This is a genomic window from Marinifilum sp. JC120 (assembly GCA_004923195.1).
Classification (GTDB): Bacteria; Desulfobacterota; Desulfovibrionia; order Desulfovibrionales; family Desulfovibrionaceae; genus Maridesulfovibrio.
Genome location: RDSB01000021.1, coordinates 1 through 57671, shown reverse-complemented (window position 1 = coordinate 57671; position 57671 = coordinate 1). Strand labels below are relative to the sequence as shown.

Genomic DNA, 57671 nt, shown 5'->3' with positions numbered 1-57671 from the left:
AAGCGCAAGTCCGGTAAAAAGGGGCGCGCGGTTGAACTTTTTTCTGTTGGCACCGACCAGAGCAAGACCTTGCTTTATAAGCGGCTCGGTTTGGACGGAGAAGGCCCCGGACGTTGCCACTTTCCAGATAATTACCCCACCAAATACGAAGAAGAATTTTTTAAACAGTTGACCGCTGAAAAACGGATAACTCGTTACGTCAAAGGTTTTCCAAAGCATGATTGGATCAAGACCCGTCCTCGTAATGAGGCTCTTGATTGTCGTGTCTATTCGTATGCGGCGTTGCTGATTGTTAACCCGAATATCAAAAAGGTTAAGGCCCGGATTATGAAAAAGGCCGAACTGATTGAACCTGAAGAAAAGCACGTTGTCATTGCGGAAAGCCAGCAGGTCGAAAAGGTCATTCAAACCGCAGTGGAACCGGAACCGAAAACAAAGTTAAAAAAGAAAAAAAACAAGAAACGCCGAAGACGGCAGAGCTTTGTTAAACGATGATCACAGGCATACCTAAAAAAATTATACAGAATTCAACCGCTTCATGCTTGATAGAAGTGAGTGGATATACTCCGGTTGAAGGGTGGGCGTTAACGCTCGCCCTTCGTGGGCCGGGGAAATCAAATGCGGCGGGCGTAGTCCTTGGCTCTGGTTGGTCTGTAGTTCTTCCTACTGATATTCCTGTTGGTCTTTACTGGTGGCAGGTTGTCGTACAGCGTGACGGTGAACAGCATGTACCGCTTTCCGGCAAGTTGGAAGTTTCCCCTGATTTGCTTGCTGAAGAGGCAGGCTTTGACGGTAGGACAGAGAACGAAAAAGCTCTTGAAGCTGTCGATGCCGCTTTAGCTGGCAGAGCTACCAATGCCGTTTGGAACTATGAAATCAACGGGCGCAAGATTCAGTATTACAGCATTGATCAGCTTAAAAAATTACGCGGGATGCTGGCAACAAAAGTACTTCAAGAACGCGGTAAAAATAAATTTCGTTCTGTGAGGGTTCGCGTATGAACCTCATGGATATTTTTAGAGGCCGTTCTGAAGTGCCGCAGGAAGCAGTTCAGGAATCGGAACGCAAAACAAAGCGTTTTGGACGCGGTAAAAATATTATGCCGCATGGCCTTCGTCGTGGTTTCGGTTCGGCAACCGGCAATTTTGAATCAGCTAATGTTGACCGGCTAAATTCCGGCTGGACAACTGAACCCATTTCGGCCTTGCTCCTTGTTGAACGTAACTGGCGTATTTTGTGCGCCCGTGGTCGTGAGTGTTCCCACAATACCGCTCACGGTAAAAAATTTCTCAAGCTGGTTAAAAAGAATGTCGTAGGCCCTGCCGGGGTTCAAGTTACCCCCACGGTCAAAGGTCCCGACGGTAAAGCCGACAAAATAGCCCGTGAAGCTCTTGCGGCTGCTTGGAAAGATTGGGGTAAGAACCCTGACGTTACAGGCATTCATACTTGGCGGTCATTTCAAGGGCTGGCAATGGAAACCGTCGGGCGTGATGGTGAAGTTTTTGCGCGGAAGTTAAAAGGGCGCAAATACGGTAAGTATCGTTTTCAGCTTCAGTTTATTGACCCTGCCCGTTGTCCTTCTGATTACAGGGAAAAACTTTCAAACGGTAACTACGTCCGTGCTGGGATTGAGTTTACTTCATATGGCAAGCCCGTTGCCTACTATTTTCGCATAGACGCTGATGATTTATACAGCGGCGTTATTCATAACAGCAACAACTATGAACGTATTCCGGCGGATGAAATTATCCACTTGTTTGTGCCGGAAATGATCAACCAGCCGCGCGGACTCTCTTGGATGGGAACCGCGCTTCAGCGTCTTCGCCAGCTAAACAAGTACGAAGAGGCGGCGATTATCAACGCTAATATCGGCGCGTCGAAGATGGGCTTTTTTGAAGCTGATCCCGAATATGTTGATGTTGATGCCGACGACGATGAAGAACTCGAAGAAGATTTTCCGTTAGATGCTGAACCGGGTACGTTTGATACTTTGCCTGTTGGTTGGAAGTTCAACAAATGGGACCCGCAGTATCCGCAGGGAGAATTTGAAGGGTTCTATAAAACGATTCTTCACGTAGTCGCCGCCGGGCTTGGCGTTTCTTATTCTTCCCTTTCTGGTGACCTATCCAAAGTGAATTATTCCTCAATCCGTGCAGGGATGCTTGATGAGCGCGACCTGTGGATGGAGTTGCAAAGCTGGTTCATTGAAAAGCTAGTTCAACCCGTCTTTGAAGAGTGGGTTTCTGTTGCTGTGCTGGCTCAAGCCGTCACCATAGGATTAAACCCGCTCCGGGTTGAACGGATCGACCAGTATATGCAGGCTCGTTACCAAGGCCGTCGCTGGAAATGGGCAGACCCGGCGAAAGAAGTCGCCGCCAGCAGAGAAGAACAGGCTGGGCTTATGAAGTCTGTATCTTCGACAATCCGTGAACAGGGCGGTGTACCGGAAGACGTTTTTGAAGAAATATCAGAAGAGCGTGAAAAGTGGGCCGAACTTGGAATAGCTCCAACGGAAAAGCCCGCAGAGAATACAAATGAAACGGAGGGCGGCGACGATGCCGGAACAGAGAACAAAGCCGACGCTTGATGCGGTTCAGGGATGCCGCCGGGCATATTTCCCGGTTGAAGGTGTCCGGGCCATTGATGAAGAAAAGCGCATTGTTGAAGTTGCTTTTTCCAGTGATGCGGAGCTTGAGCAATGGTGGCGTACAAATTTAATCCTTGAACACACTGAAAAGGCTGTCCGTCTTAAGCGGTTAAACGACGGCGGTGCAGTGCTTTTTAACCACAAACGGGATGATCATCTGGGTGTGGTGGAAACTGCACGGATTGACGCTGACGGCAAAGGCCGTGCTGAAGTTCGTTTCGGTAAAGGAAAGCGGGCAGACGAAAAGTACAATGATGTTCTGGACGGTATCCTTAGACATATTTCCGTAGGGTTCGACATTCATGAAGTGAAGCTTGTTGAAACCCGCGACGACGATCTGGACGTATACAGGGCTACCGATTGGGAACCCTATGAAATTTCTTTTGTGACCATTCCCCTTGACCATTCCGTAGGGGTTGGACGCGATAACACTTTTAAGGAGGGAGAAATGCCCAAACCCAATGGAACCCCTGAAGACGCTGGCGGTGGTGTTAATGAATCCGCGATTCGTGAAAAGGCGTTGAACGATGAACGCGAAAGGACCAATGCACTGTTGAAAATCGGACGTGACTATAATGCGCCTGAAGATGCACAGCGTTTTGTTTCTGAAGGTAAGACCCCGGACCAGTTCCGCCAGTTCCTGCTTGAAAAGCTGGATGCCAGAGGACAGGCTGACGAAGCCACGCCGGATGAAATGAACGAACCTATCGGCCTTACTGAGCGTGAGATTCAGAACTATTCTTTCTGCAAGGCTCTTCGCGCTCTTGACCCCAACAACAATGAAGCAAGGGACGCCGCAGGGTTTGAACTTGACGTCTCCAGAGCAGCAGCCCAGAAAATGGGACGTGATGCACAGGGGATTATGGTTCCCCCTGAAGTTTTGACCACTCCTTTGCTTCGTACCTACACCACAGGCACTGGCAGTGCCCCTCACGGCGGTGTATTGGTTGACACTAATCTTCTTGCCGACAGTTTTATTGACATGCTTCGCGCTCGTTGTCTTCTTATGGGACTGGGTACAAAGCTTGCTGGCCTTGTCGGGAATATTGAAATTCCGAAACAGCTTGCAGGGGCACAGGGCTATGTTGTCAATGAAGACGAAGATACCACAGGTTCTGAAGGTGACTTCGGACAGGTTAAAATGTCGCCTTCCACAATTGGCGCATTGAGTGAAATTTCACGCCGCCTGCTTATGCAGAACAGCCTTGATGTAGAAGCTTTCGTCCGTCGTGATCTTGCAATTGCGCTTGCGCACAAGCTTGACGATCTCGGCTATTATGGAACTGGTGTTGATGAACCTCTCGGCCTTAAAAATACCACCGGGGTTAACGCTGTCCTTTTTGCCACTGCTGGCAAGCCTACTTTTCAGGAAATCATTCAGATGGAAACTGAGGTTTCGGCTGATAATGCTGATGTTGACAGCATGGCTTACCTGTTCGGTGCCCGTATGCGCGGAACTTTTAAAGGAACCCTTAAGGTTCCGGGCGTTGCCGGGTTTATCTGGGAACAGGGCAACACTGTAAACGGATACAACGTAGGCGTAACAAATAAAGTCGCCACTGGTGATGTCTTCTTCGGCAACTATTCCGATCTGTTTGTTGGTCTGTGGGGTGGGCTTGATCTGACTCTTGACCCGTATACCCACAGTGCAAAAGGTCGCCTGCGCATTATCGCAATGCAGGATTCAGACTTTGCGGCTCGCCATGGCGAAAGCTTTTGTTACGGCAAAGCTGCCGCATAATCCGAAAATGATTTTTAAGGGGAAATAAAATGGCAAAGAAAAAGAAAGAGGCCGAAATCAAAATCGTAGCTGTTGAAAATGATCATGACATCCAGACGGGTGTCATGATTGACGGCGAGGTTTGTGTTCCCGGTGATACTGTCACTGTTGGACTTCAGGTTGCAAGAAATTTGGTGAATCGTGAAAAGGCCATCATTTACACCGACGAGGTTAAAGAGGCTGATATTCTTGAACAGAAGGAAAAGCTTGCTGCTGAACTTAAAGCGTCCAAGAAAGCAAAACCCAGCGAAGAGGCCAGCGACGGCAAGGAAAAATAAATGTTCAATGAAGACTTCAGAGTCTTCCTGAATCCTGAAGAATTCGCCGTAGAGGTGCGTTGCGATAATCCCGCGCGCACCTTTGCGGCGATTTTTGATGATGAAGGAAGTGTTTCGGAATTCGGCGGAATTGTGCTTGAAAATGCTAGAGCAATTTTGACCTGTACCCGCGCCGATACTCAGGGTTTTGTCTGGGAACGAACCGAAGTCGAGGTTGCCGGGCATGGAAAATTCACGGTTATGCGGACTAAACCCGCCGACGGCATGGTTATAGCGGAGCTTGAATAATGAAATTCGGTGATGGAAGTTCCTCTTGCGTTAAGATAAATTTAAAGGATTTATCTCAAGGCGATATTGATAAGCTTGTCGCGGACTGGTTGCCTTCTGAAAAGCAGCTATCTCGGGCAATGCATAGCACCATTAAGAAAGTTTCCCGCTGGGCAAATGCTGTCGCTATAAAAAAAATTAGAGCAGATACGGGGATTCCTGCGGGGATGTTACGCCAGCGTATAAAGCTGTTTCGTCGGGGGCATACAAATAGAATTTATTTCGGGTTAAATCCTATCTCGGTTATTTCTCTCGACCCAAAGCAGACAAAGACAGGGATTAGCGCAAAGGGTGGAATTAAAATTCCCGGTGCATTCATTGCGGAATCTTCTGCAAGTGGTAGTGATTGTGTTTTCAAGCGGCGCGGTAGAAACGCTTATTCCATTGAGTATCAAAGAATTTATTTTGACCAGGAGGCCCGGCGCGTGATCGACGTTGATATTATGCCTTATATTCAAGGAAAATTTAATAAAATTTTGGAGCATGAACTAAAATGGCAAATGAGCAAATAACCGTTGATGATGCGCATGACCGCATTATTGACCAGCTGAAAGAAAAGTTCCCTCTGTTCGTCGATGTCGGCGACTATGGAATTTTGACCGTGAAGGAAGGCGAAACCCGTGAAAGGCTGACCGTTCCGGCTGCAATTCTTTCTTTTGATTCTTTTGAGCCTGACCGGGAACGCTCAAACCCCGGCACCGGGCAAAAGATTATTTCCGTACGCTGGGAATTGCGCGTGATGCTGGATACCAAAGACCCTAGTCATGACCGGGCAATCCGTCGTCTTGCCGCTGACGTTGCCTTGTGGATTGATGGGAATAGATTCGGCAGGGGATTTGAGGCCCGGTTTATCCGCTCTGAAGAAGATCAGTTTGACCCTCGGTTGATCCGGTTCAATCCGTGGCTGATTGAGTTTCAGCAATCCTACCTGCTGGGTGAATCCGTGTGGGATGGTGAAGGCCCGGTCCCGACTGAGGTTTATGGTTCATATGTCCCGGAGATAGGGGCGGCGCATGAAGAAGATTATGAACGGATTGAAGAGGCGGAGTCTTTAGTAAAGCCTTAAACGAAGTCATAACGTAAGCCTTTGCTTAAGGCTTACGTTATGACTAAAGGGCCAGCAGGAACATACATAGGTGTGTATGTTAGGGTCGACATTTCAATTTTGTCGGCAAGGTTTACAGAGTTCGCAACTTTATAAATTTGTTCGATTGTATCCTTTTCAAGGTTTGGTCCGAGGACAATCCTATCAATTAATTTTTCTAAATTAACGTCAACGGATATCCCTTCGTCTGGGATATCGACGCCATACTCGTCTGCAAGACGTAATGATATGGCAAGACGAAACTCTTTTTCCCATTCAAAAGCCATATGTTTTTTATAAAAAGTGTTAAGTAATGATGGTTTTAGACTCTTTTTTGACAAATCTATGTATTCAATTGGTCCACAGTGTACCTTTTCCTCTCCATAAGTTGGCTTAATCTGATACGGTTTTAATCCATTCTTTAATTTTTTGGGTGTTGTGGTGATTGCAATGCCTTTGCGTTGTCCAGCGTACAGTTTCCACATTGCATCACTTTCATACTGAGCAGTGTGCCAGCATGATATTTTTATCATTCTCCTTAGGTCTTTAAAGGCATGTTCTAATGTATAGTCTATTGTTATATCTTTATTTTTTTGGGTTACAATTTGACAAGCCCCTTCAAATCTATCTTCAAATTGAGTGGCAGAAGAGAAGTATATCGAAGATGTTTTAAGTAATTCTATAAACCGTTCTGTTTTGAAGTACCTCCAAAGAGAGGCGTCCCAATTTGTTCTATTCTCAATATCTTTCATAGGTTTTGTTATTATAGTTCAAGTTGCCTGAAATCAAGTTGCTTTTTTTGTCCCCCCCCCCCTCATTCAAACCGCAGTGGTTTTCCCCCCTTGCATTTGGCAAATTTTGCCTATGCAATCACCATCCTATGGAGCATCCGAAACAGACCGCCGCCTAGCAAACGTTATCCGTATTGGAACCGTTGCCGAAGCCGATTACCCGAAAGCGCGTTATCGCGTGTCTTTTGGTGCTGCTGTTACGGATTGGCTTCCGTGGTTGACTTTTCGCGCTGGTGGCGACCTTTCATGGTGGGCACCGGAAGTCGGCGAACAGGTGGTTGTGCTTGCTCCGTCCGGTGAAACTTCCGGCGGGATTGTGCTTGGCTCCATCTATTCGAAAGATCATCCGGCCCCGGCTGATCGGCCTACCATTTGCCGGGTTGTCTTTAAAGATGGTGCGGTCATGGAATATGACCGTGAAAACCATGTTCTGCATTCATATATTCCCGGTGATGTGGTCAACGAAATTGACCGGGACATGTCCACTCAAGTTCACCGGGATGTCTTCTGGCGTGTTGACCGGGATGTTTTTCATGACATTGGCGGCAACCGCACCGATACAATCGGCGGGAATCTTTTTCTTTTGGTTGCCGGGAATGTTCAGCGAACTATTGACGGCAAGCTGATAGTCACGGTTGATGATGAAATCATTTTCAAGAGTGCAACCCGCGTCACCCTTTCCGCTCCGCAGTTGGTCTTTGACGGCCCCATTACCCACGGCAATTCTATCCACGGCGGCGGGGCTGAATTCTACGGTGAAATCATCCACCGCGAAGGGGATTTCATTCAGAAAGACGGCGACACCGTTTCGCAAGGCGTTTCCCTGCAACATCATGTTCACCCCAATACTGAAGAACCTATCGGGGGTGCATCATGAATGGTGTAAACGCTATTACTGGTGAAGCCCTCGGCGGTGTTGCCCACCTGAAGCAATCCATTTCACGGATTCTGACCACTCCTATCGGTTCGCGTGTTGTGCGCCGGGACTTTGGTTCCCGGTTGTTCAAGCTGGTGGACCGCCCGCAGGATAAGAATTTTGCAATTGAAGTTTTCAGTGCCGTAGCTGAAGCCCTTGATAAATGGGAACCCCGCTACAAGCTCACGAAAATAGCAGTCGTTAGCGCAAACGCTAACGGCAATATAGTGATTGACCTTGAAGGCAAATATTTGCCCAACGGTGAGGAAATCAAGCTTGAAGGGGTACGCGCGGCATGAGCAATACCCCTATTGATATGTCGAAAGTTCCGGTCCCTGATGCCGTTGAAGTACTGGACGTTGAAACGATCATTCAGGAAACCATTGCAGACTACCGGGCCGAATATCCTGAATATACAGCTGTACTTGAATCTGATCCTATTATGGCTCTTTTACAGACCGTGGCGTATCGGGCAATCAATCACCGCCAGCGTGTTAATGATGGGGTGCGAGCCTGTATGGTTGCCACTGCACTTGGTGCCGATCTTGATAACCTCGGCGCGCTGGCTCCGGTTGTACGCAAGATGCTTGATCCTGGTGACCCTGATGCAAGTCCACCTGTTGCCCCTACCTATGAAAAGGATGATGAATTCCGCGCCCGCGTCCAGCTGGCCCCGGAATCCTTTTCTGTTGCCGGGCCTTCCGGCGGTTATGAATTTTATGCCCTGACCGTTCCGGCGGTTCGGGGTGCGGCGGCTTTAGGCCCTGAAGATGGCACCGAAGCGGGCCATGTCGATGTTTACGTTTTGAGTCGTGAAGGTAACGGCGTTCCTGATTCCGAAATTCTGACCGCAGTTGATAGCGTGGTCAATGACCGTGAAATCAGGCCTTTAACCGACCACGTTACAATCAAAGCTGCTGAAATAGTAGACTATTCGGTTGAGGCAAGACTTTACATTCAGTCCGGCCCGGCCCCGGCTGCTGTGGTTGAAACCGCACGGAAGGCCGTATCCGAATTTGTTACCGCTCGGCACGTTCTCGGCGGGGCTGTTTCTCTTTCCGGCATTTATGCCGCTCTGCATGTTGAAGGAGTTGCACGCGTAGAACTCATTTCCCCGGTTGCAGATATTGCTATGAAAAAACAGCAGGCTGCATACTGCACCACCATAACTGTAGAGGTCGCAAATGGTTAAAGACCTCTTACCCATCAACGCTACCCCACAGGAACGCGCCTTATCCAAGGCTACAGGCAAGCGAATTGAATCTATACCCGTGCCTATCCGTGATCTCTGGAACCCGGATAAATGCCCGGTTGTTTTCCTGCCGTGGCTGGCGTGGGCCTTGTCCGTTGATCTTTGGAAAGATGAATGGAGTGAAGAACAGAAACGCGCAGTCATCAAGGCCAGCATTGCCATTCATCACAAAAAGGGAACTCCGGTTGCCGTTGAAAAGTTTCTTGCCGCCCTCGGTTACAAGGTGCGTGTGCTGGAATGGTTTGAATATGATGGAGGCAAATACAGATTCAAGGTCAGTACTGAAACAACCGGGATTACTGAGGCCGTTTATCTGGAAATGATTGAAGCGGTCATGGTGTCCAAAAATAAACGTTCACATCTTGAATCAATTCAATTTCATTCAGTCCTTACGAACAACATGTTTTCAGGGGGCAATGTTCGCACTGGTGATGTGCAGCATATTCCCCACCGTTTTGGAATTAAGGTTAATCCCATTCAAACCTATGCCGGGGTTGCCATAACTCAGGCGGACATAATCAAGGTTGGCATAAGGGATTCAAAAATAAATATCGCACCAATTGAATTGGGCATGGGCATAACCATGCAGCAAGTTGATATAACAAATATCCCCGTTCGGGAGGTTTAGTATGGCAGATTTTATCGGAACAGTACCCACCCGCTACGGCTTAGAACTGCTTGGGCTTTTGGGAACTGGAGCAACTCTTAATTTTACCCGCGCGGCGGTCGGCTCCGGCGTATGGACTCAAGAACAAGCAGATTCCCCGGCTGAAATGGAAGCATTGATAAATGAAACAATGTCCCTTGCTATCAGTCCAGAATCAGTGAAACCCGTATCTATCCCTAAAGGAGATGAACCTGTGGGAATGTACGAAGTAAGTGTTTTCCTGACTAATGCAGGGCTTCAAGACGGCTTTGCTTTGAGGGAAATTGGTTTTTTTGCGGACCATCCCACACGGGGCGAAATCCTTTTCGCTGTAGATTATGCGGGTGATCTGTCAGATTACATTCCAGCCCTTCCAGCAAATGCGGCTCCGTTAGAAAAGATTTTTAAGCTGACTGTTTTGACGGGCCTTGCAAAGAAAATCACCGTTAATCAATCCCCGGTGTTGCTGGCTACTCATGATGACATTGGCGACCACAATAAGAACAAGAAGGCACACCCGGATTTGCTGGCCCGCCTAGCTACCGGAACCCCGGAAATACTTTTTCCGCTAAATGATGCTGAGAACATAGGCGAAACACCTATTTATCGCTTTCGTCAGTTCGCGCCCGTATTCAATGGCACCAGCGAGGAAGCAATTCAGGTTCAGGTTGACCTTGAAACCGGAACCTTTGCTAATCCCGTTCATGATTCCGGTTTTCTGACCACCATTGCAAAGGGATATGAACAGCCCGCCGGAATGCTTCAGGCCGGGAGAACAAAATATAAAATTCGTTACCGCCGCAGGTTGAACACCGGGCAGATTTCCGAATGGTCTGAAGTCGTGGTTTTTGAAACTCGCGACATATTCAATTACGTGGCCCGGGCCGTTAACGTTTCGCCGTCCACTGGTGCAACCGGGGTTATGGAATGCCCTAAGTTGATCTCCGGACCCTTTGCCGTGGTTGGTGATACCGCCGATGTGCATGAAGCCACGCAATACCGTATGCGCGTGGGCGATACCGTACTTCATCTATCCCCGGAACTGGGCGCGGTCATTGAATACGATTTCCCCGCCGGGCTTCTGTTGGTATCCGGCGATTACGTGTGGGAGGTCCGCTATAAAGGCGCGGCTCTCGGTTGGTCTGAATGGTCTTCCGCGACATCATTTCATACTGCCGCCGCTTTTATCACTGGTGATGAGGCTATCAGTTTCACTGGCTGGGAAGGCTACGACAACGCTTCCGCCGCCGGGGTTGCCTTGGCAGATGATGCCGCGCTTCGTTCCAACGGCGTGGATCAGGGCGCAGAGGAAGGGGATTGGACCAGTTTTAAAGGTCGGGCGAAATTTCGTGATGCTGGATTGCTTGTTGATCCCAGAACCACAGCTGAAAAATTATACACAGGTAATGCGATTCTTGAGAATGAATCTATTCTGTTTGATACAGGTAATGGAGTGTTGAGCAATGTTCAGCATCATCAAATAGATGCCATTGCAGATCTTGGGCAGGGATGGGGATATCAAACATATCAGCCCAGCGTACAGATTGATGATGTGGCGAACATATTTGACGGGAATGCTAATACATCAGGGAAATTTATTCCGCTGAAGTCCGAGTTCGGAGGAACTTATGCATTTTTGGAATTAACATTGGGTTTTTCCTCACTACGCCCCGGTCGAACTGTATATATGTATGCCAAAGATGCAGGATCGCGGTTTGAATATTTCACAGCGAGTCTGCTTAATACCCAGTCTAATAAGGGAAATGGTGGTAGTTCCTATCATAGTGAATTAGTCGAATCGCATACAGATTACGATATATATAAAATTGAGTTTCCCGAGTCGTTTGATTTTGATCGGGTGACGCTGAATTTCCATTGGCCGCAGGCTATAATGTACAACAGTATGAACGTTTATAAAATCGGAATAGACGATGATTACTATACAGCTGACATTGCCCCTATTCTGAACGGTGTTCCTAATCGCGCGCACAGACTTCCTCAGCTCACCGCCGCCACAGGCCCGGCAGGAACCGCATTTACTGCCGGTGATTTCAACGAAATCGCAGTAGCAAACGCCACTCTCGGCACTGATACCGACACTGATAGACCGGATTTCATTTTACTGGAATCCGAAAAAGTAACCCCGGCAACACCGTTCCGGCGGGTGGCTATTGGTGCGTCTGGCCTTTCAAAAGATTCCGAAACCCGCATTAGCGAAACCCAGTGCGATACGTGGAAGCAAGGAGCGTAAGCCATGAAAATTGATCTCGATAGAATGACCCCGGAAATGGAAGACGTGCTTGTTGAACGTCTTCTTGGCAAGTTCGTGAAAAAGCTTCGTGAACGTTCAAAGGTTCTGATTCCTAATGGTGAAATTTTTCAGAATGCGGACCTTTGCATTCTGGATAGAGGAATGATCGGACAGCCCACCAGAGACGAAATAAAAGTAGGCTGGGACGAATTCAATGAGGCGTCAAATTCTGATGAAAAAATAATCGCTCTGGCTGATGTTTTGCGTGGGCATGAAGCGGTCATTTTGGGCAGAGATAAATAACAACTAATAGGAGAAAACCATGGGTGAAGATTTCCTTCACGGTGATGAAGTTCTTGAAATTGACGATGGCCCGCGCACACTTCGCACTGTGCGTTCCTCGGTTATCTGCATTGTTGGTACTGCGCCCGATGCAGATGTAACCGTATTCCCTTACGATAAACCGATCATGATTGCAGGTAACCGTCGTAAAGCAGCCAAGCTGGGAACAACTGGAACTTTGCCTAATTCAGTCGCGGGGATATTCAGCCAGATTGGTGCGGCGGTTGTTGTAATTCGCGTTGAAGAAGGCGCAAACCTTGCTGCAACCATGACCAACGTAATCGGTGGAGTTGACGAAAATACAGGGGAATACACTGGTATACAGGCAATGCTTGGCTGTAAGTCTGAAGTAGGATTTACTCCGCGTCTTCTGGTCGCTCCGGGCTTCACTCACCAGCAGGACGAAGACAGCGAGAACCCCGGCGTGTTTCTTAAAAATCCTGTAGCAGCAAGATTAGAAGCGGTAGCCAATCGTTTGAAGGGAATCCCTATAATTGATGGACCCAACACTAACGATGAAGACGCAATTGCAATGGAAAACTTGCTCGGCGCGCGCTGTTACCTTATTGACCCGTGGCCTAAAGTCTACCGTAGTGGTGTTTATGTTCATGAGCCTCCCTCTGCATTTATTGCAGGTTTGATTGCCAAAATCGACAACGACAAGGGCTTCTGGCATTCCCCGTCTAACCACGAAATTATGGATATTTCCGGCCTTTCTCGCCCGGTTGATTTCGCCCTTGGTGATACCAATTGCCGGGCCAATCTGTTGAACGAAAAGAATGTGACTACAATCATTAATGAAGATGGTTTTAGACTTTGGGGCAACCGTCTTTGTGGTAACGACCCTAAGTGGGCTTTCCTTTCCGTGCGCCGTACTGCGGATATGATCAACGAAACCCTGCTTCAGGAACATCTTTGGGCCGTGGATCGCAACATCACGAAGACTTACTTTGAAGATGTAGTTGAAGGCGTAAATGCCTACCTGCGAAATCTGACAAACAAAGGCGCAATACTCGGTGGTGAGTGCTGGGCCGACCCTGAACTCAATAGCCCGGATCAGCTTGCAGCGGGTCATGTCTATTTCGACTTTGATTTCACCCCGCCTGCCCCTGCTGAACGTATTACTTTCCGGTCCCGTATGGTTAATAAATATTTTGAGGAGGTATTTTAATGGGAGTTGCAGATAATGTTCTGAAAAATTTTTCCATTTCCGTAGATGGGCGTGGCTATGCCGGGAATGCCGAAGAATTCAAACCGCCTAAGGTGGCGACCAAAAGAGAAAGGCACCGGGCCGGGGGGATGGATGGTGCCATATCCCTTGATATGGGGCAGGAAGACATGGAAGCTTCCTTCATCCTGACCGGGCATTTTCCTGACGTTCTCAAAGAGTGGGGAGTAGTTGAGGGTGGCGAGACTGCAATTACTGCCCTTGGTGCTCTTGAATCTTACGATGGTTCTGTAACGCAAGTCGTCATTAACCTGCGCGGTGACATTGTTTCCGTTGAAGATGCTCCGTGGAAGCCCGGTGAAAAATCGGGGGAAACTTTTGTTATGCATCCTAAGTATTACAAACGCACTCATGATGGAGAGGTCGTTTACGACATCGATATTGAGGGCATGAAACGTGTAGTTGGTGGAAAAGATCGTCTTGAAAAAATCCGCAACGCGATAGGGCTATAATCATGGCTGTAGTAACTCAGGAAATTATTCACCTTGAAGAAGCAATTGAAGTCAACAAGGTAAAATATGCAAGCCTCACAATGCGTCGTCCGAAGGTTAAAGACCAGCGGTCAGCAAAGAAGATGGCTAAAACAGACGAAGACTATGAAGCTATTCTTTTTGCAAATCTGTGCGAGGTTGATGTGGCTGTCATTGACGAACTGTACACCACTGACCTGCATAAATTGCAGACATTCTACCGGGGCTGCAACTCCCCCAACATGAAAGGTCTGGGCCGGGCCATTCTTGCCCTTGCTGCCTTTTCCGGTTCTGGCTTCAATGAAATTCTTGAAATGGAAACTGACGACTTCGTTGAATACCTGAATGAAATGAAGGAACTCAAGAAGAATGCCCAGTAAGACTTTTTCTGCTGTTGTAGAAATCGGCGGTGCCGTGAAAGATTCTTTCCGCTCAAGTGTAAAGCTCTTGGGCGGTGATCTTTCCGGCATCGGCGATGCTGTGCGCGAAGCTAAAGGCAAGCTGGACCTGTTGGGGAATTATGACCCTGAAGGTGTGCGCAAGCTTGAACGCCAGTACTATAATCTCAGGCGTGAGGCGCGGAAGCTCCGCAAGGAGTATGATGCCGCCGACAAGCCCACTAAAAAGATGGCGGCCCAGCTTAAGCGCGCGGAAGCAACAGCAAAAAAAGCAGGTACAGCATACAAGAACAGCCGCGATAAACTGGATACCATGGGCAAGGCCCTGCACAAGGCCGGAATCAAAACCTCTAATCTTGCCGGGGAACATCGCCGCCTGTCTTCGGAGCTTGAACGCTCCAAGGATAGAATGAACCGTTTCACCAAAGCCATGGAAAAAGGCGGTGAAATGCGCGGTCAAATTGGCGATGCCGTGGGCACTGGTGCCGGGGTTGCCGCTGGCGTTACCGCTATAGGCGCGGCTGTTACCATCGTTAATAAGGCCACAAGTGAACAGGTGGCCCTTGCAAAATCCCTTTCCGTTTCCACGGACGCGCTTCAGGCATGGGGCGGCGTAGCCAAGGAAGCCGGGTATGAAGTCGATACTATCGGCGATCTCGTTGAAGAGATGAATAACAAGCTTGGTGAATCCGCCGGGCTTGAAGAGATTACCCCGGTCAAAGAATCCCTTGAAATTCTCGGCCTATCCTTTGAAGAACTCAGGGATATGAAGCCGGAAGAACAGTTCAAGCGGATCGCCCAAGCAATTAAGGAAATGCCGGATGATCAGCAGGCCGTTGCCGCCGCTGATATTCTCATGGGCGGGGAAGCGAACAAGTTTTTCGGTTATCTGCGGTCACGAAAAGAAGGCGTTGAAGAAATTCTCGCCCAGCAAAAACGCTTAAACGTCCTTTCTGAAGAAGGCCGCGCCGGGGCTGCTGCATACAATACCGCCTTTGCGCGTATGTCTACCGTTGTCGGTTCTGCCACGGCTCAAGTTTCCGGGCTGATCGGTGGCGCGCTGGCTCCGCTGGTTGAAGAGTACGCGCCCAAGCTGGCGGATTGGGTAACATCCCACCGTCAAGACTTGATTGAAATCGGTAACGCCGTCAGAGATTCAATTCCTGCTTTTCTGGCCTTCGGGCGTGGTGTCGGCAAGGTTGCATCCGGTATTGGCTCCATGGTTTCCACCGTGGCCTCTCTGGTAGGCGGCTTTGATAATCTGGCGGTTGCAATCGGTTTGGCCTTTGGTGCGCGGGCTGCTTTCGGCGTAGGGCGGTTTGTCTCCAATATAGTCGGAATCGGGCAGGCTGTAGCCCCGTTGGTTGCTACCCATTTCCCGGCCCTTGCTGTCGGATTTAAGGCCATAGGCACAGCGGCAATGGCTAACCCTATCGGCTTGATTGTGGGCGGTGTGGTTGCTCTTGGTGCGGCTGTTTATCGGGTGGTGACGGCTTGGGATAAGCTTGTTTCAGCATGGAAGAACAGTTCCGGTATTATCAGCGGCGTGGGCAACGTAGTAAAAACATTTTTCGGCTTCGGTGATGATGAAGAGACAGAAGCCCCGCCGCCTGAAATCGGCGATGCAGTCAAGAAAGCAGTTCCGGTTGCCTCGGCCCGTGCTGAATCCTTTTCTGAAGCCCGGCCCGTTCTGGATGATGAATATACTTATGATGCCGGGGCCATGGTTAACGCGGCGAATGTTTCCGGGACTAACTCGCATACAAATGAAAAGCATGTGAGTGTTGAAAATCACTACGAAATTCACGTTCATACCGCACCGGGGCAATCTGCCGAAGAAATCGCGGATGTGGTTATGCAGCGAATTGAAGAAGAGGGCCGGAACAATGCACGGCTGGCCCTGCATGATTAGGTGGTGAAATTATGGGTATGCTGAAATTAGGCGACTATATTTTTTCCGTGGACACTGCCGCATATCAAACGCTGCAACGTTTCACCTCTCAAGATTGGGCCAAAGTAAAGCGGATCGGCAAGCGCGCCTCCCATCAGGATTTAGGGCCGGGAGATGATTCTATCACTTTGCCCGGCGTGATTTATCCTCATTACAAGGGGGGATTAAAGCAGATAGATAAAATGCGGGAAATGATACACGCGGGCGAACCGCTTATGCTGGTGGATGGTCAAGGCAATGTCCACGACAAGTGGATTATCTTATCTGTGGATGATAAGCGCGGCATATTCTTTCAGGACGGCGTACCCCGCAAGCAGGAATTCACCCTTAAGATAGAGCGGTTCGAAGAATGATCATCTACACCACAAAAGACGGCGACATGCTGGACCGCATATGCTGGAAGCACTACGGAACAGAATCAGCAGTACCGGAAGTCCTTGAAGCGAACCCCGGCCTTGCCGATCTGGGCGCGGTTCTGGAAGCCGGGGTTGAAATCATCCTGCCGGAAATTGCAACACCGGAACCGGATCAGGGGATAAGCATATGGGATTAACTCACAAGCCCGTCTACCGCGTGGAATGCAACGGCAAAGACATTACCGCCGCCATTCAGAACGATTTAATTTCCCTGACTATCACCGATGAAGCCGGGGTAAAGTCCGATTCGCTGGACATATCCATTAATGATAAAGGCTATGCCATGCCGTCCGCCGGGAGTCAGTTTAAAGTCTGGCTCGGTTATGGGCAGGCTGCAACTTATATGGGCCTGTACGTTCTGAACTCCGTGCGCCTGACCGGGCCACCGGATAAGATGATAATTAAGGCCGCTGGTGCGCCGCAGGACAAGAGCCAATCATATTCCCAGCTTCAGACACAGAAAACGCGCTCATGGATTCCGCAGACCATAGGCGCGCTGGTGGCAACCGTAGCCGCCGACCACGGCCTTGATCCTGCTGTTGCTTCGGACCTATCCGGGGTGGCCTTGCCTCATATAGATCAAATGAATGAATCAGACATGCACCTGCTAACCCGTATAGCGCGGGATCATGACGCAATAGCCAAGGCCAACGGCGGCGCGCTGATCTTTGCCCACAAGGGGCAAGGTAAGACCGTATCCGGCAAATCCATGCCCACCATTGAACTTGTCCCCAATCAGGTGACGACTATTAGCGTTGATATTGAATCGCGAACAAATTTTAATTCCGTGGTCGGAATCTGGCGGGACGTTGAAGGCGCGCGGGACGTTGAAGAAATCGCCGGGAGCGGTGAGCCCATTCACCGGATCAGACATATTTATCCTACCCCTGAAGCAGCCCAGAAAGCCGCAAAGGGTAAGCTGGAGGCTTTCCAAAGGGGCAAGCAAAGCCTTTCGGGAAGCCTTCCCGGTAGGCCAGAACTAAGGGCAGAGTGTAGGCTTTCGCTTTCTGGCTTCCGGGCTAAAAAGAATGGGATTTGGTCTATTACCCGCGCTACTCATAAGTTGGGGAGTGGGGGGTATGTGACTAGTGTGGATGGGGAGAGGGTAAACTAAGGCCCTTGCTTCAGTAGAAACAAGGGCCTTCAGAATTGCTAGAACAATGTGTCTGCTAGCGCGAACATATCATGCCTCATTCGCATATTATGAGCCACGCTTCTAAATGCGGCTTCAATGTCTTTGGATGAACTATTTGAGTTGTTCACCCCAGTAAGCAGAGAAGACAGAATCCCATCAAATTCAGAGCGCACGACAAGGGTTGGCATATTGTCATTGAATAGCCTGCCTTGCGACTCCATTAAATTTTTGACCTTGGCTTCAGTCTCGACGGCAAGCTTTGATAATTCGTGCTGAAGCTTACGGGATTGTTTTAAAACGGCCTTGGCTCCGTTTGATAGTTCCGGCACGGATGATCCGGGAAGCTCTTTAATTTTTCCCATTTGTTTTTTCAGTTTCTGTTCCATAGTATTAAAAGCTTCAATATAGCGGACCTTCCACAGCGTGGCTTTCTTTCCAGTGAAGCCCATTACCAGCAGGGAAAAGCCGTCGCGGGTGAGGTTGTAGGCGGGTAGGGTGCGGCCTGTTGTGTCCGTGTATTTACTGGGCTGAAAATTAAGCTCAGTAAATTCTTTCGGGATTTCTAATTTTTCAATAGTCTGCAAGACGTTCTTGTGCTGCTTGCCGAAATGAGCGGCAATCGTAAGGGAAGAAACGACGGGCTTGCCATTTTCAATAACAAGCATGGGGGAATCGACAACTGAACTGTTGTCAGAAGTGCGTGAATTGGCTACGTTCTTTTCAGCCATGACAACCTCCATTTTAGGTTGTTTGTGGTTAGGCTCGGTTCTGGTGTTGGCGCACCGTTCCGGGCCGTTTTTATTTGATTTTTTCTTGTTCTTTTGGGGCTTTTTCAGCTTCGGCTATTCTCCTTTCCATTTCTTCCACAAAAATTTCTTTGAAGGTTGTTTCGTGTGTCACAGCGTATAGTTTGTATCGCTTGTGATCTTCCTTTTTAATTCTAATATTAAAGGCTGTAGTTTTATCTGACATGGGTTGAATGTACACGTGTACATTGAAAAGTCAACAGGTAAATTAATTCCGTTCTTGATAAAATAATGTGACTATCTTATTAGGCCTTCAATCCTGTAGTCGTTATAGGTGTGGTCGAAAGGTAAAGGTTTGTTGATTTAGAAGTGTTCGTTAATATTTGAAATGATTAACTTAAGGTGGCGGAATGAAAGGTGAGGATGTTATACAAAAAAGGATTTCTTTTGATGTTCTAGGTAGCAAGGAAAATATCTATACTATTGATTTTGAGTTTTTCTCAAAGTCAGGCTTGCGTGTAATTTGTAGCTGCCCAGCAGGAAATAGGGGGAATTTTTGCAAACATGTTGAAGCTATAATCAAAGGTGACGATTCTATTTTAGATCCTGATTTCATAGAGCGTTCAAAGGATAAGTTTCAACAGGCACAGCAGGCAGTGAAGGAGTACGGATTAGATAAAGAGTTGTACGAATATGAAACTATGGTGAATAATTTAAAAGCAGAAAAGAAACAGATAGAGAGCAAAATTTTGCCAGAAATAAAAGAAAATAAAAGCAAAATGAATGCTGAAAAAAGAAGATTTTCAAGGCGTGTTTATCGTGGGGTGAACAAAGCGTAAAAATAGGCTTGTGCTACATTCTAAGAAAATTTGTGCTACATCGTAAAAAAGGGGTTGCGGTGTGTGCCGTAACCCCTTGAATTATCTGGTCGGGATGAGAGGATTTGAACCTCCGGTCTCTGCGTCCCGAACGCAGCGCTCTACCAGACTGAGCCACATCCCGTCGTGAGATTGGGTATCTATCTAATCCTTGCGCGCTTGGCAAGAAAAAAAATAAGAAAAAAAATAATTTAAAAAAGAGAGCACATGAATTTTTATATTCTTGCACATAAACTTCCAATGTTTTAAAATGGTAAAAGTGAGAGTATTCAAATCTGCTCTAAAAAAACGATTTGTATGATTTTTTAGTGAAATTCGGGCAGTTTGTTGGACAAAAATACTCATCTGTGCCAAGTTTTATCTACGGTTGTAGTTCACTTTTATTTGAACGGCTGGATTTTTAAAAAAAATAGTCTTTGTATACAAACTGTTAAAGCCTAAGCTGAGCAGACGCCGTAGAGAAAGGAGATCAGGTTAGTGATAAAAGTCGTAGTTGTAGATGATTCCGCTTTCATGCGTAAAGCTATTAGCACAATGTTGCAGAAGGATCCCGGCATCAAGGTGGTTGCCACCGCGCGTGACGGAGAGGAAGGTTTGAGGGTTATCCGGAAGCATAATCCGGATGTGGTTACTCTTGATATTGAAATGCCCAAGATGGACGGTCTGACCGCGCTGAGGCATATCATGATGGAAATGCCACGCCCAGTATTAATGGTCAGTTCCCTGACCACTGAAGGTGCTGAGTCCACCCTTAAAGCCATGGATCTTGGGGCGGTTGACTTCATCCCCAAACAGCTTTCTAAAGTTTCTCTCGACATTGTCAAAATTGAAACCGACCTGATTTCCAAGGTTAAGACTGTTGCCAGACGAAAGATGCGTCCTGTGCCCCGGATGCGTGCAACTTCAGCCGCCCGTAGGCCTGCTGTTCCGGTAAAGACCCCACGTGGACGTGCCAAGCGCGATGTTGTCGTGATAGGGGTCTCCACTGGTGGGCCGCCAGCTGTCCAGAAAATTCTTTCTTCACTGCCCAAAGATTTCCCGGCGGGAATCGTTATTGCGCAGCATATGCCCAAGGCTTTTACCGGTCCTTTTGCGAACCGTCTTAACGGAGTCAGTCAGCTCAAGGTTAAAGAAGCCGAAACCGGAGACAGACTTCTGCCCGGACATGTTTTTGTTGCTCCCGGCGGTTCTCATCTGATTATTGACCAAAAGGTCAGTAGAATCGATCTGGTCGTAACACCTGATCCAAAAGAGGCCTTATATAAGCCTTCTGCAAACGTACTTGTTTCATCGGTTGCCAAGGCAGTTGGACGCAGAGCTCTCGGAGTGATCCTTACCGGTATGGGTAATGACGGTCGTGATGGAATTAGAGAGCTTAAAAGCAAGGGCGGAAGAGCTATTGCCCAGAGCGATTCTTCCTGTGTTGTTTACGGTATGCCTAAGGCTATCGTGGATGACGGACTCGCAGATGAAATTGTAGATATTGATGATATGGCAAATGCGATCATCAACAACCTCTACCAGTAATTTTTTTTTTGACGCAACCGTAAGATGTCTTGCGGATTTAAACAAAATGGGGACATGCAATGACGGATTGTTCTAAGGTTCTGGATGAACTTAAAAGTGACAACAATGAAGTTGTCCGTGAGGCCGCGTTTCAGGCTGGGGAGTTGAAATGTGCAGATGCCGTTCCTCTGCTGGCCGATCTTTTAAAGTCCAACCATTTGGGATTACAGGAAGCTGCCGATCACGCTCTTCGCAATATCGGCGGCAAGGGAGTTGTTCAGGTCGTAGTTCCCCTGCTGCGATCTGATGATGCCCCGGCAAGGAACCTTTCCATGGACATTCTGCGTGAAGTAGGTGCGCAGGATTTTGCTTCTTTAGTGGCACTTGTCCATGACGATGATGCTGATATCAGAATTTTCGCAACCGACATTCTGGGTTCCACCAACAGTTTTATGGCTGTTGAACCTTTGTGTGATGCCCTGCTAAAAGACCCCGAAGTCAATGTCCGTTATCAGGCTGCGGTGAGCCTTGGCGATCTTGCCAATCCCGCTGCTGCCCGCTGCCTGAACAAGGCCATGCAGGATGATGAGTGGGTGCAGTATGCTGTTATTGAGGCATTGGCAAAGATTAAACATTCAAGCTCTGTTGACGCCTTGGTCAAGGCTTTGAATTCCAGTTCCGACCTTGTTGCTTCCATGATAGTGGACGCCCTTGGCGAGGTTGGAAACATCAAAGCTGTTACCATGCTGCTCAGGCATCTGGATAAAAGTCCTACTGCCCTGCGTAATAAAATAGTTAAGGCTATTGTCAGTATTCTTGGCGGCAAGTCCCTCAAGCTTCTTTCCGCCAATGAGCGGGAAAAGCTCCGGGAATATATGCTGGTAGCCCTTAAAGACGAAGATGAAGACGTGCAGGATGCCGCTATTTCCGGTTTAAGCTATGTGGGCGGGGAAAAAGCCACTGAGGAAGTGCTTAACCTTGCCAGTGAACTTGATCCCGACCGTGATCGTGACCGTCTTGGTGTCATTATCGATGATCTTTCAAATCTCGGCATGAACGAAGCAATGGTTGCTGCCTTGAACAGTGGTAATTTTAAGAAGGCGGCAATTGTAATCGAATTGATGTCCAGACTTGAAGGGCCGGAAGTTTCCAAGGCCCTGATGGATGCGTTTGGAAACGGTGATCGGGACATTAAGCGCGGGATCCTCGAAGCTCTTGTTGGTACTGCCGGAGAAGAGGCGAAGGAATTTTTCGAAAATGTTCTTGAGAGCGAGCAGGACGGCTCCATGCTCAAGTCGGCCATTAACTTTCTTGGTGGCAAGCTTAAGGATGTGGAGGCTGTTGACTCAATTTTCGGGTTGCTCACCCATTCCTATGATGATGTGAAGGAAGCAGCTCTCAACGCTTGCGTCGCTATCGGCGGCGAGGATGTGAATCAGCGTTTTGTGAAATTGTTCAGCAATGATGAGCCTATTGAGCGTCTGATGGCAGTCTTTGCTATGGGCAAGATTGATGCTTTCGGCAACCTTGAGCATATTAGGATTGCTCTTGAGGACGAGGTCCCGGATATCAGGAAAATCGCCCTTGAAGCATTGCACGACTGCTCTTCAGATCCTGAAAGCATGTCTCTTATTTTTTCAAGATTACATGATGAAAATCGCGATGTGCGCTTGACTGTGATCGAGCTTCTAGGAGGCTGTTACACAGAAGAAGCGATTACTTATATTATTCAAGCCCTTCAGGATGACGACGACTGGGTGCAGATAAGAGCTGCAGAAGCCCTTGGCGCTCATCGTGAAGAAAGTGCATTGCCTCAACTTATAACAATGTTGGATTCTCCACATAAGCTTGTGGTCCTTAAGGTTATTGAAGTATTAGGCGCCATTGGCGGAACTATGGCGTTTCAGGCTCTTCTGGAAGCGTCCAATTCCGATTCTGACCCCGAGGTTATTCAGGCTGCCGAAGAAGCTATTTTGAGAATTCAGGAAGAGCAAGGAGAAGGAGACTAGATGTCTTCTCTGTTTTCAAAGACAATATCGCTGCGGAAAGAGCTGAAAATCTCCGATCTGGAGTTCACCCAGCTTAGGGATTTCATTTACGATCAGGCAGGTATCTTTATTGCGGGCAACCGTAAGTATCTGCTTGAAAACCGTCTTGCCAACCGCTTGAAGGAACTTAACCTCAAGAATTTCGGCGAGTACTATTCTTATCTGCAATATGATCCGGGTAAAAAGGCCGAGTTGAATAAGCTCTTCGAGGTAATTACCACCAACGAGACCAGTTTTTACCGCAATCCGCCCCAGCTGAAGGTTTTTCAGACAAAGGTTTTGCCTGCTATTCTGGATGAGCTGCGCAAGAAAAGGCGTAAGCGGTTACGCATCTGGTCCGCCGGTTGTTCTACCGGTGAGGAGCCATACACCCTGTCTATGATCATTCATGACGTGCTTGGTGCGGAGGTGAACAGTTGGGATATTAAAATTACTGCCAATGACCTTTCCGAAAGAGTGCTTAAGTCTGCACGTCGTGCTGTTTACAGCGAATATTCATTGCGGACCACTCCCAAGGATAAGATTGCAAAGTTTTTTGACAAGGACGGCAAGCAGTACAAGGTAAAGCCTAACATCAAACAGCTGGTCAGTTTCGGTCAGATCAACCTCAGTGATCGTATGCAGGTCAAGCGGGTTGAAAGATCTGAAATCGTTTTTTGCAGAAACGTGATTATCTATTTTGATGAGGCCATGAAGAAAAAGGTTATCAATGCTTACTACGATAATCTTGTTCCCGGCGGTTATTTAATAATCGGGCATTCCGAATCCCTGCATAATATTACCAGGGCATTCAAGCCGGTTCATCACCCGGGTGCGATTATTTACCAGAAGTTGGAATAATACCGGTCTGCGGTTAATTTTATTTAAAGCTGCGGGCTGATATGGAAAGCAATAATACAAAGCAGTCGGACGGAACTGCAGCGTTGGCGAAAGTTTACGCTATCGCCAACCAGAAAGGAGGAGTAGGCAAGACGACAACTGCGTTGACCCTTGGGCAGGCATTGACCAGACTTTCAAAAAAAGTATTGGTTATAGACCTCGATCCCCATGCAAACGCTTCAGTCCATATGTCCTACTTTCCTGAAACCGTCACCACCTCGGCTCATGATCTGTTTTTTGATAATGCAGATTTCAAGAGTCTCTGGGGCGAGATAGTCAAAAAACGCGATTGGGTGGGTTTTGACTTTGTTCCGGCCAGCATTCGGTTATCCGAGCTGGAGGTTGATCTTAAAGACAGAAAGAATAAGGGGATGGTCCTTTCCAATTCATTGGATGAGATTAAAGAGTATTATGATTACATACTCATCGACTGTCCGCCCCATGTGGGAGTACTACTGGTTAACGCCATTGTGGCTGCGGATATAGTTCTTATCCCCATTCAGACTGACTTTTTGGCTCTTTACGGTATCCGGTTGCTCTTTGATACGATTAAGATTCTGAATAAGGTGCTTCCCAGTCCGGTCAAGTTCAGGGCTTTGCCAACTATGTATGACGGCAGGGCTGGGGCATGCAGGAAGATCTTAAATCTCATCAGGAGAAAGTTGGGGGACAAGGTCTTCAGCTCAGTTATCCATATGGATACCAAGTTTAGAGAGGCCTGTGCCAGCGGAAAGATCATTTTTGATATTGATCCGAAAACGCGAGGCGCTCAGGAATATATGCAGTTGGCAAGAGAGATAGTCAGAAATGAAGACGCCTGAAGAATATTTTGTTGAAAATGTGAACCTGCCTAGCGAAGAAAAGCAGTCCGGTGGATATACTGATGCCGAAGAAGCTTTCATGGATAAGTATATGGGCATTGGCGGGCAGGCAGCATTTAACAGCCTTGAGAGGGTTGATCCTCGCGGTGATACTGCTCTTCCCGGATTCGGGTCCGGTCCTGTTGACGATTACGGGGGAGAAGGAAGCTCCGCAGACTTTGAGGAAAAACTCAAGGATGAGGATCAGATCCAGCTCGTCAGTTTTGTTGTCGGAGACAAGGAGTACGGATTGCCGATTATGGTAATTCAGGAGGTGGTCAGGAAAATTCCTGTGACCCTTCTGCCTGCGGCTCCCCGCTTTATGCAGGGCATTATCAATCTCAGGGGCAGGGTTACTCCGGTGCTTGATCTGAGATATCTTCTGCATGACGGAATGGGTATCCATGATAAATTTGTGGTTATTTGCAGACATAAAGGATTGCAGATAGGTTTGGCCATTAGCGCAGTCAGGACCATGTATCGCGCGGATAGTAAAGACATGGTCTGGGGTGTGGAGTCAGAAGTAGGTGTCAGCTCTGATTTTCTGCTCGGTCTTTATAAAAATGGTGAAAAACTGGTCAGTGTTCTTTCCGTGGATCGGCTGGTGGAACAAATTTTAAAGAGTGAAGGAGAGGGAAATGCCTAAACATATTCTGATAGTGGACGATTCAAAGACTGTAAGGAACCTCGTCGCCTTCATCATGAAAAAAGAAGGGTTCAAGGTCACTACTGCGGAAGATGGGTTGGACGGCCTTGAAAAGCTTTACAGCCTGGACAAAGTTGATCTAATTATTTCCGATGTAAACATGCCGAGAATGGACGGATTTACTTACATCAAAACAGTCCGTGAGCAGGATGCGTATAAAGATATTCCGATTATTGTGCTCTCGACTGAAGGTCAGGAAAAGGATATTCAGACCGGCCTTAGCCTTGGAGCTAACCTTTATATGGTTAAACCGGCACAGCCTGAAAAAATGGTTAAGAATATCAAAATGCTTCTCGGATAATGTGTTTGCGGTTCGGCCCGATGGGTTGTTGCCGGACTTTACTGCAACGGACCAATGCAGAAGAACTTTTAAGACAGGGGTCTCTAGATGAGCCAGGATTTCATGGATCCTGAAATATTTGCGGATTTCATTATTGAAGCTAAAGAGCATCTCGAAACGATTGAGCCCAACTTGCTTGAGCTTGAAAAGAATCCCGAGAATCTCGATCTTCTGAATGAAATATTCAGACCGATGCACTCGTTAAAAGGTGCTTCGGGTTTTCTAGGACTGAATATAATCAACGGACTCGCCCATAGGGCGGAAAATATTCTCGACGAACTCCGGAAGGGTGAAATAGGGGTTACATCTGAAATTATGGATGTAATTCTGGCTGCTACCGATTTGTTACGTCAGTTGATTGATAATCTGGATGAGTTAGGCAATGAAGGTGAAGTTGATACTTCCATTACCATCGAAAGGATCGATGCCATCATGGCTGGAGAAACACCCGAACCTCCTGCTCCCGCTCAGGAGGAAGCAGAATCGGAACCGGAAGCAGAACCGGAACCTGATCCGGAACCTGTTCTGGAAGAAGTAGAGCCGGAACCAGCTGAAGAATACGCTGAAGCAGAGACAGATTTGCCGGAGACCCAAATTGAGCAGGAGTCCAATATGCCCGAGTCAGGACGCAAACAGGCTTTTCAGTTCGTAGCCATTGTTAATGAGGAGGCTGAATCCTATAAGTTGACAACAGTTGGGGAAGGTCATCTGGCTGATTTTCTTGAAGAAGCCCATGAAATCATCGAGAATCTCACTAATGGCTTGCTTGAGCTTGAGCAGGACCCTGAAGGCAATGATGACCTTATCAACGATATTTTTAGATATTTCCACAACCTTAAGGGAAACAGTGGTATTATCGGTTTTCGCGAGCTTAATTCGCTGACCCACGAAGCCGAAACTCTGTTGAATAAGGTTCGTAAAGGTGAAGTCGCAGCAACTCGTTCCATGATAGATCTGCTTTTGGCTGTCGTTGATGGAATTGAGTCGCTTATCGCCCATGTTTCACCGAAAAACGGCGAAGTTCAGCCTCTGGATATAGATCAGCTAGTCACTCCATTGCAGGATGCTGTAGAAAAGGGTGAGGTTGTAGCAGCCGTTGGGGTCGATGAGGACGATGTTGTCGACGAGCCTGACCCCGATCCTGAAGTAGATCTGGAACCAGTAGAAGACGGACTTGACCCGGAAGATATTGCAATTTTTGAACAGACTGTTCGACAGCAAGTGGATAATATTGATCTGGCCCTGACTACTCTCGCTGAAGATTCCGGGCAGAAAGATTATATCGACGGCCTGTACAGAAGCCTTGTTTCCATCCAGAATTCTGGTGGATATATGGGTTTTGACGATCTGCGGGAATACGCTGAAAGGACAGCAGGTTTGGTTGATCAGGCCCGCTCCACTGATATGGATTTTGAACTGATGCTTGACCTTCTGCGTCAGGAATGTGGGATCATTTCAGAAATGATTGATTCCGCAGTGGGAGAGCTTAAGACAGACGGGGATGGACCCGCTGCGGAAGAGCCTAAGCCTGAGCCTAAGCCCGAACCCAAGCCCGAGCCTAAGTCCGAGCCTAAGCCTAAGCCCGAACCCAAGCCCGAGCCTAAGCCCGAACCCAAGCCCGAGCCTAAGCCTGAACCTAAGTCCGAGCCTAAGTCCGAGCCTAAGCCTAAGCCTAAGCCCGAACCCAAGCCCGAGCCTAAAGCTGCGCCTAAGCCTGCTGCTAAACCTGCTCCGGCTAAAGCCGCAGCCAAGCCTGTAGCAAAACCTAAGCCCAAGCCAACTGCCAGTTCACCGGTCAAAAGCTCTAAGCCCAAGACGATGTCTACTATCAGGGTGGATCATCAGAAGCTGGATCATCTTATGAACCTGATCGGGGAGCTTATCATTAGCAGGGGCCGTTACACCATGCTTGCTCGAGGTCTTGAGGAAGGGCACCTTGAGGTCCCGGTTGTTGCTCAGCAGTTGACCGAGACAACATATGCTTTGTCTAGAATCTCCGACGACTTGCAGGACACCATTATGAAGGTCCGCATGGTCGCTGTTCAGACTGTTTTTTCCAGATTTCCGCGTTTGGTTCGTGACCTGAGCCGTAAGAGCGGTAAGCGGGTCGAGTTGATAACCGAAGGCGAAGAGACTGAACTCGATAAGAGTGTTGTCGAGGAAATCGGCGATCCTCTTGTTCACTTGATTAGAAACTCAGTAGACCACGGTCTTGAGCCTGAAGAAGAACGTATTGCCAACGGCAAGACCCCGCAGGGGCATGTCTGGCTGCGCGCTTACCACAAGGGTAACTCGGTTGCCATTGAGGTTGAGGACGACGGTCGCGGAATTGATCCTGAAAAGATGCGTAATGTGGCTATCAAGAAAGGCGTTATCTCTGCTGATGAGGCCCGTAACCTTGATGATCGTGAGGCCATTGAGCTAATTTTCGCTCCGGGATTTTCATCCGCTGAAAAGGTTACCGACATTTCCGGTCGAGGCGTAGGTATGGATGTTGTGCGTAACAACATCAAAGATCTTAAGGGAAGCGTCCACATTTCTTCAGAAGTGGGCAAGGGTTCCAAGTTTACCCTGACCCTGCCGCTGACCTTGGCGATCATCGATGCGCTTATGGTTCAGATCAACGGTGCCAACTACGCCATTCCCCTTGATGCGGTTTCTGAAACAACCAAGATTGAAGCTGAAAGACTTACTGAAGTTAACGGTCGTAAGGCTGTTACTCTGCGCGGGGAAGTTCTCGGTATTGCCGAACTCGCCGACCTTTTGGAACAGCAGGTCAGTGATCCTGATCGCGAGGTACTGCCTGTGGTTATTATCCACGACAATGAGCGCAGACTCGGTCTTGTTGTGGATAGACTGCTTGAGCGTCAGGAGATCGTTATTAAACCGCTTGGTAATTACCTTAATGGCTTTGATCTCAAGGGCGTATCCGGCGCGACCATTATGGGTGACGGTAGCGTAGTGCTTATCCTTGATCCTCACGAAGTCTACAGCATGGCAACCGTCAAGGGCGGAGCTATTTAGTAGAGCATTGTTTCATTATTAAAGTATCAAGCCCCCTGAAATGTCTGTTTCAGGGGGCTTGATTTTGGGCAATAAAAAAGTCTTTCCTGCTGGCAGGAAAGACTTATCTGATTCACGAAGAGCGGGGCGTTAAGACAGGCTCAGGTATAAACTCATGGTCCCTGCCATGAGTGTTGCATGGGCAAGGATGACCAGAAGCGGTGCCAGCCCGAGGCCGATCTTATGGCGCATGGGTGTTTCACTTTTCCAAGTCACAATCCAGATTGCGCAGCAGATCAGGGTAAGCAGCAGGGAGGTGCCGAAGCTTAGAGCCACAGGAAGGTTGCTGTAAAGCAGGGCAATGTTGGGACCGCAGATGTAGTATACTACACCGCCTGAAACTGCCAGTTGCAGCAGGGTGGGAAGTAAGGCCCAGCGGGCTACCACCGGGAGGGTGAATTTGTAATAGTCGCGGCCGAAGTCGTCTTTGTTGCGTCTGAGTACCAGATAAAGACCGGATGCTGTAGCGGCAAAGGCAATAGCCATGATCAGGTAAATCCCAGCCAGACAGAGACCTGCTTTACCGGGCATCTGCTGAAAATGGGTGTAAAAGGGAAGAGCCGGAACCGCCGGGTTGGGGCTCTCAATCTGTAATGTAAAAAATCTCTGCATAATCACGGTGGCAACATGGATAGAAGCAATTCCTCCGAGAGCCCCTACAGAGCCGAGCATAACATGTAGCGGTTTATTTTTTTTAAGTTTTTTCCATGAGTATTTATACGGAATAAGACCGGCCAGCGCGACTCCTAGAGTGATGTAAAACATCATTACCGGGGAGCCAGGATTTACGAACCAATCCTGAAGCCACGGCATCTGGCGGCTGAAAAAAACGGCAGCACTTCCAAGGCAGATAGTGAAAAGTAGGTAAAGGCCAAGAGTCAGTGCCGTAACCTGCTGGGCAAGCTTGTCGTAAAAAATCTTTTTGCGTGCCTTAGCCGTAATTTCAAGGATCACAGCCATGATCGGGGCGCCGATAGCCGCAAGCGTGGCAAAGTCCACCAGTGCCTTGGGCAGCATCTGGGCACTCATCATTGCCGTGAGCCGAATAGGTTCCATGGGGATATTCATATTTGCTTTCCTAAAATAAGGGTTTTAAAGACTTCTTTTGTGTGCACTTTTTGCCCTAAATTTGCACAGGACGCAAGGGCAGGGGGGTGTTCATTCTGTAAAAGCTTAGATATGCTTGCCAAATCTAACTAAGTGGCCTACTTTAAATCCGTTGAAACTTGAACCAAATTCACCAGTTAGATTCAACATGCCCTCGGAGAATATTTGATGCAGTACTTACGAATCCTTCTTGTTGTTATTTTGGCTTTTACCGTTTGCGGATGTTTTGCGGCAAAGCAGCCAGAAGAGCCTGTAAAGCCCGCATGGGGTGGCAGTGAAGAATGGCGCCTTAAAAGCCTTGAGGAAAATTTTCTTAATTTTAAAGAAGGACTGCGCCAGCAGAATGACCTGATTGAAAGTAATCATAAAGATACAACTGCCCAGATGGAAAAGCTTCAAGAGCGGATGACCGAGCTGGACAGTACTCTTGCCGAACTCAAGGAAAATCAGCAGAAGATGATGGCCATGAAGGTTGAGCAGGTAATTCCTGCTGAGGAAACCGTAGTGGCTGAAGAAGTTGTTATGGGCGGAATAGCCAGTAGCGAAGAGAAACCGTGGATGGTTGTTCCCGGTGAAAACGCTGCTCCCGCAGAAGCTGCTGCCCAGCCTGCTGCACCTGTCTCAGCCCTGAGCGGTGATGAGTTGTATCAGGAAGGTGTGCGACTGGTGATGAATGATAAACCGCTGGAAGCACGCGGCCTGCTGGAGCAGTTTCTTGCCCAGAGCTCTTCCTCCAAGCTTGCTCCCAATGCTTTGTACTGGATCGGTGAGACTTACTATTCCGAAAAGAGCTTCGCTCAGTCCATCCTTAAGTTCAAGGAAGTGAGCAGACGTTTTCCCAAGGCTGGAAAAGTGCCTGATGCCATGCTTAAAATCGGTCTGGCTTACGATAAGCTTGGTGACCGGGAAAATGCCGTATTTTATCTGCGCACCCTGATTGAGGATTATCCCAAGTCTGATCCTGCAAAGATCGGCAGGGAACGGCTGCGTGCAATCGAAGGTTAGTTCCTTCAGCGGCGGCAGTCGGTGAGCACTCTTCAGGAAGAATATTTTGCATGTCTGGCCCTACGCTATACGCCGGGACTTGGACCTAAATCATGGTCCCCCATTTTACGCCATTACAGCACTGCCTATGAAGGGCTAAAAGACGCCGATAACTGGCACTCTCTTGCATTGGCCTCGGAAAAAAGTGCTACAGCGGCAATAAAGGAACTTTGGCGCGCAAAAGCCGAGCAGGAATACCGTGAGGTGGTCCGGCTCGGTTTTGGAATTCTGCCCTGGACCCATCCATTATTTCCTGACCTGCTTAAAGAACTGCCCGACCCTCCCACCTGCCTGTATTATCTTGGAGACCCGACACTTTTGGGTAATCCGGCTGTAGGTGTTGTCGGTTCGCGTAAGAGCGGAGTCCTAGGGCAGGAGTATGCTGCTAGGATTGCTGCGGATCTTTCTAAAAGCGGGATTACAATTGTTTCCGGTTTTGCAAAGGGGATTGATTCCTGTGCCCATGAAGCGGCTTTGTATGGAATTGGTTCAACAATAGCAGTGCTGGGCACAGGGTTGGATGTTGAATCATATCCGCCGGATAGTGCGTGGCTTAGGAAAAGTGTGATTGAATCCGGGCTGATCATTTCTGAGTTTCCACCGGGAACAAAACCCTTTGCCCGTAATTTCCCGTTTCGCAACCGTTTGATCAGCGGGTTGAGCACCGGAGTTCTGGTGGTTGAGGCTGAAATAGCAAGCGGCAGTCTGGTTACTGCCCGACTGGCAGGGGAGCAGGGCAGGGAAGTGATGGCTATGCCCGGTCCCATAGGCAACAGCAGTTTTGCCGGATGCCTTAAATTGATTAAGGAAGGCGCGGCCCTTGTGGAAACTGCCGATGATGTATTAATGAATATCGGGCACGCGCTTGATCTGTCTGGTCAGGGAAAGCCCGCTGAAGTTGAGCGCAGGGTTCCAGCAGCAAGGAAAGTGCTTAAAAGTAAGGCTCCTGAGCAGATTCATGCTCCGGAGGAGCCAAAGCCTGTTGAGATTGAGTTTGATATCAGTACACTGGAATCTCCTGAATATGATATCGCAAAGGCCCTTGAGAGCGGAGGTAAGCTGCATATTGACGAGATTGCCCGTGCTGCTGGAATTGATGTTTCCATAGCCGGTGCGGTAATTCTTGGCATGGAAGTAAAGGGAATGGTTGTGCGCTTTCCCGGCATGTATTATGATCTCAAATGTTGTTGATATGGAGCGGGTATTTTTGATTTTTTATGAGGAGAAGTTCGACTGATGCAGAAAATTCCGGTTAAACTTGCGGCTCCGGGAATGAAGCTTGCCAAGCCTGTTACCCGCGATAATGGTATGGTTGTTCTTGCTGAAGGGCTGGAACTGACTGAGGGGATCATCCAGAAGCTGGAGTCTATGGATGTTGAACGTATTGTGGTCAAAGGTAACCCCGTTGATCTCGGAGATAATGATGATTCCTCATGGGCCAAGAAGTCTGAACGGCTTGACTATCTTTTTCGCGGCTACACCAAAGATAAGTGGATGTTCCGGGTTAAAGGATTTTTTAAGGAATATTTCGATTTGAAAGCAGCAGCTCAGAAGGCTGAGGAGGAAGCTGAAAGACTGGCAGAAGAGCAGGCCGCAGCGGAAGCCGCAGCCGCAGCAGAGGCTGCTGAAAACGGGGAGGAAGGATAAATGGCTGATCAAGACCTCAAAACCAGTGTTAAAGGGCAGATCCTTTCTACCTCAGATCTACCCACTCTGCCTTCCGTTCTTGATGAAGTTACCAAACTTGTGGATGACCCCAACTCCTCAACTGAGCAGGTCGCTAAAGTTATTTCTCAGGATCAGGTGCTTTCCGCCAAGGTCCTTAAGATGGTAAACTCGCCCATTTACGGTTTCCCGGGCAGAATCACCACCATCCAGCATGCTCTTGTTTTGCTCGGCCTGAACGTAATCCGGGGCATTATTATTTCTACATCTGTCTTTGATATGATCCAGCAGGCCATGTCGGGACTCTGGGAGCACAGCCTCGGTTGTGCTATGGCCAGTGGCGCCATTGCCAAGGCCGCAGGATTTGAAGATCCTGAAGAATTTACCGTGGCCGGACTGCTTCATGATCTTGGAAAGGTTGTTACCGCAGTTCAGCTGCCGGAGCTCAATGAAGCCGTGCGTATGACCGTGAAGGAAAAAGATCTTTCATATTACGAGGCGGAGCGGCATATTCTCGGATTCGGACACGATCGCATTAACGCATGGTTGGCTCGTCACTGGCACCTTCCGCCCAATGTACGTGAGGCTATGACTTTTCATCACCACCCGGATCGGGCCCAGTTTTACCAGCAGACTGCCGCAGTGGTCCATGTGGGTGATTTTATGGTTCGTCTTTTTGAATACGGAAATGGCGGTGATGACCAGATTGCTTACTTCAAGCCCGCTGCTATGAAAATTTTGAAGCTGAAAATGAAAGACCTTGAACCGGTCATGGATGAGGTTTCCGACAAGTTTATGGAAATTTCAGATCTTACTTTCTAATTTTAGCTGTTATTTTTTTTAAATTTCATGAATCGTGGTCCGCTTGAGCTTTGACGTTATATAATAGTTGATGTTACAGCGTAGGCTATGGACAAGAATAAGGATCACGGCCTATTGGGGCTGGTAAAACATAAAGCCATTCTGGTTTCCCCTGATAATTCCTTGCGGGAACTGTTGTTTGAAATCTGGCCGCAGGAAGTACTGGAATTTACTTGCTATACAGAAGCCCGCGGGGCAGTGGAAGATCTTTTTAATGAACCGCCGGATCTACTTATTGTGGACAGCCGAGTGGAGGATGTTCCGGCGCAGGAACTGGCCCGGCTGGTTAAGAGTGAAAATGTTTACCGCCAGCTTCCGGTCATTATTTGCCTTGATGATACCGATCTCCAGCACTCGTGGGATTGGAACGAGGTCGAGGTTGATGATTTTCTGGTCCGTCCTTTTTTTCTGCCTGTTGTGCGCGAAAGGGTAAACCTGACTCTCTGCCGTGCCTTGCGTGCACTTGATGCCAACCCCCTTTCAAAGCTTCCGGGCAACACATCCATCATCCAGAGAATTCAAACTCTCATTGATCGCGAGCAGGATTTCGCTCTTGCCTATTGCGACCTTGATTATTTTAAGTCCTTTAACGACAAGTACGGCTTTTCCCGTGGTGATGAGGTGCTGATGATGAGTGCCCGCATTATCGTTAATACGGTGAAAAGTTTTGCCGGAGAACAGACTTTTGTCGGCCACGTGGGCGGTGATGATTTCGTGGTTATCACTTCGCCGGATATAATCGAAGAAGTCTGTCAACGCATAATTTTTTCTTTCGACGGTATTGTTCCCAATTTTTATGACATGGAAGATCGCCAGCGCAAATCCATTGTATCCAAGGACAGACAGGGCAATACCCAGACTTTTCCGCTGATGGCTATCTCTATAGCCGTTGTCTTTAATATTGACGGCAGAATGAAGCACTATGGTGAAGCTTCAGCCATTGCTATGAGTTTGAAGAAGAAAGCAAAAGAAAATCCCAAGAGCAACTATGTCCTCGACCGCAGGAATACGTAAAGACCTTCCCGAGCCTGTTCAAGTCTTCATGACCTATCTGGATGTGGAGAAACGGGCATCCGCTGCCACTTTGCGCTCCTATGCAAAGGATCTCACCCAGTTTGAGGATTTTTTGGAGACCCGCAAGAGCTCTCTTGCCAAACCGGAAAAGATTATCCCGGACCAAGTGCGCGGTTTTCTCGCCAAACTTCACGGACAGCGGCTTGCCAAATCTACCTTGTCGCGCAAGCTTTCTTCCCTGCGTTCATTTTTCAAATACATGACCAAGCATCGGTTTATTAAGAATGATCCCATGACCGGGATCAGGAATCCCAAGCAGGAAATTCGCCATCCACGTTCTCTAAATGTTGATCAGGCCGTGAATCTCATGGATGCGCAGGTTGGTGATGAACCTGCTGATAAACGCGATCTTGCCTTGGCTGAAATGCTTTACGGTTCCGGGTTGCGGGTCAGTGAGGCCATTACACTCGATCTGTTTGATATTGATACCTCCAGCGGTGTCGTTCGCGTTTCCGGTAAAGGGAATAAGGAACGCCTTTCTCCGCTTAGTGACGCTGCATGTAAGGCGGTTAACGATTATCTGGCAGTGCGTGCCGAGCTTGGGCCAACACTTGAAGAGCAGGCCCTTTTTGTCGGTAATCGCGGCGGTCGTTTGAACCGCAGGCAGGTCAACCGTATTCTTGCCCGCATGGCTGAGGGCGCAGGGCTACACGAGGGCGTTCACCCGCACATGCTCCGTCATAGTTTCGCTTCGCACATGTTGCAATCCGGGGCTGATATGCGTTCTGTACAGGAGTTGCTTGGGCATGAGCATCTTAGTACTACGCAGCGATACACCCACCTGAACTTGCAACAGATCATGAATGTTTATGACAAGGCCCATCCGCTGGCAGGTAACCAGTCTCCGGATTCAAATGGAGAGAAAAAGGAATAGAATTTTATAAATGAGTGTGTTAAGCAAAACTTAACTTAGCAATTCTGGAGGAAGTTCAATGAAAAAGCAGACCGCAGCGACAGTGACTAATGCAATTAATGATAAGAGTGAGGATGCACGCAAGGATGCGCTTTTTGAAATTCGCAGCCTGAAGAAAGATCTGGCCCAACTTGAAAAAGAGCTTTCCTCCAAAAAATGTGAGATCGAAGATCCGGCCTTTGATCTGGTCCACAGTGCCTTTGAAATTTTTCGTCACACTCAGGTTATGGCTGAGAACCGCAAACTTACAGTACAGATTGACGAGAGCCTTGAGAAGGCATCATTCAAGGATTATCTCGATGCAAAGGGGGCCCGGGTGCTTAAAAAGCCCGAAGGATGGCACTGGATTTCCCCGCAGGGTGAGATGCATTATTTAGGTGAATCCGGCGATGCTCAGGCTGCTGCTGAAAAGCTTGAATCTTTAATTTCCCGCAAGAAGCCTGCGGCTAAGAAAGCTGCTGCTAAACCAGTTACAAAGAAGACTGCGCCTAAGAAAGAGACTGCTCCTAAAGAAGAGCCTAAGAAAGACGAAAAGAAAGCGGCTGAAAAGAAATAGAATTCAGCACACAAAACAGATTTTAAAAGGGCGTTTCGCATTTAGTGGAACGTCCTTTTTGGGTGGTGATTTATATTTTACTCAGCGAAGCTTAATAAAAGTTTTAGGAGAGTCCAGAGAACCTTTTTTCAAAAGGGTTCTCTGGACCCGCTGAAAGCGCCGCCGGAGGCATTAAAAAAGGCGTTCCGCAAAATGCGGAACGCCTTTTTTGTTATCTTATGGAGAAGTCAGCTTAGCGTGCAACAGCGCGGTCAAATTCAGATTTAAGATCTGAGATAAGCTGCTTAACGGTGATGATTTTTTCGGTTCTCCATGCATTGGAGCCGGCAAAAGCGAAACCGTTTTTCAGTTTGCCGCGCTGGGCATTGATCAGGGCAGCTGCGATGCAGTAGGGGCTTTCCTCTACTTTGCAGCTCTTGATGCAATGGAACGGGCATTTGAAAGGAGATTTTTTGCCATCGGTTACCGCTTGCAGGAAGTCGTTCTTTACTGCCCTGCCGGGGAGTCCTACCGGACTCTGGATGATGGCCATATCTTCTTTAGTGGAGTTTACGTAAGCCTGTTTGAATTCATCATCAGCATCGCATTCGTGGGTGGCAACAAAGCGGGTTCCCATCTGGACCCCGGCAGCTCCCATATGGAGGAATTTGTTAATGTCTTCTCCGGAATATACACCGCCAGCAGCGATAACGGGAATGGTTCTGCCTGTTTTTTCCTCGAAAGGTTTAACAGCTTTGATGACTTCGGGAAGGATATTTTCAAGGGCGAATTTGGGATCGTTGAGCTGCTCACGTTTGAAGCCGAGGTGTCCGCCTGCCTTGGGGCCTTCAACTACGAATGCATCGGGCAGGTAGTCAAATTTGGAGATCCATTTTTTGCAGATGATGGATGCTGCGCGACCTGAAGATACGATGGGAACCAGTTTGGTTTTTGCGCCATCGTTGAGGTATTTGGGCAGATCCAGCGGCAGTCCGGCACCGGAAAATATTACGTCCGCGCCTTCTTTGACGGAAGTACTGACCATGTCCGCGAAGTTGGACAGGGCAACCATGATGTTTACACCGAGGATGCCGGAGGTCATTTCTTTGGCCTTTCTGATTTCTTCGGCCAGAGTGTCGATGTGTGCTTTTGCGTGGTCTTTGCCGCCATTCTTGTTGGTAAGACCGATCATTGCAGCAGCGATAACGCCGATGCCGCCTTCTTTGGCAACTGCGGAAGCAAGGCCGGAGAGGGAAATTCCCACACCCATGCCGCCCTGAATGACGGGTACCTTGGCAACGAGATCGCCAATTTTAAGCTGAGGAAGATTCATACTAAAGTTCTCCTGTGACTTGTATATTTAAGAGTTGCCATTGGTTGATAAACAATACTGTCAGCAAAAACGCTTTGTGGCAGGTATCTGAAAGATACATACAGCGGTGTATTTATTGTTCAGAGGCAACTTTGAAGTCCGAGAAAAGTTTTTTCCTGTATGAGGCTTAAAGTCAAGTTCTTTTTGTCTGTTACAGCTTGGTGACGCTCTGTAAAAATGCTTGTTTTGCAATGCAGAGAACATACATTCTTTAGTGTATGTAATTCTCCACAATCATTTCAGCAAAGTACATGGAGCTAGTGAAGGCAGGTGAAATAGCGTTGAGTACGTGCACACTCTTTGTATCACTTTCTACAAGAAAGTCCATCACAAGTTCATTGCGTTTTAGATCTACCAATTGCGGGCGGATACCCACTTTAGTGGAGTTTTCAATATCATCAGGGGAAAGTTCTTTGACCAGTTCTTTAGCATCATTGAAGAAACATTTAAAAAAGTATTTGCGTGGTTCTTCAAATGCAACGGAACGGAATTTTGGGTTCGTGAAAAAGAGGATGGCGTCGCGGAGCATTATGTCGAATGCTTCTTTATCCAGACCGCTCAGGATGCCGTAGTTCTCACGTCCGAATGCGGGGATAGCTGTAGGTCCTAAATAGACATCCCCACTGGCTCCGCGGGTGAAGTGGATTCCAAGAAATGGATTCTTGATGTTTGGAACCGGGTAGATACTGCCTTTGATGGTGTGGGCCTTTTCTTTTTTGAGCTTTTTGTAAATACCTTTGAAGGGGATGAGCTGGTAGCCTTCACCGAATCCGAAGGGACGGGCCACCTGATCGCTGTATGCCCCGGCAGCATTGATGAACTGGCCGCAGCTTATTTCACCTTTATCGGTGACAATAGTACTGTTGCTTTTTGCAGTAATGAACTTTGTGCCGAGTCTGAAAGATACTTTTCCGCTGGATTCAAGCTCATTATACAATGATTTCATCACTGCACGAGGGTCAACTACTGCGGTATAGTGAGAAAACAACGCCTCTTTGGTTGTTTTTGCATTGGGTTCTATTTCGGCGAGCTGCTGCTCATCAATGATCTCGACCTTGGCTCCGTTGGCGGTGGCCCGGTTATAAAGCTCATGCAGGGTGGGGAGTTCTGATTCGTTGCGGGCGACAATTACTTTACCTGTTTCCAGCAGGGGTAATTCTTTTTCACGGCAATATTCCTTCATCCTGAAATTACCGGAAAGGCAGGAAACAGCACGCAGACTGCCCGGAGCATAATAGATCCCGGCGTGCAGGACTCCACTGTTGCGTCCTGAAGCATGCTTTGCAATCTCTGTTTCCTTATCGAGGATAAGAATGTCCTTGTAGCCTTTGGAAATAAGCTCCCGCGCCACAGTAAGGCCCACTATTCCAGCTCCACAGATCATGATTTCAGCAGTCTTCATTATTCTTCCCTTTTTGGAATTCCTAATAGTTTAAGCCAAGTAGAATTAACTTCCGCAGGCTTCCCGGTATGAGCACCATTGGCACATGTTGGAACGGATTGGTTTAAAATCCTCCTCCTGCAACATGTTGTTGATGATCACTTTGGTCAGGGCCGGAATTTTGGTTTCTATGATTTCCTCGCGCTCTTCATCACTTGTTTTGGAATCAAAGAGTCCTTTTTCCCGGCCGTCTGTGACCAGCTCTACCAGTGCTGCCTGTCTGGGCAGTTCGCCGGAAGTGTGCTGGTCCATGAGTAAGTAGAGTGGGAGTTGCAGGCTGTTAGCTGAGTCCTTGATTTTTTCAAGAAAGGGTATGCCATCATGGTAGATAGCTTGCGGATCATCCAGTAATGGACCCCATATGGATTCATCGTCCCAGAAGGATTTACGGGGCAAATGGAGTCGTCCGGTCTTGTAGTCCAGCACGTATCGTTCCCCGGCCCGTTCATCAACCCGGTCCACACGCCCGTGAATGCGTACGGAGAAATCATCCATTTCAAGCTCGGCCTGTGAGTCTGATTCCAGTTCCACAATTTTGGTCGGCTTCATATTTTTCAGGAATAGGGAAAGTCTGTTTTTTCCGGCCTGTTCAAGTGATTTTTTAATATCGTAAGCAAGATTGGGATACAGGGAATCCCGTTCCAGACGGAGCATGAATAAATCCTGCAACTCTCTTTCATCCAGATCGCTTCCGCTGATATCTTTATTCAGGTGCGGTTCAAGAAAATCTTTGAGCACGGAATGAATCAGATCACCGAATCCGGCGCGGTCCCCGTCCTGATCAACAGTTACGCTTTCGCGCACATTGGAGAGGTAACGGAAAAAGAATAATTTTGGGCACCCCACGTAACAGTCGATGGCTGACGGGGATAAGCCTTTGAACTTGAGCAGATTGTGCAGTTTATCCTGCAATGGTTCTTTTGGAATCGGAGCCGGGCTGTTTACGATGGCTCCCACGGGAAAATTAACAGCCTTGAGCGGGAAATCTTCACCCGGAGTGATAATCTCTTTGCGTTGCTGTTCCATTTCCCAGAGCAGTTGTTCCACAAAGCGGGAGCGGATGGATTTTGAATCCAGCAATCCGGGCTGAACACCGCTTTGATAAAAGATGCAGGATTCCTCGCTACCCATGATCAAGCGGTAGAAGTTGTAGGTGGCGACTGATTCCCTTTCCCGTGAATCCGGCAGGTCCAGCAAATGGCGCAACTGGTCCGGGAGCAGAGGATCGTAGGGATCGGTTCCGGGAAGTTTTTCATCAACGGTATCAAGAATGAAGGTGCGCTTGAAATTGAGGAGGCGGCTTTCCAGCATACCAAGCACCTGCATACCGGAAATGGGGTCCGGCTCAAATGATACACGCTGCGATGAAAGCAATTGCCGGAATATGGAAAAGCAAAGCGATTGCCCGAAAATTTCATTGCTGATGGAGCTTTCGCGCAGTTCGGGGATGACCTCGTTCATGAGTCGGAAAAGGCACTCCGAATCAAGCAGGTAGCGGTTCCAGAGGGTGCCGCCTCGTTGGCGGAGCATTTCTGCCATAGCTTGTAAACTATCCGCAAGCTCAGAAAGAGTTTCAATATCTTTGAATTCATCGATGCAGACCTGTACAGCTTCAGCGCGCAGTTCTTCGGTGGTTTCCGGGTTGTCCACCAGATTACCGTTGTCGTCGCTGTAGACTGGGACAAAATCTTTCACATTTGCGTAGGGCGCGCCGTGACGAAGTGCGTTTTCCCATTGGTGGAAGATGGTTCGCAAAGGCTGATCGCCGTTTACTTCCAGCATTTTCAAATAAGGGTGACGGATCAGTCCCAGAATATCTTTCCAGTAAAAGTTATGCCCGTTACGGTTTTCCTGCAATTTGAGTACGGCTTCCACCAATCCGTTCAGGGCCGAGCGTTCCAGCGGATAGCCCATACTGATGTTGATGTCTTGTTCCGGCAGGTGGTGCATGACCGGGAGCAGTAAAGAGGTGTCCGGCAGGACCACGGCGCAACCTTCTACTTTTTGCGAGCACAGTTCTTCGCGCATGGCGCAGAGCTGGGAATGGCGGTCGAATCCCTCAAAGAATTTCAGTTCCGGCAGTTTGCAGCTTCCCTTTGCTGAATGCTCCGAAACAGCCTCGGCTTTCCAGTTTTGGAGCCAGAGTCGATGCTCACGCACACCGAAATGTCCTTTGCGTCCTTCAGCAAGTCCGGGATCACTGTGCCAGATTACTTGCAGGCCCAGATTTTCCCAGAGGTAGCGGAAGAACATATCTTCCACGCCGCTGACTCCGTAGAATCCTGCCAAGTAAAGTTTGCGGTCCTTGAGGATATCATCAAGGCCGCTGAAATTTTCTACTAAGGTCCGGTTTTCCAGACCTGATGTTGTCCAGCCGCGCTTATCCAGTTCTTCCAAGTAGCGTACGAAGATTATTTCAAGTTCTTCCAGCAGGGCAGCGGCCCATTCCAGTACTTCGCCTTGCAGCATGGTCAGGTTGCGCGGTTTTATGTCCTGCCGCAGCAGATCTTCCAGCAGGGAAGCCAGCCGTGTTCCCCACGGGAAGAACATTTGTAGATCTGTAGGCATTTTGGAAAGCATGCCCGTGGATTCATTGCGCAGCTTTTCAATAATATCAAAGAGCAGTCCTACTTGATCCAGTTTACCTATCTTGCGTGGGAACTCAGCAGTAAGTTTGGGGATAAGTGAGGATACGAAGTCGGAGAATGAATAAATCTCCGGCAGGATGCACGGTTTGGGCAGTTGCTCCGAACTTGCAAGGGCCTTTTTTAAGTAACGGGCCGGGCGGTGGTGCGGGACAATAACCGTGACTTTGCTCAGGTCGCCATCAGAATCATTAATTATAGTTGTGGCAAGATTTTCAATAAAATCTTCTTTCCACGAGATTATTTGGATATTTTTTTTATTCATAACTATATATTAACTTCTTTCGTAAATTTTCCGTCTAAATAAACCAGCAGGCCGCGTAATTCTTTCTCGTCACCGTACATGTCTCGTAATAGCTTCAAGTATCTTTTGACCTGCTTCTCGTTTTCAGGCGAAGGCTGTCCGGTTTTGTATTCAACTACCAGTGCCCGTTTATCTTCCAAGAGCAGCAAGTCAGCGCGATGGGTCTCGCCTTTTGTGTCCATGATGGCTACTTCCGGCCTGCCGCGTTCGATAGCGGTACGTACATCCGGGACCGATAAGGCCCAGAGGGCCATGTTAGTCACTTCCGGGACCAGCACGTCTTCCTCTTCGGTCACTGCCGGGAACTTGGCAAAGGCCGCTTCAGCACTGCGGCGGCAATCGGCATCGTCATCCCCGGTGAGGATCAGGTTTTCCATGGCGTTATGGGCCAGTTCACCGCGCATACGTGCATCATAGGAATAATCTTCAAGGTTATGGCGGTAAACGCGCAGCCTCGGCAGCCAGCCCATGAGTTCTGGTTCGGGTCGTCCGTCAGTGGTGGTTTCGCAGAAATCGTCAGTTGAGGCAGTTTGCGATTCTTCTCGTTCGGGGTCGGGAGTTTGTTTTTCTTCTTTTTTAGGATTTACGCCATATTCAAGCAAACCGAGATCATCAAATTTACCCTCAAGAATCATTTCAATAGCAGCGAGTGCCGGACTTACGCCCCGTGTTTTTTCCGAGGGCAGGAATCCGTAAAGCTCTTGTCCTGCACGGGTCCATGCAACGTAGAGCAGGTTAAGCTGTTCGCTGAACATGCGGGTGCGGTTCTCGTAATAAATATCACCCAGTGAGCTGCTCATGGGAGTCAGCATGGTCTGTCCGTCTATTTGAATGTCCGCCAGTGAACTGTCCGGGCCGGATATGGACCAGTTATGGAAGGGTACCACAATGACCGGAAATTCCAGCCCCTTGGATTTATGGATAGTCATGATGCGTACCGCGTTGACTGATTCCGGCAAAGGTACTTTTTCCTCGGCGGATGAAAGTTCCCAGAAATCAAGAAATGCAGCCAGAGAAGTGCCGCGTTTTTCTTCGGCTAAATGAACCACCTCAAGGAAGCGGCGGATGTAGAGTTCGTCTTGCGGGTAGGTTTCGATAAGTTTGAAGCGCGAAACCATTTCGCTGGCAAGGTCGTACGGGGTCATCAAACCGGACTTGCGCAGGAAAGGCGAAATGTGCATGTTCCAGAAATCTGGGTATTCTTCAGAAAAACGGCGATGCAGCGGTCCTTTGTCGCGTTCGGCCAGCCATTTGAAGAGAGCCTCGTGTTCAATCTTTGAGATGTGTCCGAATATTTCCTGTCCGCAAATGAATTCAAGAAAAGCAAGATCGTCCTGTGGGTAATCAAGGAATTTGAGCAGGGAAACCATCTGGCGCACGATGGGATGGCGGTCCAGTTGCAAGCTGTTTTCAGTGATCACCGGGATGGATTTTTCTACCAGCCAATCACAGACCAGCTGTGCATGTCCGTTGGAGCGGACCAATACGCAGACATCCCGGTATTCGCGGCGGGAAAACAACTCATCCATGAGCAGGTCAAAGTTGCGGCGGGTTTCGTCCACAATTTCTTGTGAGCTGGAAGCGAAAACCCTTTGCAGCCGTACGTACCCGCCTGCGCGGTCCTGTCCCGGAGGCAGCTGCTGGGATGCTTTTTCAAATGAATGGGAAATATTTTGGGCCAGTTCGATCTGTTGTTCTTCCGGGCTGTTGGGGTAGAGCTTTTCTGAAAGGTCGAGGGCAAGATCATAGTCTGCCAAGGTCTCAAAGAATTCATTGTTGAATCCGATAACGTGCTCAAGGCTGCGCCAGTTGTATTCAAGATTTGCAGGAGTGAATTCGGAAAGAGCGTAGAGTTCCGGGTCTTGTCCCACTTCATCAAAAAGTTCGGAACGGCCCCCGCGCCAACTGTAGATAGCCTGCTTCACATCGCCCACATAAAAAAGACTGCCCGCCTTGGATAAGCATTCCACGGCTAACGGAGCCATTGCATTCCACTGGGCAAGGCTGGTGTCCTGAAATTCGTCAACCAGCAAATGGTGCAACCGGGAACCCATGCGGCAAAATGCATCAGGCAGGGCACTGCCGCCTTGAAGCACGTAACTTGCCACCTTGGGCAGGTCCGCACTGAGCAGCATTCCGTTGCGGGTTTGGTATTCAATGATGTCGGCCCGGATTTCCTCTACAATGCGGACGAACGGAGCCAGTGCATAGGCCCCGCGCAGGATGGTGGCCTTGTCGCGGTAAATTTCATGGGCTTGTTTCAGGTCCCCATAAACTTTCTCATGATAGGAACCAATGTCACCTTTGGATTTTTTATTAACGCAATCCTCAAAGCTGTCCTTGGCAACCATGGTCGATTCTTTGGGCAGGTCCATGAAATCGATCTTGGCAGCGTGGGCCAGATATTTATTCAGATGGGCTGAAGCCGCCAGTTTGTCTGTATCAATGAGTGCCGACAGGTCGCGCACAGCTTTTTGGAATGCATCGAATTCCATTTGCAGCAGTCCGGCTATTGCTTCCTGATCCGTAAGCCTCTCCGCGGGGTGGTCGATAACGTGGGTCAGGATGGAAAGCAGGCGCATACGCATCTGTTCGGAAAGCCAGAAACCTTGCTTTTCTTCTTTGAGCACGAGGCTGTCCACTGCATCATCCAGCAGTTCCTTGCGCAGCAGGTCGCCTTCTTCGCATTGGGCTAGAAATTTGTTGAAGTTCGGTTCGAACAGGGCTTGGGGTTCAAATAGCAGTTCGAATTCCGGGCTTAGTCCCAGTTCAAGGGCGAAGATGCGCACCAGCAGGTTCAGCAAACTGTCGATGGTGCGGATATTCAGTCGGTTATATCTTTGAAGGATGGGGATGAGTTGTTTTTTAGCGTCCAGAGGTTTCCAGTCCGCGCCCAGTCCGTCGCCTTCAATATCCAGAGCACGGTTTTTCAGGGAACGGATGACGCGTTCTTTCATCTCTGCCGCAGCCTTATTGGTGAAGGTAACAGCCATGATTTCTGGCCAGCAGTAACCCTTTCCCTGTGAGCTTTTACAGACCGGGATAGAATCTTCTTCCTGCGCGCCCGCTAAGAGGGACAGGAAGCGGGCTGTAAGTTCGTAGGTCTTACCAGACCCGGCAGAAGCCTTAACTTGTTTTAGCATTTACTTTTTGAGCTCCGGAGGCAAAAAATGCGATAATTTTATTTTCCATTACAATCATTAATACAGCAGAGATAATCAGCGCACTGCCGATGTATCCGGTCCAGTCGAAGCTTTCGTTCCACCACAGCCATGCGAGAATGGCGGCGATTACCGGTTCGATGGTAGCGATTACCGAGGCGGAGGTTGGTTCCAGCCATTTGAGACCTGCGTAGTAAATAGAGTATGCGCCGTAGGTGCAGATCAGGGCCAGCGCGATCAGGCTCATCCATGATGTGCCGGTCTTGGGGGTGAACTCAAAGAACGGCAACAGACAGAGTGCGCCCACGGGCAGGGCATAGAGAAATATTGTCGGTGTGGTGTAGCGTGCGAAGATGGTTTTACCATATATGTAGTAGAGGGCGTAGGTGAACCCGGAAGTTAGACCGAAGACGATTCCCGGCCAGGTGAAGGTCATTTCCGTCCCGGTTCCGAAAATTTGGGGTCCGAGAGATACGCAGGCTACTCCGCTGATGGTTATCAGCATTGCGGAAATCTTGACTAGAGTCATTTTTTCACCTAGCAGCAGCCAGGACATGAAGGCGACCCATGCCGGGGCTGTGTAAAGCAGAACCGATGCCAGAGCCGCACCCACATCCTGCACCGCCAACTGGTAGGAACCGTAAAATATAGTCACGCCCACAAAGCCGAAACCTAGAATCTGGGGCAGATCTTTGAGGTCAATTTTTATGGCCCGGATACGGCAGGCATGGACAGCAAAGAGCATCCATGCGAAAATTGCCCGCCAGAAGGCGTTCTCAAGTGGTGCGACTCCCTGTGCAATGGGGAACTTGGAAATAGGGCCGATCAGGCCCCACATGATTGCAGCACAGATGACGAAAATACAGCCTTTAATATTCACGGCAAATCCTGTTATACTGGGAAAAGGTTGATTAAGACCGTTTGTCAGCTTAGAAGTGGGTACTTGCTGTAAAAACGGCAGGTTGAACAAAATTCATTGCGCTTAGTGAGTTGTATGCTGTTTCCCTTGCAGCGTAAACCCTGTTGGATAAATTGGAATGGTAATCAGTTAACAGAAATGGAAGATAATAAATTGAATGAAATTGACAAAAGAATAGCAGAAGATAGCGACGAAGGTCAGCGGCTGGATAAATTTATGCTCAAGCTGCTTCCTGAAAGCGGACTCCGTGAGCGCAGGCGGCTTATTGAAAGCGGATGCGTTACCGTCAACGGTCGCAGCTGCCGTTCCGGATTGAAGATGTTTTCCGGTGCGGAAGTAGTCCTGTTTGAAGCTGAGAACCGCTCTTGCGATGTGGAGATTCTGTCACAGGTAAAGGTGGTCAAGCAGGCCGATGGGTTCGGTGTTGTTTACAAGCCTGAAGGTATTCATTCTGCGGCAATTGCCGGAAGCCCGGCACCGTCAGTTGAGGAATGCCTTGCAGGAATTTTTCCGGGGCAGGACCCTATTCTGGCTAACAGGCTGGACTTTCTTACCTCAGGGATGTTGTTGGTTGCTTTTGGTGTGGAGCGGGAAAATGAATTTCGCGCATACGAGGATTCCGGCAAGGTTGATAAAATATACCACGCCAAAGTGCATGGAATCCCGGATGAATTATTAATCTGCAAAAATCTGCTTGATACCGTAGAGCGCAAGCGCACAAAAGTGCTTGATGAGGAGGGGGCGCCGGAACGTTGGTCCAACGTAGAGCTGATTGAAAAATATGAAGATGGCACATCACTTATTGAAGTGCGCATCGCCAAAGGCTCTCGTCATCAGATCCGGGCGCATCTCGCCCATGAGGGATTTCCTATTGTTGGTGATTCTCTTTATGGTCGCGAAGATGGAGCGGATAGGATGTATCTGCATCACCGGAAGATAATTTTTCCGGGATTTGAGGCGGTTTGTGAGAGTGGGTGGAAGTAGGGTTTGTATCTTATTTGGGGCTTATGCCCTGTTCTTCTGTAAATTTTTTGATGGTTCCGTCTCGGAGCAGTTCCTTGATGGCCTTATCCAATTTCGGGTTCAGGGTATGGGCATGTTTTTTGTTTACAATGTGATACAGCTTCTTGGTGATCAGAGGAGCGGACTCGGTCAGCCCTTGTATCTTAAGTTTTTTTATCGTCTGTTTTGCTACCGACCGCAGCATGATAACAGCATCCACCCTTCCTTTTTCAACCAAGGTTAGGAGGCTTTTGTAAGAATCAACCATTTGAACTTTTTTGGCATATTTATGGGCCAGATTGGTTGGGCTGAGTGATCCACGCATTACGCCGACAGTGAGGTCTCGGATGTCTTCAGGAGCGGCAATGACGAGTTCAGGGTTTTTACTGAATGCAGATATTGTTTCTTTCATCATCGGAGTGGGTACGTTTGTGAGATTAGGGTATTGGGCAATAACATAAAGTGTACGGATGGCGGAACCGTCTGTAATCCCGCTGTCAGCTGATTTGAGGTCACGAATGCCAGGGAAATATTTAAATTCTACAGATAAATTAGCCCGAGAATATATTTCGTTGATAAGCCCTTCTACTTTGGGAGTAGATGTTTTTTGGGTATTGAGGTAAGGTATACCTATTATATAGGTGTCCCTTGCGAAGGCTGGTGTGAATAAGATTGTGAATAATAGCAAAAAAAGAATGATGACTTTATGCATTTTGTCCTCGGAAGTGATAGTCTTACAGTTACTTCTGAGGATAAGAAAAGTTGATTTTTTAAGCAAGTCCTCGCTGTTATAATTATTAAAAATCCCGTCCAGCTCAACAAGCCGGACGGGATTTTCAATTTTATATTATCTAAATTCCTAAGACAGCAACAAAGCCTTAGCAAAGTCCTCGCCGTTAAACGGTCTGAGGTCTTCCATTTTTTCGCCCAAACCTATGTAGGTGATGGGCAGCTTGTGTTGCATGGTCACTGAGATCATGACTCCGCCTTTGGCTGTGCCGTCCAGCTTGGTCAGGATCAGTTCATCAACGCCGATTTCCTCGTTGAATATCTTGGTCTGCGAGAGGGCATTCTGTCCGGTGGTGGCATCGATGACCAGCACGCTGCGGTGCGGTGCTTCATCGTGCTTCTTGCCGAGGACCCTGCGGATTTTAAGCAACTCTTCCATAAGGTTGGCTTTGTTGTGCAGACGTCCGGCAGTATCAAGCAGCATGAGGTCGTAGCCGTTTTTGACTGCGTAGTCGATGGCTTCGAATGCTACGGCTGCTGGATCGGAACCTTCTTCCTTGGCGTAGAATCCGGCACCTACGCGGCGGGCCCAGACTTCGAGCTGGCCGATGGCGGCAGCGCGGAAGGTATCACCGGCAACGATGAGCACCTTGCGGCCCTGCATCTGAGCGCGGTGAGCCAGTTTTGCGATGGTAGTGGTTTTACCAACGCCGTTCACGCCGATCATCATGACGACTTCCGGCGGGTTGAATGCCTTGATGCGTTTGGGAACTTTGAAAATTTCGTCCAGTTCATCACGCAGCAGGTCTTTAAAATTCTCGGGGTTGGTTTCCCCGGCTTTGCGGATACGTTCTTTCATGCGTTCTACAAGTTCCATGGAAGCATCGTAACCAACATCAGCCATGATCAGGATTTCTTCGAATTCTTCCCAGAAATCATCATCAAAGGCGGTGTGGCTGGAAAGCATGGAATCGATGCGCTTGGTGATCTGCTCGCGGGTCTTGTTAAGACCTTCGGAAAGCTTGATGAACAAACGACTGCGTTCATCTTCCTCATCTTCAAGTTCAAGAGCCAGCGCAAGACGGTACTGGAGTTCGGAGCGGAAATCATCCACATACTCGTAATCCATGTCTTCGAGCCAGTCTTTGAAGCGGATGATGAAATCTTCGGCCTCTTTCTTTGGGGCCTCAAGTGCATCCAGCAGGAAAGAAAGGCGATCCCAGAGATCGTCCCCGGCTTCCTCAATGTCTTCGAGGATCAGTCCCAGCCATACGGAAAGGCGCGGTTCGGCCTGCTGTAAAGATTTGGTCAGCTCGATTTGCCACTGCGGCTTATCCTCAGCAGGCTGAGCTTCAGTTTCCATAACCGGTTCAAGGATGGTCGGTCCGGCGGGTGCTGGAGTTTTTTCGATAATTTCCTGCTCGGGTTCGGCAACTGGTTCCGGTTCCATTTCAACGGCAGGAGTTTCTTCGATGACTTCCTGCTCAGGCTCGGCAATTGGTTCCGGTTCCACTTCTGCAACACGAGTTTCCTCGGCAACTTCCGGCTCCGGCTCTGGAGCAGGTTCTTCAAATAAAATTTCAGGCTCGGCCACAACTTCGGGTTCGGTGGCAGGCTCATCAATAATCGGCTCTTCTTCCGGGATTTCTGCTGTCTCTATAACCTGTTCCGGCTGAGCTTCAGCAGCAGGCTGCGGTTCTGTTTCAACCTTGGTTTCAACAACTTCCGGTTCAACAGGCTCCGGCTCAGGAGTCGGTTCAGGTTCGGGAGCGGGCTCCGGTTCCGGTTGAGCTTTAATCTCCGGCTCTTCTACTTCTTCTTGCGACTCGTAATCATCGCCGAGATAATCTTTAAGTGCTTGTTCGGCCCTATCTTCCGGGCTACTCCACATCTTTTTTACTTTAGAAAAGAATCCCATTGAAATCCCCTTTGCAGTCTATTTTGAACAGGCGAAGATAGCTTAGTAATCCCGGATGCGCAACTATCCGGTTTAAGCTCTTTTCGGCGTCAGCTTAACAATAGTTATTGATTCGGATTCGTCCAGTGGAAGATGTCTATATGATCAAAAAAGCCCCGCGCGCATTAGATGCGTGCGGGGCCTGAGAGGTGGCTGAGAAAATAGGTAGGGGTTAATCTACTTTCTGGTAAGCCTTGGGGGCTGCTCCACAGATGGGACACTTTTCAGTTGCTGCGCCGTTCTGGGTGTGGCCGCATACGGAACAGATGTGGAATTCTGCTTCTGCGAACACATCGCTGTCAGCATCAAGTGCCTCGGTGTAGAGGCTGGCGTGAATTTTTTCTGCTTCGTTGGCAAATCCGAAGTAGCGCAGTACTGCATTTTCACCTTCAGCTTTGGCATCTTCCATCATCTCAGGATACATGGATTCGAATTCGTAGCTTTCGCCTTCGATAGCCTGTTTCAGGTTTTCTTCAGTGGAACCAATACCTTTCATAAGGCGTAAGTGAGCGTGAGCGTGAATGGTTTCTGCTGCTGCGGCTGCACGGAAAAGTTTTGCTACGCCGGGCTTACCTTCGGATTCAGCTTTCTCTGCAAAAGCGAGGTATTTACGGTTAGCCTGAGATTCGCCTGCAAAAGCTGCTTTGAGATTTTCAAGTGTCTTAGTCATTGGAGTTCTCCTTGTTGTTCAATTTGAATCTGAATTTATTGTTTAAAAACTTTGTACCGTTTCGTTGAAATAATTAATAACGATTCCTATTAAGGAATGCAAGTAGAAAATGAAATAAAATTGATAAAATTAATTAATAAAAAGTTGGTTGTTCCATTTAGCTCGTCAGTGTGTGTTTCTGCTATATATATTAATGATGCATAAGTTGGTTGAAATTTACCCGACTAGCAGCTACATCTTACGCGAAGTGCAATTATCTGCGCTAAACCAAGTGATTGGAGACAATTTATGAGAAGAACATGCGTAAAAGATATTTTGAACGCGGAAAGTGCAACCGCTGAAGTTCTGGTTAAGGGCTGGGTCCGCACCAAGCGTGACAATAAAGGCTTTTCATTTCTGGAAGTTAACGATGGTTCCTGTTTGAAAAATGTACAGGTAATCATCGACCACACCCCGGAAATAGAAGCTGAGCTTGAGAAGATATCCACCGGGGCGTCAGTGGGAGTTACTGGTGAGCTGGTTGAATCTCCCGGCAAGGGTCAGAAGTGGGAAGTTCGCGGTAAGTCCATTGAACTGATCGGATTTGCTGATCCTGAAACTTTCCCGCTCCAGAAAAAACGTCACTCTGATGAGTTTTTGCGGTCTATTGCACATCTGCGCCCCCGTTCCAACAAATTCGGGGCAATGTTCCGCATTCGTTCCGAACTTTCTTACGCAATTCATAAATTTTTCCGCGATAAGGGTTTCTTTTACGTACATACCCCGATCATTACCGGGTCCGATTGTGAAGGTGCTGGTGAAATGTTCCGGGTTACTTCTCTTGATCACGATTCTCTTTCTTCCATGAAAAAAGAAGATCAGGCAGCCAATGACTTCTTTGGTAAAGAGGCACACCTGACTGTTTCCGGTCAACTGGATGCTGAAATGTATGCTCTTTCACTCGGACAGGTGTATACTTTCGGACCTACTTTCCGTGCTGAAAAGTCCAATACTCCGCGTCATGCTGCCGAGTTCTGGATGATTGAACCTGAAGTTGCTTTCGCCGATCTTAATGATAACATGGATCTTGGCGAGGAGATGGTCAAATATCTCATCAATCATGTTCTTGATAAATGTGCAGATGACATCGAATTATTCGCTAAATTTGTGGATAAAACTTTGATGGATACCTTGCGTAATACCCTTGATAATGAGTTTGAGCGCATCACATATACTGATGCTGTGAATTTGCTTCAGCGTTGTAAGAAAGCCAAGAAATTCGAATTTTATCCTGAGTACGGTCAGGATTTGCAGACCGAGCATGAAAGGTATCTCACTGAGAAGCATTTCAAAAAGCCGGTCATCGTTTACGATTACCCCAGAGAAATCAAACCATTCTACATGCGTGTGAATGATGACGGCAAGACCGTGGCCGCCATGGATCTGCTTGTTCCCAGAATCGGGGAGCTGGTCGGAGGTTCACAGCGTGAGGAAAGGCTTGATGTTCTGGAAAGCAGGATTGCTGAAACCGGTATGGATTCCGAAGAATACTGGTGGTATCTCGATACCCGCCGTTTCGGAACCGCGCCCCACGCAGGGTTCGGTATGGGCTTCGAACGCATGCTCATGCTGCTCACCGGAGTCACCAACATCCGTGACGTTATTCCTTTTCCGAGAACTCCCAAGAATCTGGAATTCTAATAATTAATCATGGGGTCGCCTTGAGCGGCCCCTTTTCCCCTATGCTAACAATCCCTCGTTTTATCCAAAATTCCCCGAAATTTGCTGACATCACTGTGGATGGCATTACTTTTGTGCAATTTCAGAGCAGAAGCTCGGAAATTCGTCATGAAGTATGTGTTTCGCAGCACTCTCTTGTTTTTGTCCTTGAGGGTACAAAACATATTCATTCTGCTGACGGGGATATGGTGATCCGCAAAGGGGAAGCTTTCTTCTGCTGTAAGGGTTGCCACATTATGTCTGAGATGATCCCGGAAAATGGCGGGACATTTGATACTGTTCTTTTCTTTTTTGATGACCCAATATTCGCTAGTTTTGTGAGCCAACTTTCTGTAAAAAAGACTAACTCTACAAGCCCTGAGCGGTCTGCTTTTAATATAAAAGTGGCAGATCAGGTCGGTATCTACTTGGCGTCTATGCTGTCTTTGTTTGATTCTCCGCTGGGTAAGAATAATGATTTTTTGCGGCTGAAGGTTCAGGAGTTACTGCATTATATATGTACCACTCCGGGTAATGATGAATTTCTCAGCTTTTTGATTTCATGCAGGGATGTGGGCAGGGCAGACTTGCCTGCTCTTATGGAGCAATATTTCAATAAGAATATAAGCCTTGAAACCATTGCGGAGCTGTCCGGACGCAGCCTTTCGTCCTTTAAACGCGAATTTAAGAAAATATATAATACAACACCAGCACGTTGGATTCGTGAACGCCGTATGTCTTGGGCTGAACAGTTGATTCGTAATTCCGATAAAAGTATCACCGAAATTTCTTATGAATCAGGCTACGAAAGTTTGTCTCATTTCAGCACTCTTTTTCGGAAAAATTACGGAGTCACTCCCCGTGAATATCGAATTGAACTGAATTCAGCAAAATCTGGTCTTTAATCGCAAGTCCTGTCCTACTTTTTGCGCTAGCTTCTTCTTCAAACAGAACAAGGAGAATGTTCATGCGTAAATATTCAATCATCGCAATTTGTCTTTTTATGGTCTTGCAGCTTGTAGCCTGCTCAACACAAACTATTAAAGTGGACGGTTTTTCGGCACCTGAGAGTGTAACCTCTGACGGAACATATTTTTATGTTTCAAATGTGGGGGAGAAACTTAAGCCAATGGACAAGGACGGCGACGGTTACATTTCTCGGTTATCAGCTGAAGGCGATGTGTTGGAGAGAAAATATATCAGCGGTCTGAACGCACCCAAGGGAATGACGGTTTTAAACGGAATCCTTTACGTTAATGATATTGATCATCTTAAAGGTTACTCCGTGGCAGATGGAAAACAGGTTGTAGATCAGGATTTTTCCGCCGAAGGGACTTCGTTTCTGAATGGTATAACTGTCATTGATGACGATAAATTGCTTATTTCCGCAATGGATACAGGTGATCTTTTTGTTGTCGACGCCTCATCCAATCCAACTGTTATCAAACTTGAATGCGACACCGATCTTTTCGGCCCTAATGGTCTTTCGTATGATTCCAAGACCGGAACAATTTATCTTTGTTCGTTCGGCAAGGACCACAAAACCAATGGGATTGTGGGTAAAGGGCGCATTGATGGGAATAGATTTTACTTTGAGAAGATCAGTCCGAGAAATGGATTGTATGACGGAATGGTATATCATGAAGGAAATATCATTTTTTCCGACTGGGTTGATTTTAAAAAAGAGGGTGTTTTAATCAGGCAAGACGCTGAAACAGGAGAACTTTCCACTCTTGATCTTGGTGAGAAAATTGGTGGTCCTGCTGATTTCTATTTGGATCAGAAAGGAAAAAGGCTGTGGATTCCCATGATGCTGGAAAACAAAGTCATGATTGTTGGGTATTAATCTGGCTAAGAAAGTTTTGCGCCGCGCTTCCATTAATATGGAAGCGCGGCGCGTTTTTTAATTCTTACTTAAGCGGCATGAGCAGTACAGTTACCAAATGTTCCGGTTTTGTGTTGGTGGGATCATTCATATATTGCTCGTAGCAGGGTGCTTCCGCGTGGGTTTCACCGCTTTGCGGGAGCCATTTTTCGTAGAATTCGGTCCACGAATCTTTGAGTTTCTCGTAAGGACCGAGGTGGGTGGTGACAGCATATTTTCCACCGGGGAAATCTTTAAATTTGATTTCAGCAGGAGCATTGCTTTCATTTTCTATGGTTATGCAGGCTTCTGAGCGCAGTTCTGCCGCTGGAACCTGTCCCGGATCATCATGATAAACTCCGTAGAATCTGGTTTTAGGGGTGAACATCCCAGCGGGACCAGCCCATCCACAAAGCTTTTCCCAAGCTTTGCCTACCTCTTCATATGGTCCAACGTGTTCAGTGTAAGCCATTTTTGCAGGATCAAGAGTCCAGATTTGTACGTCCATTTTTAAACACTCCATGTTTTGTATTAATAAATGGCCAGCCAGATTTCTGTAACCGCTTCTTCGAGCGGGACATCCGGTGGAGCCTTTATGTATTTTTCAAACGAAGGGACATTTTCGTTTAGCTTGTATCCATTGTTTGGAATCCAGTTTCCGTAAAATTCCCTATAGGTTTCGAGCAGACCGTCATATGGGCCGTAATGAGTTGTAACTGCGAATTTTCCGCCGGGAATTACCTGAACTCCCATATCGGGGGCTGGTTCAACTTCTTGTGAAATAGTGAAGCAGGCATCATAACGGATCTTACCTTCCGGGGTGATATCCGGGTGATCGTAGCAGATTCCCAGAAATTCCGTTTCTTCGGAGAGCAGGCCGTTTCCGTAACCCCAGCCGCAAAGCTTTTCCCATGCTTTTTCAACATCAAAATAACGACCCAAGTGGCGGATGAAAATAACCCGCACATCTTCCCGAATACGTACATCAGCTTTACAGGCGATCGGGGAAGCACCCAGTTTAATTCCTTTAACGCTAGGTTCCGGGCGGTAGTGGATTTTTCCGTCATTGCCGGGAGCAAACATTTCTCGCGAATTGTTTCTGAAATCACTTGGCGGGGCCATAAATCTTTTCTTGAAGGCTCTGCTGAATGTTTCCGGAGATTCAAATCCGGCATCAAGAGCAATTTCCATAACCGGGCTATCCGTGTAGCAAAGTCGATAGGCAGCGCGTTCAAGACGCAACCGGCGGACGTGTTCCTTCAGGTTTTCACCGACCATACCCTTGAATATACGATGAAAATGGGCAACAGAAAAGCAGGCTTGCTCAGCCAGTGTCTCCGGGGAAAGATCCCCATCCAGATTGCGCTGGATGTAAAGCAGGACTTCCATCATCCTTTCATTGTATGGTTGCAGAATTATAGACATATATTTTCCCTTAAATGTGTTTCGTTAATCTTTACTAAACATGTTTTGTTGACTTTGACATGACATTTTTTATCATTTGTAAATTTTATTGAAAAGTGGGGATGAAGGGTAACTGTATGCGGTTGATGATTTGAATCATCTGGGGTTAGAATAGGGATATGAACAAATTGATATCAGCAGCCTTGCTGGGACTTACATTTTTTATAGCCTGTTCCTGCACTCCGGTGAAGCAGTTTGTTGGCAATCCTTGTGTCAGCAATTCTTCAAGGGTGACGCAGCGTATTGTCGATTCATCTGTCTGCGCACTTAATCATATGCGAACCAAAGACAGCCTGTCTCATATTGATCATTTGCTGGAAGACGCTAGAGCTGTTTTCATTTTCCCTGATGTATATAAAGCTGCTTTTATGATCGGTGCTGAGGTTGGGCCCGGAGTTCTTTGCGCCAAGGATGAGACCGGATTCTGGAATGGTCCTGCCTTTTTTAATATGGTCGGGATCGATATCGGCTTGCAGGGTGGAGTAGAAGGCAAGACTCTGCTGGTTTTTCTTATGGATGATCAAGCATTGGAAGACGCTCTCGGTGGGAAGATTGATCTTTCGCTGGGCGCAGACATCGCTGTTGGGCATACTGCCGACCGCAGTAACCGGGGAACTTTCGATGCTGAAGGAAATATCCTGCTGCTGGTGGATCAGGGCGGGGCTTATGGCGGCATGACCTATCGCACCGGGGCTTTCATGGTCAGTAATGATTTTAATAAACGTTACTACGGAAAGAAAGTCAGCGTGCGTGAACTGCTCATGACCCACAAACATGATAAGCCTGAAGCGGATAAATTGCTTTTAAGTCTGGCAGGTGTTTACTGATTCTTAGTAAGTTTAGAGTTGATTCTTTTTCTTTCCCGAGCGTAGCGCAGCAGGTCTTCACAGATAAACTGGGCACTGTGGTAAAAGGCAAAGAATTGGATCATTTTTTGTAAATAGAATCTGCGGGTCGCTCCCTCATTGCGCAAGGTTTCCAGTTTCTTTTGAGAGGCAACAAGGGCATCATGCAGCGATTGCTCGTCTGGGATTCTCTTTGAGCCGATATCGCGCATGGCCTGTGAGGTGACTTTTGCAAGCAGTCGAAGCTCATCTTCCATTATTATATGATAGCCTTCGCCGTGAACATGGCTCAGAGCATGGAGCATTGCCCGTAGGTGTGAGGCACATTTCTCTAGGATTTCCACTTTCATGCCTAGTAACTGGGTATCTTCTATGTATATGAAGCGTTCGAGGCGGATTACCTTGGCATATGTTTCACGATTTTTGGTCAGCCTGCTGTTAAAAGCTTCAAGCGCGCTGGGGATCAGGCAGCTCTGTTTATCAAGGAAACCATCCATCAGGGTTTCATAGTTTGCTGCACATTCTTCGAATTGATTGAAAAGCTCTTTTTTTAACGTCTCAGAGGCGCGCATGGGCCAGAGTGCGATACTGGTTACAAAGGCACTCCCAACTCCAATTCCGATTTCGAGTACTCTGAATAGGCCGAATTCAACACGATTAGGTTCACCGAGGCTGGCTAAAGTTACGATGGTAGTCGTTATGGCGGCCATTTTGTAGCGGTTGTTATAGCGAGTCATGTAAGCGCAAAAACCTACCGAAACGAAAAGAGCAAGCATGGTCATATGCGGAGTTTCCGGGAAGGCCAGAATGCACAAGACGCCGATAAATGCGCCGATAGCAGTGCCGGAAAAGCGATACCAGCACATCTTAATGGAATCAGCAACGTTGATCTGCATGACAATGACCGCAGAAAGGGCGGCCCAGTATCCGAACTTTAAACTGCACAGATCCGCAACGATATAGGCGAGAACTGCGGCAATTCCGGTTTTCAGTCCGTGTTTGATGTGGGCCTGATGGGCATTGAGAGTTTTAAACTTCATAATAGGTCGGTAAGCCTGATTGGTTAAGCGTTTAAAGGCAGGAATCTTAATATGTATACTATAGGTGGATTGGCAATAGGTTGTTAGTGAAATTTTGAAATATATAACTTTAACCCTCTTAACCAGCATCACTAAGCCATTTACTTCATATGAGTGTAAATTAATTCTCAAATATACCACAAATAATTCAAAAACCCCTTGACCCCAACCGCTGTTTTCCATAGAACCTCTTTCTCGACGCAGCAACGGCTGAAGGCCACGAGCGTGTCGGGATTTTTTTTTGACTGACCGGTCATTAAACGGTTGACAAACGGAACGGGTTTACATAGATTCCCAATCCGCGCTGAGCGAAAGCAAAGCACTGAGATCATTGAAAAAATATTTTGCGAGAACATTGAAATTAATGATTGACAGCGGCGGCTG

General features: G+C 48.0%; 56 protein-coding genes and 1 tRNA gene (1 of these 57 running past the window's edge). 41 read left to right on the top strand and 16 right to left on the bottom strand.

From position 1 onward, the window contains the following. The 8 genes in view from D0S45_17435 to D0S45_17400 are tightly spaced (at most 29 nt apart) and all read left to right on the top strand, a layout consistent with a single transcriptional unit that may run on beyond the window. Positions 1 to 495, top strand: the 3' portion of a protein-coding gene (locus tag D0S45_17435) for a phage terminase large subunit family protein (GenBank protein ID TIH12753.1). 1455 nt of this gene lie to the left of the window's left edge; the window shows 495 of its 1950 coding nt (coding positions 1456-1950); its start codon lies off the left edge, out of view; the stop codon is at positions 493 to 495. Continuing rightward, positions 492 to 1001: a hypothetical protein gene (locus D0S45_17430; protein ID TIH12752.1), complete on the top strand. Its 510-nt coding sequence runs from the start codon at positions 492 to 494 to the stop codon at positions 999 to 1001. The genes D0S45_17435 and D0S45_17430 overlap by 4 nt, the downstream gene beginning before the upstream one ends. After that, positions 998 to 2587 (top strand): phage portal protein, encoded by a 1590-nt coding sequence (locus tag D0S45_17425; GenBank protein ID TIH12751.1) that lies wholly within the window; start codon positions 998 to 1000, stop codon positions 2585 to 2587. The genes D0S45_17430 and D0S45_17425 overlap by 4 nt, the downstream gene beginning before the upstream one ends. Then, positions 2535 to 4388 carry a phage major capsid protein gene (locus D0S45_17420; GenBank protein ID TIH12750.1) on the top strand — a complete coding sequence of 618 codons (1854 nt, stop codon included), beginning with the start codon at positions 2535 to 2537 and terminating at the stop codon, positions 4386 to 4388. Before D0S45_17425 ends, D0S45_17420 begins: the two co-directional genes overlap by 53 nt. Positions 4389 to 4417: 29 nt before the next feature. Continuing rightward, on the top strand, positions 4418 to 4705 hold the full coding sequence (locus tag D0S45_17415) for a hypothetical protein (protein TIH12749.1): 288 nt from the start codon (positions 4418 to 4420) through the stop codon (positions 4703 to 4705). Next, positions 4706 to 4993 (top strand): hypothetical protein, encoded by a 288-nt coding sequence (locus tag D0S45_17410; protein TIH12748.1) that lies wholly within the window; start codon positions 4706 to 4708, stop codon positions 4991 to 4993. Continuing rightward, positions 4993 to 5544 (top strand): hypothetical protein, encoded by a 552-nt coding sequence (locus tag D0S45_17405; protein TIH12747.1) that lies wholly within the window; start codon positions 4993 to 4995, stop codon positions 5542 to 5544. The genes D0S45_17410 and D0S45_17405 overlap by 1 nt, the downstream gene beginning before the upstream one ends. Next, the gene (locus D0S45_17400) at positions 5526 to 6098 is read left to right on the top strand and encodes a hypothetical protein (GenBank protein ID TIH12746.1); all 573 of its coding nucleotides are present in this window, start codon (positions 5526 to 5528) and stop codon (positions 6096 to 6098) included. The genes D0S45_17405 and D0S45_17400 overlap by 19 nt, the downstream gene beginning before the upstream one ends. Before the next feature lie 32 nt (positions 6099 to 6130). On the opposite strand, the gene D0S45_17395 is transcribed toward D0S45_17400, so the two are convergent. After that, positions 6131 to 6868 carry a DUF2971 domain-containing protein gene (locus tag D0S45_17395; protein TIH12745.1) on the bottom strand — a complete coding sequence of 246 codons (738 nt, stop codon included), beginning with the start codon at positions 6866 to 6868 and terminating at the stop codon, positions 6131 to 6133. A gap of 112 nt (positions 6869 to 6980) precedes the next feature. On the opposite strand from D0S45_17395, the gene D0S45_17390 reads away from it, so the two are divergent. Genes D0S45_17390 through D0S45_17330 form a run of 13 tightly spaced genes read left to right on the top strand, consistent with a single transcriptional unit; the run spans position 6981 to position 17891 of the window. Then, entirely contained in the window at positions 6981 to 7784 is an 804-nt protein-coding gene (locus tag D0S45_17390) for a phage baseplate assembly protein V (GenBank protein TIH12744.1), read from the top strand. Then, entirely contained in the window at positions 7781 to 8122 is a 342-nt protein-coding gene (locus tag D0S45_17385) for a baseplate assembly protein W (GenBank protein TIH12743.1), read from the top strand. Before D0S45_17390 ends, D0S45_17385 begins: the two co-directional genes overlap by 4 nt. Continuing rightward, positions 8119 to 9015: a baseplate assembly protein gene (locus D0S45_17380; GenBank protein TIH12742.1), complete on the top strand. Its 897-nt coding sequence runs from the start codon at positions 8119 to 8121 to the stop codon at positions 9013 to 9015. Before D0S45_17385 ends, D0S45_17380 begins: the two co-directional genes overlap by 4 nt. Then, positions 9008 to 9703 (top strand): phage tail protein I, encoded by a 696-nt coding sequence (locus D0S45_17375; protein ID TIH12741.1) that lies wholly within the window; start codon positions 9008 to 9010, stop codon positions 9701 to 9703. The genes D0S45_17380 and D0S45_17375 overlap by 8 nt, the downstream gene beginning before the upstream one ends. Before the next feature lies 1 nt (position 9704). Next, on the top strand, positions 9705 to 11972 hold the full coding sequence (locus D0S45_17370; GenBank protein TIH12740.1) for a hypothetical protein: 2268 nt from the start codon (positions 9705 to 9707) through the stop codon (positions 11970 to 11972). Between the two features lie 3 nt (positions 11973 to 11975). After that, positions 11976 to 12275, top strand: a complete 300-nt coding sequence (locus D0S45_17365; GenBank protein TIH12739.1) for a hypothetical protein — start codon at positions 11976 to 11978, stop codon at positions 12273 to 12275. 19 nt (positions 12276 to 12294) lie between these two features. Next, complete coding sequence (locus D0S45_17360; GenBank protein ID TIH12738.1) at positions 12295 to 13485, top strand: phage tail protein; 1191 nt, start codon at positions 12295 to 12297, stop codon at positions 13483 to 13485. Beyond that, the gene (locus D0S45_17355) at positions 13485 to 13994 is read left to right on the top strand and encodes a phage major tail tube protein (protein TIH12737.1); all 510 of its coding nucleotides are present in this window, start codon (positions 13485 to 13487) and stop codon (positions 13992 to 13994) included. Before D0S45_17360 ends, D0S45_17355 begins: the two co-directional genes overlap by 1 nt. A 2-nt stretch (positions 13995 to 13996) precedes the next feature. Next, on the top strand, positions 13997 to 14392 hold the full coding sequence (locus D0S45_17350; GenBank protein ID TIH12736.1) for a phage tail assembly protein: 396 nt from the start codon (positions 13997 to 13999) through the stop codon (positions 14390 to 14392). Continuing rightward, the gene (locus tag D0S45_17345) at positions 14382 to 16322 is read left to right on the top strand and encodes a hypothetical protein (GenBank protein ID TIH12735.1); all 1941 of its coding nucleotides are present in this window, start codon (positions 14382 to 14384) and stop codon (positions 16320 to 16322) included. Before D0S45_17350 ends, D0S45_17345 begins: the two co-directional genes overlap by 11 nt. Before the next feature lie 11 nt (positions 16323 to 16333). Then, complete coding sequence (locus tag D0S45_17340; protein ID TIH12734.1) at positions 16334 to 16714, top strand: phage tail protein; 381 nt, start codon at positions 16334 to 16336, stop codon at positions 16712 to 16714. Beyond that, a complete protein-coding gene (locus tag D0S45_17335) occupies positions 16711 to 16914 on the top strand; it encodes a phage tail protein (GenBank protein ID TIH12733.1) in 204 nt (67 codons plus the stop codon). The genes D0S45_17340 and D0S45_17335 overlap by 4 nt, the downstream gene beginning before the upstream one ends. Beyond that, positions 16905 to 17891 (top strand): hypothetical protein, encoded by a 987-nt coding sequence (locus tag D0S45_17330; GenBank protein ID TIH12732.1) that lies wholly within the window; start codon positions 16905 to 16907, stop codon positions 17889 to 17891. Before D0S45_17335 ends, D0S45_17330 begins: the two co-directional genes overlap by 10 nt. A 38-nt stretch (positions 17892 to 17929) precedes the next feature. On the opposite strand, the gene D0S45_17325 is transcribed toward D0S45_17330, so the two are convergent. Both D0S45_17325 and D0S45_17320 read right to left on the bottom strand, forming a co-directional pair. Beyond that, the gene (locus D0S45_17325; protein TIH12731.1) at positions 17930 to 18652 is read right to left on the bottom strand and encodes a hypothetical protein; all 723 of its coding nucleotides are present in this window, start codon (positions 18650 to 18652) and stop codon (positions 17930 to 17932) included. A 58-nt stretch (positions 18653 to 18710) separates the two neighbouring features. Beyond that, on the bottom strand, positions 18711 to 18899 hold the full coding sequence (locus tag D0S45_17320; protein ID TIH12730.1) for a hypothetical protein: 189 nt from the start codon (positions 18897 to 18899) through the stop codon (positions 18711 to 18713). Between the two features lie 169 nt (positions 18900 to 19068). Here D0S45_17320 and D0S45_17315 point away from each other — a divergent pair, with 169 nt between their 5' ends. Continuing rightward, positions 19069 to 19497, top strand: a complete 429-nt coding sequence (locus tag D0S45_17315; protein TIH12729.1) for a hypothetical protein — start codon at positions 19069 to 19071, stop codon at positions 19495 to 19497. 86 nt (positions 19498 to 19583) lie between these two features. Here the strand turns inward: D0S45_17315 and D0S45_17310 are convergent. Further along, positions 19584 to 19660, bottom strand: a tRNA-Pro gene (locus D0S45_17310). A gap of 353 nt (positions 19661 to 20013) precedes the next feature. Here D0S45_17310 and D0S45_17305 point away from each other — a divergent pair. The 7 genes from D0S45_17305 to D0S45_17275 all read left to right on the top strand — a co-directional run bounded on the left by D0S45_17305 (position 20014) and on the right by D0S45_17275 (position 28899). Beyond that, positions 20014 to 21063, top strand: a complete 1050-nt coding sequence (locus D0S45_17305) for a chemotaxis response regulator protein-glutamate methylesterase (protein TIH12728.1) — start codon at positions 20014 to 20016, stop codon at positions 21061 to 21063. 59 nt (positions 21064 to 21122) lie between these two features. Continuing rightward, the gene (locus D0S45_17300) at positions 21123 to 23051 is read left to right on the top strand and encodes a HEAT repeat domain-containing protein (GenBank protein TIH12727.1); all 1929 of its coding nucleotides are present in this window, start codon (positions 21123 to 21125) and stop codon (positions 23049 to 23051) included. Beyond that, positions 23052 to 23930: a protein-glutamate O-methyltransferase CheR gene (locus D0S45_17295; protein ID TIH12726.1), complete on the top strand. Its 879-nt coding sequence runs from the start codon at positions 23052 to 23054 to the stop codon at positions 23928 to 23930. It abuts the gene before it with no gap. Between the two features lie 41 nt (positions 23931 to 23971). Next, positions 23972 to 24790, top strand: coding sequence for a ParA family protein (locus D0S45_17290; protein ID TIH12725.1), 819 nt, complete (start codon positions 23972 to 23974; stop codon positions 24788 to 24790). Continuing rightward, the gene (locus D0S45_17285) at positions 24777 to 25475 is read left to right on the top strand and encodes a purine-binding chemotaxis protein CheW (GenBank protein TIH12724.1); all 699 of its coding nucleotides are present in this window, start codon (positions 24777 to 24779) and stop codon (positions 25473 to 25475) included. The genes D0S45_17290 and D0S45_17285 overlap by 14 nt, the downstream gene beginning before the upstream one ends. Then, entirely contained in the window at positions 25468 to 25836 is a 369-nt protein-coding gene (locus D0S45_17280) for a response regulator (protein TIH12723.1), read from the top strand. The genes D0S45_17285 and D0S45_17280 overlap by 8 nt, the downstream gene beginning before the upstream one ends. 87 nt (positions 25837 to 25923) lie before the next feature. Continuing rightward, complete coding sequence (locus D0S45_17275) at positions 25924 to 28899, top strand: chemotaxis protein CheA (GenBank protein TIH12722.1); 2976 nt, start codon at positions 25924 to 25926, stop codon at positions 28897 to 28899. A gap of 129 nt (positions 28900 to 29028) precedes the next feature. On the opposite strand, the gene D0S45_17270 is transcribed toward D0S45_17275, so the two are convergent. Beyond that, entirely contained in the window at positions 29029 to 30006 is a 978-nt protein-coding gene (locus D0S45_17270; protein ID TIH12721.1) for a hypothetical protein, read from the bottom strand. Positions 30007 to 30213: 207 nt separating this feature from the next. Here D0S45_17270 and ybgF point away from each other — a divergent pair, with 207 nt between their 5' ends. The 7 genes from ybgF to D0S45_17235 all read left to right on the top strand — a co-directional run bounded on the left by ybgF (position 30214) and on the right by D0S45_17235 (position 36158). Further along, on the top strand, positions 30214 to 31050 hold the full coding sequence (ybgF, locus tag D0S45_17265) for a tol-pal system protein YbgF (protein ID TIH12720.1): 837 nt from the start codon (positions 30214 to 30216) through the stop codon (positions 31048 to 31050). Between the two features lie 21 nt (positions 31051 to 31071). Further along, positions 31072 to 32280, top strand: a complete 1209-nt coding sequence (dprA, locus tag D0S45_17260; GenBank protein TIH12719.1) for a DNA-protecting protein DprA — start codon at positions 31072 to 31074, stop codon at positions 32278 to 32280. Between the two features lie 45 nt (positions 32281 to 32325). Beyond that, complete coding sequence (locus D0S45_17255) at positions 32326 to 32736, top strand: hypothetical protein (GenBank protein TIH12718.1); 411 nt, start codon at positions 32326 to 32328, stop codon at positions 32734 to 32736. Further along, the gene (locus tag D0S45_17250) at positions 32737 to 33576 is read left to right on the top strand and encodes an HDOD domain-containing protein (GenBank protein TIH12717.1); all 840 of its coding nucleotides are present in this window, start codon (positions 32737 to 32739) and stop codon (positions 33574 to 33576) included. 87 nt (positions 33577 to 33663) lie between these two features. Beyond that, positions 33664 to 34629, top strand: a complete 966-nt coding sequence (locus tag D0S45_17245; protein ID TIH12716.1) for a diguanylate cyclase — start codon at positions 33664 to 33666, stop codon at positions 34627 to 34629. Then, positions 34604 to 35563 carry a tyrosine recombinase XerC gene (gene xerC, locus D0S45_17240; GenBank protein TIH12715.1) on the top strand — a complete coding sequence of 320 codons (960 nt, stop codon included), beginning with the start codon at positions 34604 to 34606 and terminating at the stop codon, positions 35561 to 35563. The genes D0S45_17245 and xerC overlap by 26 nt, the downstream gene beginning before the upstream one ends. 58 nt (positions 35564 to 35621) lie before the next feature. After that, positions 35622 to 36158 (top strand): hypothetical protein, encoded by a 537-nt coding sequence (locus D0S45_17235; GenBank protein TIH12714.1) that lies wholly within the window; start codon positions 35622 to 35624, stop codon positions 36156 to 36158. A 232-nt stretch (positions 36159 to 36390) separates the two neighbouring features. Here the strand turns inward: D0S45_17235 and D0S45_17230 are convergent, their stop codons facing one another. From D0S45_17230 to D0S45_17210, 5 genes are all read right to left on the bottom strand, one after another. Beyond that, positions 36391 to 37470: a nitronate monooxygenase gene (locus tag D0S45_17230; GenBank protein TIH12713.1), complete on the bottom strand. Its 1080-nt coding sequence runs from the start codon at positions 37468 to 37470 to the stop codon at positions 36391 to 36393. Positions 37471 to 37720: 250 nt separating this feature from the next. Continuing rightward, a complete protein-coding gene (locus tag D0S45_17225) occupies positions 37721 to 38911 on the bottom strand; it encodes an L-2-hydroxyglutarate oxidase (GenBank protein ID TIH12712.1) in 1191 nt (396 codons plus the stop codon). 45 nt (positions 38912 to 38956) lie between these two features. Continuing rightward, positions 38957 to 41860, bottom strand: a complete 2904-nt coding sequence (locus tag D0S45_17220) for a PD-(D/E)XK nuclease family protein (protein ID TIH12711.1) — start codon at positions 41858 to 41860, stop codon at positions 38957 to 38959. Between the two features lie 2 nt (positions 41861 to 41862). Continuing rightward, complete coding sequence (locus D0S45_17215; protein ID TIH12710.1) at positions 41863 to 45042, bottom strand: exodeoxyribonuclease V; 3180 nt, start codon at positions 45040 to 45042, stop codon at positions 41863 to 41865. Beyond that, positions 45026 to 45940, bottom strand: coding sequence for an EamA/RhaT family transporter (locus tag D0S45_17210; GenBank protein TIH12709.1), 915 nt, complete (start codon positions 45938 to 45940; stop codon positions 45026 to 45028). Before D0S45_17210 ends, D0S45_17215 begins: the two co-directional genes overlap by 17 nt. A 114-nt stretch (positions 45941 to 46054) precedes the next feature. Between D0S45_17210 and D0S45_17205 the strand changes: the two genes are divergently transcribed. After that, a complete protein-coding gene (locus D0S45_17205; protein ID TIH12708.1) occupies positions 46055 to 46963 on the top strand; it encodes an RluA family pseudouridine synthase in 909 nt (302 codons plus the stop codon). A 10-nt stretch (positions 46964 to 46973) separates the two neighbouring features. Here the strand turns inward: D0S45_17205 and D0S45_17200 are convergent, their stop codons facing one another. From D0S45_17200 to D0S45_17190, 3 genes are all read right to left on the bottom strand, one after another. Beyond that, entirely contained in the window at positions 46974 to 47759 is a 786-nt protein-coding gene (locus D0S45_17200; protein ID TIH12707.1) for a hypothetical protein, read from the bottom strand. 81 nt (positions 47760 to 47840) lie between these two features. After that, the gene (gene ftsY, locus D0S45_17195; GenBank protein TIH12706.1) at positions 47841 to 49628 is read right to left on the bottom strand and encodes a signal recognition particle-docking protein FtsY; all 1788 of its coding nucleotides are present in this window, start codon (positions 49626 to 49628) and stop codon (positions 47841 to 47843) included. A 211-nt stretch (positions 49629 to 49839) separates the two neighbouring features. Then, a complete protein-coding gene (locus D0S45_17190) occupies positions 49840 to 50337 on the bottom strand; it encodes a rubrerythrin family protein (GenBank protein ID TIH12705.1) in 498 nt (165 codons plus the stop codon). Between the two features lie 288 nt (positions 50338 to 50625). Between D0S45_17190 and D0S45_17185 the strand changes: the two genes are divergently transcribed. From D0S45_17185 to D0S45_17175, 3 genes are all read left to right on the top strand, one after another. Continuing rightward, positions 50626 to 52017, top strand: a complete 1392-nt coding sequence (locus D0S45_17185) for an asparagine--tRNA ligase (protein ID TIH12704.1) — start codon at positions 50626 to 50628, stop codon at positions 52015 to 52017. A 20-nt stretch (positions 52018 to 52037) separates the two neighbouring features. Beyond that, a complete protein-coding gene (locus tag D0S45_17180) occupies positions 52038 to 52940 on the top strand; it encodes an AraC family transcriptional regulator (protein ID TIH12703.1) in 903 nt (300 codons plus the stop codon). A 62-nt stretch (positions 52941 to 53002) separates the two neighbouring features. Next, a complete protein-coding gene (locus tag D0S45_17175) occupies positions 53003 to 53881 on the top strand; it encodes a hypothetical protein (GenBank protein ID TIH12702.1) in 879 nt (292 codons plus the stop codon). 64 nt (positions 53882 to 53945) lie between these two features. On the opposite strand, the gene D0S45_17170 is transcribed toward D0S45_17175, so the two are convergent. Both D0S45_17170 and D0S45_17165 read right to left on the bottom strand, forming a co-directional pair. Then, on the bottom strand, positions 53946 to 54407 hold the full coding sequence (locus tag D0S45_17170) for a GyrI-like domain-containing protein (protein TIH12701.1): 462 nt from the start codon (positions 54405 to 54407) through the stop codon (positions 53946 to 53948). 23 nt (positions 54408 to 54430) lie between these two features. Continuing rightward, a complete protein-coding gene (locus D0S45_17165; protein ID TIH12700.1) occupies positions 54431 to 55324 on the bottom strand; it encodes an AraC family transcriptional regulator in 894 nt (297 codons plus the stop codon). 158 nt (positions 55325 to 55482) lie between these two features. Between D0S45_17165 and D0S45_17160 the strand changes: the two genes are divergently transcribed. Beyond that, entirely contained in the window at positions 55483 to 56190 is a 708-nt protein-coding gene (locus D0S45_17160; GenBank protein TIH12699.1) for a hypothetical protein, read from the top strand. On the opposite strand, the gene D0S45_17155 is transcribed toward D0S45_17160, so the two are convergent. Continuing rightward, entirely contained in the window at positions 56184 to 57248 is a 1065-nt protein-coding gene (locus D0S45_17155; GenBank protein ID TIH12783.1) for an FUSC family protein, read from the bottom strand. The two genes, D0S45_17160 and D0S45_17155, sit on opposite strands and share 7 nt — an antisense overlap. Between the last annotated feature and the right edge of the window lie 423 nt (positions 57249 to 57671).

Bases quoted from the DNA above. Each gene is read 5' to 3' on its own strand.
- D0S45_17430 (TIH12752.1), top strand. From the start codon at position 492: ATGATCACAGGCATACCTAAAAAAATTATACAGAATTCAACCGCTTCA.
- D0S45_17300 (TIH12727.1), top strand. From the start codon at position 21,123: ATGACGGATTGTTCTAAGGTTCTGGATGAACTTAAAAGTGACAACAAT.
- D0S45_17275 (TIH12722.1), top strand. From the start codon at position 25,924: ATGAGCCAGGATTTCATGGATCCTGAAATATTTGCGGATTTCATTATT.
- D0S45_17255 (TIH12718.1), top strand. From the start codon at position 32,326: ATGCAGAAAATTCCGGTTAAACTTGCGGCTCCGGGAATGAAGCTTGCC.
- D0S45_17385 (TIH12743.1), top strand. From the start codon at position 7,781: ATGAATGGTGTAAACGCTATTACTGGTGAAGCCCTCGGCGGTGTTGCC.
- D0S45_17425 (TIH12751.1), top strand. From the start codon at position 998: ATGAACCTCATGGATATTTTTAGAGGCCGTTCTGAAGTGCCGCAGGAA.
- D0S45_17170 (TIH12701.1), bottom strand. From the start codon at position 54,407: ATGGACGTACAAATCTGGACTCTTGATCCTGCAAAAATGGCTTACACT.
- D0S45_17340 (TIH12734.1), top strand. From the start codon at position 16,334: ATGGGTATGCTGAAATTAGGCGACTATATTTTTTCCGTGGACACTGCC.
- D0S45_17165 (TIH12700.1), bottom strand. From the start codon at position 55,324: ATGTCTATAATTCTGCAACCATACAATGAAAGGATGATGGAAGTCCTG.
- D0S45_17325 (TIH12731.1), bottom strand. From the start codon at position 18,652: ATGGAGGTTGTCATGGCTGAAAAGAACGTAGCCAATTCACGCACTTCT.
- D0S45_17185 (TIH12704.1), top strand. From the start codon at position 50,626: ATGAGAAGAACATGCGTAAAAGATATTTTGAACGCGGAAAGTGCAACC.
- D0S45_17190 (TIH12705.1), bottom strand. From the start codon at position 50,337: ATGACTAAGACACTTGAAAATCTCAAAGCAGCTTTTGCAGGCGAATCT.
- D0S45_17350 (TIH12736.1), top strand. From the start codon at position 13,997: ATGGCTGTAGTAACTCAGGAAATTATTCACCTTGAAGAAGCAATTGAA.
- D0S45_17220 (TIH12711.1), bottom strand. From the start codon at position 41,860: ATGAATAAAAAAAATATCCAAATAATCTCGTGGAAAGAAGATTTTATT.
- xerC (TIH12715.1), top strand. From the start codon at position 34,604: ATGTCCTCGACCGCAGGAATACGTAAAGACCTTCCCGAGCCTGTTCAA.
- D0S45_17235 (TIH12714.1), top strand. From the start codon at position 35,622: ATGAAAAAGCAGACCGCAGCGACAGTGACTAATGCAATTAATGATAAG.
- D0S45_17365 (TIH12739.1), top strand. From the start codon at position 11,976: ATGAAAATTGATCTCGATAGAATGACCCCGGAAATGGAAGACGTGCTT.
- D0S45_17155 (TIH12783.1), bottom strand. From the start codon at position 57,248: ATGAAGTTTAAAACTCTCAATGCCCATCAGGCCCACATCAAACACGGA.
- D0S45_17270 (TIH12721.1), bottom strand. From the start codon at position 30,006: ATGAATATCCCCATGGAACCTATTCGGCTCACGGCAATGATGAGTGCC.
- D0S45_17205 (TIH12708.1), top strand. From the start codon at position 46,055: ATGCTGTTTCCCTTGCAGCGTAAACCCTGTTGGATAAATTGGAATGGT.
- D0S45_17380 (TIH12742.1), top strand. From the start codon at position 8,119: ATGAGCAATACCCCTATTGATATGTCGAAAGTTCCGGTCCCTGATGCC.
- D0S45_17400 (TIH12746.1), top strand. From the start codon at position 5,526: ATGGCAAATGAGCAAATAACCGTTGATGATGCGCATGACCGCATTATT.
- D0S45_17415 (TIH12749.1), top strand. From the start codon at position 4,418: ATGGCAAAGAAAAAGAAAGAGGCCGAAATCAAAATCGTAGCTGTTGAA.
- D0S45_17375 (TIH12741.1), top strand. From the start codon at position 9,008: ATGGTTAAAGACCTCTTACCCATCAACGCTACCCCACAGGAACGCGCC.
- D0S45_17335 (TIH12733.1), top strand. From the start codon at position 16,711: ATGATCATCTACACCACAAAAGACGGCGACATGCTGGACCGCATATGC.
- D0S45_17215 (TIH12710.1), bottom strand. From the start codon at position 45,042: ATGCTAAAACAAGTTAAGGCTTCTGCCGGGTCTGGTAAGACCTACGAA.
- D0S45_17395 (TIH12745.1), bottom strand. From the start codon at position 6,868: ATGAAAGATATTGAGAATAGAACAAATTGGGACGCCTCTCTTTGGAGG.
- D0S45_17285 (TIH12724.1), top strand. From the start codon at position 24,777: ATGAAGACGCCTGAAGAATATTTTGTTGAAAATGTGAACCTGCCTAGC.
- D0S45_17315 (TIH12729.1), top strand. From the start codon at position 19,069: ATGAAAGGTGAGGATGTTATACAAAAAAGGATTTCTTTTGATGTTCTA.
- D0S45_17250 (TIH12717.1), top strand. From the start codon at position 32,737: ATGGCTGATCAAGACCTCAAAACCAGTGTTAAAGGGCAGATCCTTTCT.
- D0S45_17355 (TIH12737.1), top strand. From the start codon at position 13,485: ATGGGAGTTGCAGATAATGTTCTGAAAAATTTTTCCATTTCCGTAGAT.
- D0S45_17345 (TIH12735.1), top strand. From the start codon at position 14,382: ATGCCCAGTAAGACTTTTTCTGCTGTTGTAGAAATCGGCGGTGCCGTG.
- ftsY (TIH12706.1), bottom strand. From the start codon at position 49,628: ATGGGATTCTTTTCTAAAGTAAAAAAGATGTGGAGTAGCCCGGAAGAT.
- D0S45_17295 (TIH12726.1), top strand. From the start codon at position 23,052: ATGTCTTCTCTGTTTTCAAAGACAATATCGCTGCGGAAAGAGCTGAAA.
- D0S45_17175 (TIH12702.1), top strand. From the start codon at position 53,003: ATGCGTAAATATTCAATCATCGCAATTTGTCTTTTTATGGTCTTGCAG.
- D0S45_17160 (TIH12699.1), top strand. From the start codon at position 55,483: ATGAACAAATTGATATCAGCAGCCTTGCTGGGACTTACATTTTTTATA.
- D0S45_17405 (TIH12747.1), top strand. From the start codon at position 4,993: ATGAAATTCGGTGATGGAAGTTCCTCTTGCGTTAAGATAAATTTAAAG.
- ybgF (TIH12720.1), top strand. From the start codon at position 30,214: ATGCAGTACTTACGAATCCTTCTTGTTGTTATTTTGGCTTTTACCGTT.
- D0S45_17290 (TIH12725.1), top strand. From the start codon at position 23,972: ATGGAAAGCAATAATACAAAGCAGTCGGACGGAACTGCAGCGTTGGCG.
- D0S45_17420 (TIH12750.1), top strand. From the start codon at position 2,535: ATGAAACGGAGGGCGGCGACGATGCCGGAACAGAGAACAAAGCCGACG.
- D0S45_17370 (TIH12740.1), top strand. From the start codon at position 9,705: ATGGCAGATTTTATCGGAACAGTACCCACCCGCTACGGCTTAGAACTG.
- D0S45_17245 (TIH12716.1), top strand. From the start codon at position 33,664: ATGGACAAGAATAAGGATCACGGCCTATTGGGGCTGGTAAAACATAAA.
- D0S45_17390 (TIH12744.1), top strand. From the start codon at position 6,981: ATGCAATCACCATCCTATGGAGCATCCGAAACAGACCGCCGCCTAGCA.
- D0S45_17280 (TIH12723.1), top strand. From the start codon at position 25,468: ATGCCTAAACATATTCTGATAGTGGACGATTCAAAGACTGTAAGGAAC.
- D0S45_17330 (TIH12732.1), top strand. From the start codon at position 16,905: ATGGGATTAACTCACAAGCCCGTCTACCGCGTGGAATGCAACGGCAAA.
- D0S45_17360 (TIH12738.1), top strand. From the start codon at position 12,295: ATGGGTGAAGATTTCCTTCACGGTGATGAAGTTCTTGAAATTGACGAT.
- D0S45_17230 (TIH12713.1), bottom strand. From the start codon at position 37,470: ATGAATCTTCCTCAGCTTAAAATTGGCGATCTCGTTGCCAAGGTACCC.
- D0S45_17410 (TIH12748.1), top strand. From the start codon at position 4,706: ATGTTCAATGAAGACTTCAGAGTCTTCCTGAATCCTGAAGAATTCGCC.
- D0S45_17225 (TIH12712.1), bottom strand. From the start codon at position 38,911: ATGAAGACTGCTGAAATCATGATCTGTGGAGCTGGAATAGTGGGCCTT.